The organism is Janthinobacterium goodfellowi, from assembly GCF_051380695.1.
GTDB lineage: Bacteria > Pseudomonadota > Gammaproteobacteria > Burkholderiales > Burkholderiaceae_D > Janthinobacterium.
On the sequence record NZ_JBNYXN010000005.1, the window covers coordinates 394846 to 450117 of the forward strand.

At 63.4% G+C, this 55272-nt stretch carries 53 protein-coding genes and 2 tRNA genes (2 of these 55 cut by a window edge); 32 read left to right on the forward strand and 23 right to left on the reverse strand.

All coding sequences use genetic code 11. The features are described from left to right. The 4 genes from ACQ4WQ_RS20715 to ACQ4WQ_RS20730 form a co-directional block, all read right to left on the reverse strand. Positions 1-317 carry the start of a CHAT domain-containing protein gene (locus ACQ4WQ_RS20715; protein WP_436499626.1) on the reverse strand. 3826 nt of this gene lie to the left of the window's left edge, so the window shows 317 of its 4143 coding nt (coding positions 1-317); the start codon lies at positions 315-317; its stop codon lies off the left edge, out of view. Then, a complete protein-coding gene (locus tag ACQ4WQ_RS20720) occupies positions 227-1654 on the reverse strand; it encodes a DUF7379 domain-containing protein (RefSeq protein WP_436499628.1) in 1428 nt (475 codons plus the stop codon). Before ACQ4WQ_RS20720 ends, ACQ4WQ_RS20715 begins: the two co-directional genes overlap by 91 nt. 265 nt (positions 1655-1919) lie before the next feature. Next, positions 1920-2207, reverse strand: a complete 288-nt coding sequence (locus ACQ4WQ_RS20725) for a hypothetical protein (protein ID WP_034757399.1) — start codon at positions 2205-2207, stop codon at positions 1920-1922. 179 nt (positions 2208-2386) lie between these two features. Then, a complete protein-coding gene (locus tag ACQ4WQ_RS20730) occupies positions 2387-3079 on the reverse strand; it encodes an ABC transporter ATP-binding protein (RefSeq protein WP_046683715.1) in 693 nt (230 codons plus the stop codon). 321 nt (positions 3080-3400) lie between these two features. Here ACQ4WQ_RS20730 and egtD point away from each other — a divergent pair, with 321 nt between their 5' ends. Continuing rightward, complete coding sequence (gene egtD / locus ACQ4WQ_RS20735; protein WP_436499630.1) at positions 3401-4393, forward strand: L-histidine N(alpha)-methyltransferase; 993 nt, start codon at positions 3401-3403, stop codon at positions 4391-4393. Positions 4394-4402: 9 nt separating this feature from the next. After that, positions 4403-5635, forward strand: a complete 1233-nt coding sequence (gene egtB / locus ACQ4WQ_RS20740; protein WP_436499632.1) for an ergothioneine biosynthesis protein EgtB — start codon at positions 4403-4405, stop codon at positions 5633-5635. A gap of 1 nt (position 5636) precedes the next feature. Here the strand turns inward: egtB and ACQ4WQ_RS20745 are convergent, their stop codons facing one another. From ACQ4WQ_RS20745 to ACQ4WQ_RS20760, 4 genes are all read right to left on the reverse strand, one after another. After that, positions 5637-7241 carry a methyl-accepting chemotaxis protein gene (locus ACQ4WQ_RS20745; protein ID WP_436499634.1) on the reverse strand — a complete coding sequence of 535 codons (1605 nt, stop codon included), beginning with the start codon at positions 7239-7241 and terminating at the stop codon, positions 5637-5639. 169 nt (positions 7242-7410) lie between these two features. After that, on the reverse strand, positions 7411-9117 hold the full coding sequence (gene leuA / locus ACQ4WQ_RS20750) for a 2-isopropylmalate synthase (protein ID WP_326457575.1): 1707 nt from the start codon (positions 9115-9117) through the stop codon (positions 7411-7413). A gap of 353 nt (positions 9118-9470) precedes the next feature. Then, positions 9471-9740, reverse strand: a complete 270-nt coding sequence (locus ACQ4WQ_RS20755) for a barstar family protein (protein WP_436499636.1) — start codon at positions 9738-9740, stop codon at positions 9471-9473. 14 nt (positions 9741-9754) lie between these two features. Then, positions 9755-10414, reverse strand: a complete 660-nt coding sequence (locus ACQ4WQ_RS20760) for a hypothetical protein (RefSeq protein ID WP_436499638.1) — start codon at positions 10412-10414, stop codon at positions 9755-9757. 176 nt (positions 10415-10590) lie between these two features. Here ACQ4WQ_RS20760 and ACQ4WQ_RS20765 point away from each other — a divergent pair, with 176 nt between their 5' ends. The 6 genes from ACQ4WQ_RS20765 (at position 10591) to ACQ4WQ_RS20790 (ending at position 17775) form a co-directional block, all read left to right on the forward strand. Beyond that, complete coding sequence (locus ACQ4WQ_RS20765) at positions 10591-11502, forward strand: patatin-like phospholipase family protein (protein ID WP_326457578.1); 912 nt, start codon at positions 10591-10593, stop codon at positions 11500-11502. A gap of 70 nt (positions 11503-11572) precedes the next feature. Then, a complete protein-coding gene (locus tag ACQ4WQ_RS20770; RefSeq protein ID WP_326457579.1) occupies positions 11573-11980 on the forward strand; it encodes a GlcG/HbpS family heme-binding protein in 408 nt (135 codons plus the stop codon). Between the two features lie 295 nt (positions 11981-12275). Continuing rightward, positions 12276-13454, forward strand: a complete 1179-nt coding sequence (gene carA, locus ACQ4WQ_RS20775; protein ID WP_436499641.1) for a glutamine-hydrolyzing carbamoyl-phosphate synthase small subunit — start codon at positions 12276-12278, stop codon at positions 13452-13454. Further along, on the forward strand, positions 13447-16686 hold the full coding sequence (gene carB, locus ACQ4WQ_RS20780; protein WP_436499643.1) for a carbamoyl-phosphate synthase large subunit: 3240 nt from the start codon (positions 13447-13449) through the stop codon (positions 16684-16686). Before carA ends, carB begins: the two co-directional genes overlap by 8 nt. Positions 16687-16855: 169 nt before the next feature. Then, on the forward strand, positions 16856-17332 hold the full coding sequence (gene greA, locus ACQ4WQ_RS20785) for a transcription elongation factor GreA (RefSeq protein WP_034757428.1): 477 nt from the start codon (positions 16856-16858) through the stop codon (positions 17330-17332). After that, positions 17332-17775 carry a DUF4149 domain-containing protein gene (locus tag ACQ4WQ_RS20790; protein ID WP_326457581.1) on the forward strand — a complete coding sequence of 148 codons (444 nt, stop codon included), beginning with the start codon at positions 17332-17334 and terminating at the stop codon, positions 17773-17775. Before greA ends, ACQ4WQ_RS20790 begins: the two co-directional genes overlap by 1 nt. A gap of 203 nt (positions 17776-17978) precedes the next feature. On the opposite strand, the gene ACQ4WQ_RS20795 is transcribed toward ACQ4WQ_RS20790, so the two are convergent. After that, the gene (locus ACQ4WQ_RS20795; protein WP_010397237.1) at positions 17979-18449 is read right to left on the reverse strand and encodes a YhbY family RNA-binding protein; all 471 of its coding nucleotides are present in this window, start codon (positions 18447-18449) and stop codon (positions 17979-17981) included. A gap of 42 nt (positions 18450-18491) precedes the next feature. Here ACQ4WQ_RS20795 and ACQ4WQ_RS20800 point away from each other — a divergent pair, with 42 nt between their 5' ends. From ACQ4WQ_RS20800 to ACQ4WQ_RS20825, 6 genes are all read left to right on the forward strand, one after another. Continuing rightward, positions 18492-19175, forward strand: coding sequence for an RlmE family RNA methyltransferase (locus ACQ4WQ_RS20800; protein WP_070219517.1), 684 nt, complete (start codon positions 18492-18494; stop codon positions 19173-19175). Between the two features lie 203 nt (positions 19176-19378). Then, positions 19379-21259, forward strand: a complete 1881-nt coding sequence (gene ftsH, locus ACQ4WQ_RS20805) for an ATP-dependent zinc metalloprotease FtsH (protein WP_035817778.1) — start codon at positions 19379-19381, stop codon at positions 21257-21259. Positions 21260-21373: 114 nt separating this feature from the next. After that, positions 21374-22207 (forward strand): dihydropteroate synthase, encoded by an 834-nt coding sequence (folP, locus tag ACQ4WQ_RS20810; protein ID WP_436499646.1) that lies wholly within the window; start codon positions 21374-21376, stop codon positions 22205-22207. 39 nt (positions 22208-22246) lie between these two features. Next, positions 22247-23584, forward strand: a complete 1338-nt coding sequence (gene glmM, locus ACQ4WQ_RS20815; RefSeq protein ID WP_436499648.1) for a phosphoglucosamine mutase — start codon at positions 22247-22249, stop codon at positions 23582-23584. Between the two features lie 81 nt (positions 23585-23665). Further along, positions 23666-23742 (forward strand) — tRNA-Pro (locus ACQ4WQ_RS20820). Between the two features lie 94 nt (positions 23743-23836). Beyond that, positions 23837-23911, forward strand: a tRNA-Arg gene (locus ACQ4WQ_RS20825). 83 nt (positions 23912-23994) lie between these two features. Here the strand turns inward: ACQ4WQ_RS20825 and ACQ4WQ_RS20830 are convergent. From ACQ4WQ_RS20830 to ACQ4WQ_RS20840, 3 genes are all read right to left on the reverse strand, one after another. Beyond that, entirely contained in the window at positions 23995-24174 is a 180-nt protein-coding gene (locus ACQ4WQ_RS20830) for a hypothetical protein (protein WP_326457112.1), read from the reverse strand. 170 nt (positions 24175-24344) lie between these two features. Then, on the reverse strand, positions 24345-24911 hold the full coding sequence (locus ACQ4WQ_RS20835; protein ID WP_436499650.1) for a PEP-CTERM sorting domain-containing protein: 567 nt from the start codon (positions 24909-24911) through the stop codon (positions 24345-24347). A gap of 315 nt (positions 24912-25226) precedes the next feature. Further along, positions 25227-25778 carry a GbsR/MarR family transcriptional regulator gene (locus ACQ4WQ_RS20840; protein ID WP_175444744.1) on the reverse strand — a complete coding sequence of 184 codons (552 nt, stop codon included), beginning with the start codon at positions 25776-25778 and terminating at the stop codon, positions 25227-25229. Between the two features lie 137 nt (positions 25779-25915). On the opposite strand from ACQ4WQ_RS20840, the gene cydD reads away from it, so the two are divergent. The 5 genes from cydD to cydX all read left to right on the forward strand — a co-directional run bounded on the left by cydD (position 25916) and on the right by cydX (position 32305). After that, a complete protein-coding gene (gene cydD / locus ACQ4WQ_RS20845; RefSeq protein ID WP_436499652.1) occupies positions 25916-27610 on the forward strand; it encodes a thiol reductant ABC exporter subunit CydD in 1695 nt (564 codons plus the stop codon). After that, complete coding sequence (locus ACQ4WQ_RS20850; protein WP_436499654.1) at positions 27607-29286, forward strand: amino acid ABC transporter ATP-binding/permease protein; 1680 nt, start codon at positions 27607-27609, stop codon at positions 29284-29286. Before cydD ends, ACQ4WQ_RS20850 begins: the two co-directional genes overlap by 4 nt. A gap of 125 nt (positions 29287-29411) precedes the next feature. Further along, a complete protein-coding gene (locus tag ACQ4WQ_RS20855) occupies positions 29412-30989 on the forward strand; it encodes a cytochrome ubiquinol oxidase subunit I (protein ID WP_436499656.1) in 1578 nt (525 codons plus the stop codon). Between the two features lie 13 nt (positions 30990-31002). Continuing rightward, positions 31003-32157 (forward strand): cytochrome d ubiquinol oxidase subunit II, encoded by a 1155-nt coding sequence (gene cydB / locus ACQ4WQ_RS20860; protein ID WP_436499658.1) that lies wholly within the window; start codon positions 31003-31005, stop codon positions 32155-32157. A gap of 22 nt (positions 32158-32179) precedes the next feature. Then, on the forward strand, positions 32180-32305 hold the full coding sequence (gene cydX / locus ACQ4WQ_RS20865; RefSeq protein ID WP_070258990.1) for a cytochrome bd-I oxidase subunit CydX: 126 nt from the start codon (positions 32180-32182) through the stop codon (positions 32303-32305). 63 nt (positions 32306-32368) lie between these two features. Here the strand turns inward: cydX and ACQ4WQ_RS20870 are convergent, their stop codons facing one another. The 3 genes from ACQ4WQ_RS20870 to ACQ4WQ_RS20880 all read right to left on the reverse strand — a co-directional run bounded on the left by ACQ4WQ_RS20870 (position 32369) and on the right by ACQ4WQ_RS20880 (position 33952). Then, positions 32369-32593, reverse strand: a complete 225-nt coding sequence (locus ACQ4WQ_RS20870) for a hypothetical protein (RefSeq protein WP_034757471.1) — start codon at positions 32591-32593, stop codon at positions 32369-32371. A gap of 82 nt (positions 32594-32675) precedes the next feature. After that, the gene (locus ACQ4WQ_RS20875) at positions 32676-33644 is read right to left on the reverse strand and encodes an IS1595 family transposase (RefSeq protein WP_436499660.1); all 969 of its coding nucleotides are present in this window, start codon (positions 33642-33644) and stop codon (positions 32676-32678) included. Positions 33645-33772: 128 nt separating this feature from the next. Next, a complete protein-coding gene (locus ACQ4WQ_RS20880) occupies positions 33773-33952 on the reverse strand; it encodes a hypothetical protein (protein WP_436499662.1) in 180 nt (59 codons plus the stop codon). A gap of 165 nt (positions 33953-34117) precedes the next feature. On the opposite strand from ACQ4WQ_RS20880, the gene ACQ4WQ_RS20885 reads away from it, so the two are divergent. Then, positions 34118-34837 carry a hypothetical protein gene (locus ACQ4WQ_RS20885; protein ID WP_436499664.1) on the forward strand — a complete coding sequence of 240 codons (720 nt, stop codon included), beginning with the start codon at positions 34118-34120 and terminating at the stop codon, positions 34835-34837. Between the two features lie 2 nt (positions 34838-34839). Here the strand turns inward: ACQ4WQ_RS20885 and ACQ4WQ_RS20890 are convergent, their stop codons facing one another. Both ACQ4WQ_RS20890 and ACQ4WQ_RS20895 read right to left on the reverse strand, forming a co-directional pair. Further along, complete coding sequence (locus tag ACQ4WQ_RS20890) at positions 34840-35214, reverse strand: DUF1294 domain-containing protein (RefSeq protein WP_436499666.1); 375 nt, start codon at positions 35212-35214, stop codon at positions 34840-34842. 58 nt (positions 35215-35272) lie between these two features. Next, complete coding sequence (locus tag ACQ4WQ_RS20895) at positions 35273-35839, reverse strand: methylated-DNA--[protein]-cysteine S-methyltransferase (protein WP_436499668.1); 567 nt, start codon at positions 35837-35839, stop codon at positions 35273-35275. Between the two features lie 95 nt (positions 35840-35934). On the opposite strand from ACQ4WQ_RS20895, the gene ACQ4WQ_RS20900 reads away from it, so the two are divergent. Further along, the gene (locus tag ACQ4WQ_RS20900; protein WP_436499670.1) at positions 35935-36684 is read left to right on the forward strand and encodes a nucleotidyltransferase domain-containing protein; all 750 of its coding nucleotides are present in this window, start codon (positions 35935-35937) and stop codon (positions 36682-36684) included. Here ACQ4WQ_RS20900 and ACQ4WQ_RS20905 read toward each other — a convergent pair. Then, complete coding sequence (locus tag ACQ4WQ_RS20905) at positions 36681-38915, reverse strand: TonB-dependent siderophore receptor (protein ID WP_436499672.1); 2235 nt, start codon at positions 38913-38915, stop codon at positions 36681-36683. The genes ACQ4WQ_RS20900 and ACQ4WQ_RS20905 overlap by 4 nt on opposite strands. A 327-nt stretch (positions 38916-39242) precedes the next feature. On the opposite strand from ACQ4WQ_RS20905, the gene ACQ4WQ_RS20910 reads away from it, so the two are divergent. Further along, the gene (locus ACQ4WQ_RS20910) at positions 39243-40106 is read left to right on the forward strand and encodes a hypothetical protein (protein ID WP_436499674.1); all 864 of its coding nucleotides are present in this window, start codon (positions 39243-39245) and stop codon (positions 40104-40106) included. Between the two features lie 3 nt (positions 40107-40109). On the opposite strand, the gene ACQ4WQ_RS20915 is transcribed toward ACQ4WQ_RS20910, so the two are convergent. The 4 genes from ACQ4WQ_RS20915 to ACQ4WQ_RS20930 all read right to left on the reverse strand — a co-directional run bounded on the left by ACQ4WQ_RS20915 (position 40110) and on the right by ACQ4WQ_RS20930 (position 43957). Continuing rightward, positions 40110-40508, reverse strand: a complete 399-nt coding sequence (locus ACQ4WQ_RS20915; protein WP_436499676.1) for a bacteriohemerythrin — start codon at positions 40506-40508, stop codon at positions 40110-40112. Between the two features lie 298 nt (positions 40509-40806). Continuing rightward, a complete protein-coding gene (locus tag ACQ4WQ_RS20920) occupies positions 40807-40962 on the reverse strand; it encodes a hypothetical protein (RefSeq protein ID WP_175445243.1) in 156 nt (51 codons plus the stop codon). Positions 40963-41102: 140 nt separating this feature from the next. Further along, the gene (locus ACQ4WQ_RS20925; protein ID WP_070222074.1) at positions 41103-41288 is read right to left on the reverse strand and encodes a hypothetical protein; all 186 of its coding nucleotides are present in this window, start codon (positions 41286-41288) and stop codon (positions 41103-41105) included. A 134-nt stretch (positions 41289-41422) separates the two neighbouring features. Continuing rightward, entirely contained in the window at positions 41423-43957 is a 2535-nt protein-coding gene (locus tag ACQ4WQ_RS20930) for a PepSY domain-containing protein (protein WP_436499679.1), read from the reverse strand. A 535-nt stretch (positions 43958-44492) separates the two neighbouring features. Here ACQ4WQ_RS20930 and ACQ4WQ_RS20935 point away from each other — a divergent pair. From ACQ4WQ_RS20935 to ACQ4WQ_RS20950, 4 genes are all read left to right on the forward strand, one after another. Then, positions 44493-46844 carry a TonB-dependent receptor gene (locus ACQ4WQ_RS20935; protein WP_436499681.1) on the forward strand — a complete coding sequence of 784 codons (2352 nt, stop codon included), beginning with the start codon at positions 44493-44495 and terminating at the stop codon, positions 46842-46844. 163 nt (positions 46845-47007) lie between these two features. Then, positions 47008-48108, forward strand: a complete 1101-nt coding sequence (locus ACQ4WQ_RS20940) for a branched-chain amino acid aminotransferase (RefSeq protein WP_436499683.1) — start codon at positions 47008-47010, stop codon at positions 48106-48108. Positions 48109-48177: 69 nt separating this feature from the next. Further along, complete coding sequence (locus ACQ4WQ_RS20945) at positions 48178-48894, forward strand: ribonuclease T2 family protein (protein WP_436499685.1); 717 nt, start codon at positions 48178-48180, stop codon at positions 48892-48894. A 95-nt stretch (positions 48895-48989) separates the two neighbouring features. Further along, a complete protein-coding gene (locus ACQ4WQ_RS20950) occupies positions 48990-50402 on the forward strand; it encodes an MFS transporter (protein WP_326457091.1) in 1413 nt (470 codons plus the stop codon). Between the two features lie 4 nt (positions 50403-50406). Here ACQ4WQ_RS20950 and ACQ4WQ_RS20955 read toward each other — a convergent pair whose 3' ends face one another. Further along, positions 50407-52041 carry an acyl-CoA synthetase gene (locus ACQ4WQ_RS20955; protein ID WP_436499687.1) on the reverse strand — a complete coding sequence of 545 codons (1635 nt, stop codon included), beginning with the start codon at positions 52039-52041 and terminating at the stop codon, positions 50407-50409. A gap of 115 nt (positions 52042-52156) precedes the next feature. Between ACQ4WQ_RS20955 and ACQ4WQ_RS20960 the strand changes: the two genes are divergently transcribed. From ACQ4WQ_RS20960 to ACQ4WQ_RS20985, 6 genes are all read left to right on the forward strand, one after another. Next, positions 52157-52858, forward strand: a complete 702-nt coding sequence (locus tag ACQ4WQ_RS20960) for a Crp/Fnr family transcriptional regulator (RefSeq protein ID WP_436499689.1) — start codon at positions 52157-52159, stop codon at positions 52856-52858. A 62-nt stretch (positions 52859-52920) separates the two neighbouring features. Next, positions 52921-53514 (forward strand): helix-turn-helix domain-containing protein, encoded by a 594-nt coding sequence (locus ACQ4WQ_RS20965; RefSeq protein ID WP_436499691.1) that lies wholly within the window; start codon positions 52921-52923, stop codon positions 53512-53514. A gap of 36 nt (positions 53515-53550) precedes the next feature. Next, the gene (locus tag ACQ4WQ_RS20970) at positions 53551-53937 is read left to right on the forward strand and encodes a DUF2946 domain-containing protein (protein ID WP_326457087.1); all 387 of its coding nucleotides are present in this window, start codon (positions 53551-53553) and stop codon (positions 53935-53937) included. A gap of 62 nt (positions 53938-53999) precedes the next feature. Continuing rightward, positions 54000-54596 carry an SCO family protein gene (locus ACQ4WQ_RS20975; protein ID WP_070291700.1) on the forward strand — a complete coding sequence of 199 codons (597 nt, stop codon included), beginning with the start codon at positions 54000-54002 and terminating at the stop codon, positions 54594-54596. A gap of 17 nt (positions 54597-54613) precedes the next feature. After that, positions 54614-55084, forward strand: coding sequence for a copper chaperone PCu(A)C (locus tag ACQ4WQ_RS20980; protein ID WP_436499694.1), 471 nt, complete (start codon positions 54614-54616; stop codon positions 55082-55084). A gap of 123 nt (positions 55085-55207) precedes the next feature. Then, a protein-coding gene (locus ACQ4WQ_RS20985; protein ID WP_436499696.1) for a CerR family C-terminal domain-containing protein crosses the window boundary here: on the forward strand, positions 55208-55272 show its beginning. The gene runs 610 nt beyond the window's last position; 65 of the gene's 675 nt are visible here — the first part of the coding sequence; its start codon is at positions 55208-55210; the stop codon falls past the right edge of the window.

A 55272-nucleotide genomic window follows, 5' to 3' on the forward strand; every position in this document is an offset into this window, starting at 1 on the left:
ACCAGGTTGACGGGGTCGAACCAGATGCGGTTGCTGCCCACTTGCAGGTGGCTGCCCATGATGTCGGGCAGCAGCAGCGCGATGGGCGCGTGCGCGCGCCGCTTCGGCACTTCGCCGCCGCGCGCCAGCGGGCCGTGCTCGATGCCGGGCAGCGGCTGGTAGGCTGTCTCGTCGCCGGCGAGCGCCTGTACGGCGGCCTGGCCCGAGGGCGCGCGTTCGAAGTAGTTCAGGTGGTGCGTGTGCGGCCCGCGCAGCAGCAGTTGCCGCACGGGCGTGCTGCGCGTGGCGCCGCCCGCCATCGAGGCGCAATTGACCACCAGGTCGTTCTGCCCGCCCCGTACAGCTGGTCGTCGAGGCAGTCGCCCAGCCAGCCGAGCAGGCCGTCGCCGCTGCACGCGCCGGCCAGCACGTGCAGCGGGCTGGCCACGCGCACGTCGGGTGCGTTGAGCAGCGCCACCAGGGGCGAGTCGGGCATCATCGCTTCCAGTCCCGGCAGGATGCGCGCGTCGCAGCGCTGCTGCACCACGGCCAGCAGGAAGGCCATGGCGCCATCGGGAACGCCGCCGTGGAGCAGCAGGTTGAACATCACGCTGGCCCAGCGGTCCAGACGGCCCGACATCAGGGTGGTGCCGCGCGCGGGGCAAGCCACGCGCACGAAGCGGGCGATGCGGATGGCGCGCATTTTCAGTTCCACGCTCAATTCGCGCAGGCGCGCCGCATCCGCGTCGTAGCCGCCGCGCCCGCCCAGCCGCGCCTGCGCCGTGAAGTGCTCGATATCGTGGCTGTTGAACGCTTCGCCGCCCACCGTGTTTTCGCTCAGCCGCTCCAGGCCGTCGCCGGCCAGGTCGACGGCGCCGCGGCTGTCGATGCGCTGCGCCCGGGCCAGCAATTCGCCCACCAGGCCGCCGCGCGAATGCGTCAGCAGGTGCAGCACGGCGCCGTGCGGCACCTGGCGCACGAGGGCCAGCGCGTTCTCGATGGGGCTGTCGCTGAGGCTGCGGTGCTCGTAGCCGTAGATGCGGTTGCCGTACTGCGCCGCCAGCTGCGGCGCCAGGCCATTGCGCCACAGGCCGGCAAAGCTGCGCTGGGTCGACGAGGCCGTGCCGTGCAACAGCAGCAGCACCGGCTCCGGCCCGGCGGGCAGGCTGGCGACGGCCGTCATGCCGCCCGCCTCGATGCCGCAGCGGTACAGGCCCAGCCGTTGTTCCAGCTGGCGGTCCTGGAAGGCGCCCGCCGCCGCCAGCGCTGTCATGGCGGCGGCGCCGCAGCGGTACACGCGCACGGCCCGCAGCATCCAGGCGCCCAGGCCGTCGCGGCTGGCGCCGGGCGGCTGGCGCGCCGCCTGCGGGCGCAAGGCCAGCCCCACTTCGATGCTGGCGGGCGCGCCGTCGCGTGCCAGCGTGGCTGGCCCCAGGTAGCGTGGCAGGTCCAGGCTGCCTGCCAGCAGCGAGCTGCCGTCGCACAGCAGCAGCTGCACCACGTCGGCCGGGCCGATATCGAGGGCGATGCGGCAGCTGCCGATGCCGCGCGCGCTCGACAGCACGTGGGTTTCGCTGTGCCAGCCGGGCGCGGCGGGGCAGTCGCCGGCGCTGGCGAGGGGATCGCGCGTGAGCGTCAGGCGCAGCACGGGCGGCGCAAGAGGGTCGCTGGACATGCGGTTGAGATTACTGGTTAAAAGCTGACCTTGATGCCTGCGGGGACTATGCGTGTTGTGTCAGATCAAGTTTGAGTGGAAATGCAGGGGGAGAAGCTGGGGGACTGGAGCGGAAGGGCAGAGAAACGGTCAGCATGGTTTGGGCTGGGTCTCTTCGCTATCGTGCTCGGATGTTGTACGGTGAGCGAACTACGCGAATTGTATGGCAAAAGTTCATGGCGCCGGGGACCTGGGTGCCTGGCATGGCATTACAACAGCGGGTGGTTCAATGGACTGGCGTGGCGGACAGTTCCTTCAGTTCGCGGATGGTGATGTCCGATTTTTCATGCATGCGCAATAAAATCGTCGCACCGACCGACAGTTTGCCGTGTCGAATCTTGCTGATGATGGGAGGCTGAACTTCCAGGACGCGGCACAGTTCCGCATCATTTTTCAAGTTCAACTTCTCGATCAGCGTATCGAGCAGCTTGTTGGGCACAAAACTCGATGGTTCGAGCGCACGCGCCCGGTTCATCGCTTCAATCATTTCCAGCTTCTTTTGCCGAACGTTCATTTACTCCTCCTTCAGGTTATGCAAGGGACGAGACCACTTTCTATGGTCCCGGCTATAGTTCGTCATCGCAGTACGGCTGTCTGGGTGACGTGACAACATTCGCGTTACAACATTGATAACCAGGCAAGTGTTTTCAATAATACTACGATAACAAAACTTGTGACAGATGGTCAGTTAAATTAACTGATTGTTTGATTAATTTGGTTGACGATTGTTGTATTTTGTAAGCCGCTTTTCGTCAGGATCATGGTCCGGTCCGCCATTTCGGCGGCGGCCAGCGAATGCGTGACCATGATCGCGCAACTGCCGTTGGCCTTGATTTCGGCGCGCAGCAATTGCAGGATGCTGTGCGCCGTGTCCGGGTCGAGGTTGCCGGTGGGCTCGTCGGCCAGCACCAGCGCCGGCTTGTGCACAAGCGCGCGGGCAATCGCCACGCGCTGCATTTCGCCGCCCGACAATTGCTGCGGAAAGTCGCCGCCGCGTCCGCCCAGGCCGACGGCCTCGAGCATGCTGGCGGCACGCTCCTGGGGCAGTCCGTTGAGCAGCAGCGGCAAGGCTACGTTTTGCAGCAGGGTCAGGTGCGGCAAGACGTGGAAGGCCTGGAAGATAAAGCCCATGCGGGCGCGACGCAGCCGGGTGGCGGCGGCGTCATCGAGGCTGGACATGGCAATGCCGTCCACCAGGATAGGGTGCGCTTCGGCACCCGCATCGGGCGTATCGAGGCCGGCGATCAGGTTCAGCAAGGTCGACTTGCCCACGCCCGAATCGCCCATGATGGCGATGAATTCCCCCGCCTTGAAGCGGCAGGAAATATTGGCCAGCACGGGACGGGCATTGGCATAGGACTTCGACAGATGGCGCAATTCGAGCATGGTGATCTTGATTAATAACGGCTATCGTAAAGGGAGGCACGCGGGGAAGAGGGGGGCCTGGGAACTGCAAGGGGCGCGGATTGTTTGGCCGGCAATGTGTAGTATACGACAGCCTTATCATTTTTGCTGGGTAATACCAATTTTATGTGTACGCCGGCTGTTCGACCTTAAGTTACCTGCCGCACGGCTGGCTTGCGCGGATTCCGCTATGATGGAAAAAAGTCATCGGCAAGGCGCCCGCAAACCGCTGCGGCAGGGGCGGCGCGCCCGCTGGCTGACCGTGCAAGCCCTTCGTGAACCTAACATTGACGACGCCAGCCCATGACCATGCCACTCGCGCAACAGCAGTCTGATTTGTATCCCGCCAGCAACGCCAGCGCGGCCCGTGCCACTCCTGCCACCATAGCCGAGATCAGCAGCGGCTTGCTGGCGCGCGAGGCCTGGACTTCGCCCAAGTATCTGTACGACGCGCTCGGCTCGAAACTGTTCGAAGCCATCTGCGCCTTGCCCGAGTACTATCCGACGCGCACGGAAGCGGCCATCTTTGCCCGCCACGGCGCCGAGATCGCGCACGCCGTGGGGCCGGGCAGCACCCTGATCGACCTGGGCGCGGGCAATTGCGCCAAGGCCGCCAGCCTGTTTCCGCTGCTGCATCCGGCGCAATATGTGGCCGTGGATATTTCCTACGATTTCCTCAGTGAATCGCTGAACCGCCTGCAGCAGCGCTTTCCGCACATCGAGATGACGGGCCTGGGCCTGGATTTCTCCAGCCGCCTGGACTTGCCTGACAGCGTGCGCGAGGCGCGGCGGCTGTTCTTCTATCCCGGCTCGTCGATCGGCAATTTTGCGCCTGAACAAGCGACCGCCTTTTTGCGCCGCCTGCGCGCGAATGCGGATGGCGATGGCGGCTTGCTGATCGGCGTCGACCTGATCAAGGAGGACGCCATCCTCGACGCCGCCTATGACGATGCGCTGGGCGTCACGGCCGCCTTCAACCTGAACATGCTGCGCCACGTGAACGGCCTGATCGGCGCCGACTTCGACGTGCGCGCGTGGCGCCACCACGGCTTTTTCAACGCCGACGAGAACCGCGTCGAGATGCACCTGGAAGCGCGCAGCGAGCAAATTGTCCACTGGAAAGGTGGCCAGCGCCGCTTCGCGAAAGGCGAGCGCATCCATACGGAAGACAGCTATAAATACACGCGCGCAACGTTCGTCGGCTTGCTGGAGCAGGCGGGGTTTTCTACCGTGCAAGTCTGGACGGACCCGCAGCAATGGTTTGCCGTCATCTACGCGCGCGTCATCCGAGACTAAAAGGCGACGATGCTGATCGATCATTACAACAAGGTGCGCCAGCACTCGCTGCGGCTGGCCGAACCCCTGTCCGACGAGGATTGCGGCGCCCAGTCGATGCCGGACGCCAGTCCCGTCAAATGGCACCTCGCGCATACGACGTGGTTTTTCGAAACGTTTATCCTGGAAAGCCTGGAAGCGGGGTTCGCGCCATTCCACCCGGCCTTCCGCGTGCTGTTCAACTCGTATTACAACGGCGTGGGCGAGAAGCACCCGCGCGCCCAGCGTGGCTTGCTGACGCGCCCCGGCATGGCGCAGGTGCGCGCCTACCGGGCCAACGTCGATGCACGCGTCGCGCGCCTGCTGGCGGGCGAGCTGGCGCGCGACGCGCGCGAGCGGCTGACCATGCTGCTGGCGCTGGGCCTGGAACACGAGCAGCAGCACCAGGAATTGCTGTTGACGGACGTCAAGCACCTGCTGGCGCAGAGCGCCCTGTTTCCCGCCTATCTCGACGGCGCGGTGGCGCCAGCGCAGGACCACGCGCAGCCCACGGCCTGGCTCGCCTTTGACGGCGGCCTGGCGCAGATCGGCCATGCGGGCGACGGTTTTTGCTTCGACAATGAATTGCCGCGCCACCCGCAATACGTGGCGCCGTTCGAACTGGCCAGCGCGCTGGTGACGAATGGCGAATTTCTCGCCTTCATCGAGGCGGGCGGCTACCGCACCGCGCATTGGTGGCTGGCCGAAGGCTGGGACTGGGTGCGCACGCAGCAGCTGTCCTGCCCGCTGTACTGGCAGCAAGATGCTGCAGGACACTGGCAGGAATTCACTTTATTCGGCTTGCGTCCGCTGGACCCGCAGGCGCCAGCCACGCACTTGTCGCTGTTCGAGGCGGATGCGTATGCGCACTGGGCCGGCGCGCGCCTGCCGACGGAAGCGGAGTGGGAAGTGGCGGCGCAGGGCGTCGACATGCAAGTGGGCCAGCTGCATCCGGCGGCAGGCGCGCCGGGAACGGGACTGCGGCAGATGTTCGGCCATTGCTGGCAGTGGACCAGCAGCAGCTATGCGCCGTATCCGGGCTACCGCACGGCGCCCGGGGCGCTGGGCGAATACAACGGCAAGTTCATGCTGAACCAGTATGTGCTGCGCGGCTCGTCGTGCGTCACGCCGGCCGGCCATGCGCGCGCCAGCTACCGCAATTTCTTCCCGGCCGGTGCGCGCTGGCAATTTTCCGGCATCCGCCTGGCGCGCCAGGTGGAATAACTTAGTGCAGGCGCGGGACGGCGGGCGCGTCAGGGCGGGGCGGTGCCTTGGCGCTGGCGTTCTGTTCCAGCTTGAACTGGCTGACGAGGGTTTCCAGTTCGCCCGCCTGCTCATGCATGGCCGCGGCCGCCGCGGCCGCTTCTTCGACCAGAGCCGCGTTCTGTTGCGTCGTCTGGTCCATCTGCATGATGGCGGCATTGATCTGCTCGATGCCTTCGCTCTGCTCGTGGTTGGCGACGCTGATTTCACCGACGATGGCGCTGACCCGGCCCACGCTGGCCACCACTTCCTCCATCGTGGCGCCCGCCTGGCTGACCAGCTGCGCGCCCTGGCCGACCCGCGTGACGGAGTCGGCAATGAGTTCCTTGATCTCTTTGGCCGCCGCCGCCGAACGTTGCGCCAGGTTGCGCACTTCGGACGCCACCACGGCAAAGCCGCGGCCTTGCTCGCCGGCACGCGCCGCTTCCACGGCCGCATTCAGTGCCAGGATATTCGTCTGGAAAGCGATGCCGTCGATGACGGCGATGATGTCGACGATCTTGCGCGACGAGGCATTGATGGCGTCCATGGTGCCGATCACTTCGGCCATGGCCGTGCCGCCGCGCTGCGCGATGGCCGACGCCGAGCGGGCCAGAGTGTCGGCCTGGCGCGCATTGTCGCTGTTGCTGCGCACGGTGCCCGTCAGTTCGATCATCGACGAAGCCGTCTCTTCCAGCGCGCTGGCCTGCGCTTCCGTGCGGGCCGACAGGTCGGCATTGCCGCTGGCGATCTGGCTCGACGCCACGGCGATCGTGCCTGTGCCGCCGCGCACCTGGCCCACCAGGGTGGCCAGGTTGGTGTTCATGTCGCGCAAGGCCTGCAGCAGCTGGCCCGCTTCATCCTTGCCGTCGGCCACGATCTTGCTGCTCAGGTCGCCTCCTGCCACGGCTTGCGCCACGCGCAGCGCATACGCGATGGGCGTGGTGATCGAGCGCGTGACCCGCCAGGCAAAGAGCACGCCCAGCAGCAGGGCGGCCGTGCCCAGGCTGGCCATCAGCACATTGGCGGCGGAAATATTCTGCTGGATTTGCTCGCCGCCCTGCACGACCACGCCGCGCTGGATGTCATTCAGGCGGTTCACCGTCTTTTGCAGCCGGTTCAGGGCGGGCAGGGTGTCGTCGCGCACGTGCTTGGCCGCTTCCGCCCGCTGTCCCGCCACCAGCAGCTTGTCCGCCTGGCTGAACGAGACGACATAGGCCTTGCGCTGCTGCTTCAGGGTGGCCAGCAGCTCCTTGCCTTCAGGCAGTACGATCAGGCGGTCAAGGATGGCCAGCGCATCGGTGATGGTGGCCTTGTTGGCATCGATTTCGCCATGGATGGCGTTGGCGCGGGCCGGATCTTCATGGATGAACAGTTCCAGCACCAGCGCCGCGTTCGAACGCGTGGTGCTGCGGATGGTGGCGATGGCGTCCGCCTTGGCCCAGTCCTTCTCGATGATGGACTCGCTGAGCGCGCCGATCTTGTCCAGCCGGAACAGGCCCGTGCCCACCAGCACTGCCATCAGCAGCAGCACCACGCCAAAACCGGCGCCCAGGCGCACGCCTATCTTCATGTCCGTCAATTTCATACTGATTCCCTCGGTAGCTAATGATCTGTCTCCGCTGGTCTTGTTATGAAACGATTATACGGTCGGCGATACCTGATTTGCACTACTAATTGCCCGATAGAAATGAAAAAGCGGCACGGCGATCAAGCCGTACCGCTTTTTTTCCCTATGAGGGATGGTCGAGCCGTGCTCAGGCGGCGCTGGCAGCGACGTCGGCCGCTGTTGTTTTTTCGGCTTCCGTCTGTCCGATGCGGCGGTTCACGGCCGACAGGACCGCCTTGAACGAGGCGGTGACGATATTGCTGTCGATGGCGGCGCCGAACAGGGTCGGGCCGTTATCGAGGCGCAATTCCACGTAGCAGGCCGCTTGCGCGTTGGCGCCGGAGCCGATCGAGTGCTCATGGTAATCCATCAGCTTGATGTCGAGGCCCAGCGCATTGACGAAGGCGTCGATGGGGCCGTTGCCGCCGCCTTGCAGGGCCAGCGGCGTCTGGCGGTGCGACAGGCTGATGTCGATCTGCACGGATTCGTCGCTGCTCGTGTCTTCCACCATGCGGTGCGACGCGTAGGCGTACGGTGCCGTCTGCTCCAGGTATTCCTTCTGGAAAATTTCATGGATATCCTGCGCGGCGATTTCGCGGCCCGTGGCGTCGGCCACGGCTTGCACGGCGCGCGAGAATTCGATCTGCAGGCGGCGCGGCAAGACCAGACCGTATTCCTGTTCCAGCAAGTAGGCCATGCCGCCCTTGCCGGACTGGCTGTTGACGCGGATCACGGCGTCGTAGCTGCGGCCCAGGTCGGCCGGGTCGATCGGCAGGTAGGGCACTTCCCAGATGCTGTCCGGTTGTTGCTTGGCAAAACCTTTCTTGATCGCATCCTGGTGCGAGCCGGAGAATGCCGTGAATACCAGGTCGCCCGCATACGGGTGGCGCGGGTGGACGGGCAGCTGGTTGCATTCTTCCACGCACTTGCGCACGGTGTCGATGTCGGAGAAATCGAGGCCAGGATGCACGCCTTGCGTGTACAAGTTCATCGCCAACGTCACCAGGTCGACGTTGCCGGTGCGCTCGCCATTGCCGAACAAGCAGCCTTCCACGCGGTCGGCGCCCGCCATCACGGCCAGCTCGGCCGAGGCGACGGCCGTGCCGCGGTCGTTATGCGGGTGCACGCTGATGATGATGGAATCGCGGCGCGCCAGTTTGCGCGACATCCATTCGATCTGGTCCGCATACACGTTGGGCGTGCTGCATTCCACGGTCGATGGCAGGTTGATGATCATCTTGTTGGCGGGCGTCGGCTTCCAGATGGCGCTGACGGCGTCGCAGATATGCTTGGAGAAATCGAGTTCCGTGGTGGAGAACGATTCCGGCGTGTATTCAAAACCCCATTCCGTTTCCGGATGCTGGGCCACCAACTGTTTTACCAGGGTGGTGCCGGTGGTGGCGATAGTCGTGATTTCTTCGCGCGACATGCCGAACACGACCTTGCGGAACACGGGCGCCACGGAGTTGTACAGGTGCACGATGGCGCGCTTGGCGCCGACGACCGATTCCACCGTGCGGCGGATCAATTCTTCGCGCGACTGTGTCAGCACGATGATGGTGACGTCGTCCGGGATGCGGCCTTCATCGACGAGCTTGCGCACGAAGTCGAAATCCGTCTGCGATGCCGATGGGAAACCCACTTCGATTTCCTTCAGGCCGATGGCGATCAGCATCTCGAAGAACCGCAGCTTCTTTTCCGCGCTCATCGGCTCGATCAAGGACTGGTTGCCGTCGCGCAAGTCGGTGCTCATCCAGATGGGCGGCTTGCTGATGATCTGGTTCGGCCATTGACGGTCGGTCAATTTAACTGGAGGAAAAGCGCGGTATTTGGAAGCTGGGTTTTGCAACATCATAATCGGGTACTCCTGAAGATAGGGGGGAAATCAATGGTTGTGGCGCAAGCTTGCCGGGCGGCCACGCAACGCTAGGCCAGGCAAGCGATCGGTAGCGGTAGCAGTGCGGCCGCGATGCCGGCAGGGGCGGTCGCAGCGGGGATTACGTGTACGTATGGGGATGGTGCAAACATCATCAAACCTTCCAGGGTTTTTGAAACACGCCGGCGTGTGGCCAGGCGAAGCAATGCGGCAAACTTATGCGCGTGCTAGGTGTAGTCGCGATAGCGACAGCAGGGAAGGGGAGGAATGTTTGAAGGAGGACATGCACTCAATGTAAGGGATGTCGGGCGGGGCTGTCAAGCGTTTCCGTTTTACATGTAGTGCACGTGTGATGCCGAGTCCGGCATTTCCTGCCGCGCGCGTTCCAGGCAGCGCCGCAACAGGGCCGCATCGCGGGGCAGGCGCGCCGCCAGCCCCTGCCAGCCGCGCAGCTCCAGCTGTTGCGGCATGTCCACGAGGCCCGTGATGGCATCCCAGAACGCATCCCAGTTCATGCCATAGAAGGAAGGGATGCCCAGTGCGGCGGCCAGCGCGGCATGCAGCTGGCGCGGCGAGTTGATCTCGCTCAAGTCGATTGTCACGAGGGCGCGCCTGTTCATAGTATGCCCTTGAGCAAGTTCTGCAGGTTTTGCCGCATGCCGGCGACCACCGTTTCGTGCCGTTCCAGGATGGCGGATGCATCCTTGAACGGTGCCGGGTCCAGGTACAGGCGCGGCAAGTCGGCCACGGCCACGCCGCGCGGGCCGCCGCGCAGGATCTCGTCCGCATGCTGCTTGATCGAGTTGACGGCAGCCTGGATGCGCGGCGTGGAAGATGCCGCCAGGCAAGCGGCCAGCGCGGCGTCGAGTTCGGCGCGCGCAGGCGCTTGCGGCAGCACGGGGGCGGCGATCTGTTCCAGCGGCGACATGTTGACGGCCGGCTTGCGATAGGCGTACAGGGTATCGAGCGCCATCAGCCGGTGCGGGCCGCCGCGTTGCAGCCAGTCCACGATGCGTGGCCACGGCGTGCCCAGCAGGGCCGCCGCCACGCCCCATTGCCCCGCCACGGGCGAGCCGACGTTGGCGTCGATCCAGGCCAGGGCGGCCGGATTGCCCGTGTAAGCCAGCAAGGTGGCGTTCGACGAGCGCAGCGCGGGCGCCTGCGTGGTCAGCACGGCAGTCAGCCAGGCGAGGGCGCCGTCGGACGGATGGGCTGCCAACTGTTGTGAAAACGGGGCGCCCAGGGCGCGACTGTCTGCAAATTGAAGTTCTGACATAGCGGGAGCACGTAAAAAAAACAGCTGCCAGTCTAACAGCAGAGCAGAGGCGCACGTTCCCTCTGGATATTGTCATTTGTAAACTTTTAAGACAGCCTTCAGCGCGGGCGGCTCCGCTTGCGCTACAATCGGCTCTCTTTTATTGCCACTGCCGCGCGCGGTTCTCTTCGGTCACCATGTTCCCTAAACGCCTGACTCTGCTTGCCCTGGCCGCCTTTGCGCTGGCCGGCTGCGACACTCCCTCCCCGAAACCGATCCAGGTATTGACGCCACCCGAGCCCATCGTCGTCGCTCCCCGCAAAATCAAGATCGGCCTGGCCCTGGGCGGCGGCGCGGCGCGCGGTTTCGCGCATATCGGCGTGATCAAGGCACTCGAATCGCAAGGCATCAACGCCGACATCGTTACCGGCACCAGCGCCGGCAGCGTGGTCGGTGCCTTGTATGCGGCGGGCAACTCGGGCTTCACCCTGCAAAAGATGGCGTTCGACATGGACGAGGCGGCCATTTCGGACTGGGCCTTGCCCCTGTTCGGCAAGTCGTCCGGCGTGCTGAAAGGCGAGGCGCTGCAAAGCTATGTCAACAAGGCTGTCGGCGGCGTGCCGCTGGAAAAACTCAAGATTCCGTTTGGCGTGGTGGCGACCGATTTGAAAAATGGGCAGCCGATCCTGTTCCAGCGCGGTAACACCGGCATGGCCGTGCGCGCCTCGTCGGCCGTGCCGGGCGTATTCCAGCCCGTGACGATCGCCGGCCACACCTATGTCGATGGCGGCCTCGTCGCTCCCGTGCCCGTGCGCTTTGCGCGCGACATGGGCGCCGATTTCATCATCGCCGTGAATATCTCGTCGCAAACGGATACGCAAAAAGCCATCAGCTCGATGGAAGTCATCATGCAAACCTTCGCCATCATGGGCCAGCGCATCAACCAGTTCGAATTGAAAGATGCGGACGTGGTGATCCAGCCCAGCCTGGGCACCATGAAAGGCAACGATTTCAACAGCCGCAACCAGGCCATCCTGGCGGGCGAGCAGGCGACGTTTGCCGTCATGGCGCAGCTCAAGCAAAAGCTGAAAGCCAAGCGCGAGCAGTAAGCGATCATGACGCGATCGCGCCGCTGTACATTTCGTATACAATTTTGCTTCAACATAACAAGGATGCACCATGCAATCGAAACCGATTTTGACCCTGGATGACGTAAAGAAAATCGCTGCCGCCGCCGAAGCGGAAGCGGTCAAGAATAACTGGGCGGTCACGATCGCCATCGTCGACGACGGCGGCCACCTGGTATGGCTGCAGCGCATGGATGGCGTGGCGCCGATCTCATCGCACATCGCCCCATCGAAAGCCAAGACGGCCGCACTGGGCCGCCGCGAATCGCGCATCTATGAAGAGATGATCAATGGCGGCCGCGTGTCGTTCCTGAGCGCGCCGGAAATCGACGGCTTGCTCGAAGGTGGCGTGCCCATCGTGTACGAAGGCCACTACGTGGGTGCCGTCGGCGTCTCGGGCGTCAAGTCGGCGGAAGATGCGCAAATCGCCAAAGCGGGCATCGCCGCGTTGACGGCCTAAGTAGTAGCCGCAGTTGCAGAACCAGCCGCTCCGCGCAAGCCGGGCGGCTTTTTTCATGGGGCGGCGATTTTATGTTGCTGCGCAAAAAAATGCCGGGCCTTCTGTATTTTCTTCCTTGTGGAAAAGCTTCCTTTTGGTTATAATTCAAAGGTTTAGCCAATCACACATATACCGTAGCGACTACCCATCCCCTCATTCAAAATGACCGTTGAAACACCCTGAGTGCATCTGGCTCGGGTATCTAGGCGGTCGGTCTGACGTGGCGCAGCTACGGTAACTTTATCAGGAGTTGCCCTTGCCGCCATTTTTTTCTGGCCCTGCCGTTCCAGCCATATTAGCGCTTGCTGATGGAACGATCTTTAAAGGTTTTTCGATCGGTGCCGCCGGTCATACCACGGGCGAGGTTGTTTTCAACACCTCGATGACCGGGTATCAGGAAATCCTTACCGACCCAAGCTATTGCCGCCAGATGGTCACCCTGACCTATCCGCATATCGGCAATACGGGCGTCAATCCGGAAGACGTCGAGTCTTCCAAGGTTCACGCCGCTGGCCTCATCATCCGCGATCTGCCCTTGCTGGCATCCAATTTCCGTTCCACGCTCTCCCTGTCCGATTACCTGAAAGCTGAAAATATCGTCGCCATCGCCGGCATCGATACACGCAAGCTCACGCGCATCCTGCGTGAAAAAGGTGCGCAGGGCGGTGCCATCCTCGTCGGTACGCAAGGCAACGAGCCATCCGCCGCGCAAGCGCTGGAACTGGCCCGCTCCTTCCCCGGCCTGGCCGGCATGGACTTGGCCAAGGTCGTCTCGGCCAAGGCGCCGTATGAATACCGCGAAACGGAATGGACCCTGGGCGAAGGCTATGGTCAGCTGGCCGACGCGGACGCGAAATACCACGTGGTCGCCTTCGACTACGGCGTCAAGCGCAACATCCTGCGCATGCTGACGGCACGCGGCTGCAAAGTCACCGTGCTGCCCGCGCAAGCGACGGCGGCCGATGCCCTGGCACTGAATCCGGACGGCATCTTCCTGTCGAACGGTCCCGGCGACCCGGAGCCGTGCGACTACGCCATCGCGGCGACCAAGGAGCTGATCGAGAAGGGCATCCCGACCTTCGGCATCTGCCTCGGCCACCAGATCATGGCGATCGCTTCCGGCGCGAAGACGCTGAAGATGAAGTTCGGCCACCACGGCGCCAACCACCCGGTGCAAGACCTGGAAACGAAACAGGTCTTGATCACCTCGCAAAACCACGGTTTCGCAGTCGACGCGGCAACCTTGCCCGCGAATTGCCGCGTGACCCATGAATCGCTGTTCGACGGCTCCCTGCAGGGCTTTGCCCGCACGGACAAGCCGGCCTTCTGCTTCCAGGGCCACCCTGAAGCGTCGCCGGGCCCGATGGATGTTGCTTACCTGTTTGACCGCTTCATCAACTTGATGGCTGCGGAGGAGAAAAAGAAAAATGCCTAAACGTTTAGATATCAAAAGTATTCTGATTATTGGCGCTGGCCCGATCGTGATCGGCCAGGCCTGCGAATTCGATTATTCCGGCGCGCAAGCGTGCAAGGCCCTGCGCGAAGAGGGCTACAAAGTCATCCTGGTCAACAGTAATCCTGCGACCATCATGACGGACCCGGAAATGGCCGACGTCACCTACATCGAACCGATCACCTGGTCGGTCGTCGAGCGCATCATCGCCAAGGAGCGTCCTGACGCCATCCTGCCGACGATGGGCGGCCAGACGGCGCTGAACTGCGCGCTGGACCTGTTCAACAATGGCGTGCTGGCGAAATACAACGTCGAGCTGATCGGCGCATCGCCGGAAGCCATCGACAAGGCCGAAGACCGCTCCAAGTTCAAGGACGCGATGACCAAGATCGGCCTCGGTTCGGCACGCTCCGGCGTGGCGCACTCGATGGAAGAATCGTGGGCCGTGCAGCGCACGCTGGGCTTCCCGACCATCATCCGTCCATCGTTCACCATGGGCGGTTCCGGCGGCGGCATCGCCTACAACGAAGAAGAATTCGAAACCATCTGCAAGCGCGGCCTGGAAGCCTCGCCGACGAAAGAGCTGCTGATCGAAGAATCGTTGCTGGGCTGGAAAGAGTACGAGATGGAAGTGGTGCGCGATAAGGCGGACAACTGCATCATCATCTGCTCGATCGAAAACCTCGACCCGATGGGCGTGCACACGGGCGACTCCATCACGGTTGCGCCAGCGCAAACCCTGACGGACAAGGAATACCAGATCATGCGCAATGCCAGTCTGGCAGTGCTGCGCGAGATCGGCGTCGATACCGGTGGTTCGAACGTGCAATTCTCGATCAACCCCGTCGATGGCCGCATGATCGTCATCGAGATGAACCCGCGCGTATCGCGTTCGTCGGCCCTGGCATCGAAAGCGACGGGTTTCCCGATCGCCAAGATCGCCGCCAAGCTTGCCGTCGGTTTCACCCTGGACGAGCTGCGCAATGAAATCACGGGCGGCGCCACGCCGGCCTCGTTCGAACCGTCGATCGATTACGTCGTCACGAAGATCCCGCGTTTCACGTTCGAGAAATTCCCGACCGCCGACCACCACCTGACGACGCAGATGAAATCCGTCGGCGAAGTGATGGCGATCGGCCGTACCTTCCAGGAATCGTTCCAGAAAGCCTTGCGCGGCCTGGAAGTGGGCGTGGACGGCATGAACGAGAAGACCAAGGACCGTGAAAAGATCGAAGAAGAACTGGGCGAGCCTGGTCCTGAGCGTATCTGGTACGTGGGCGACGCGTTTGCCCAAGGTTTTACTCTGGAAGAAGTGCACCAGCTGACCAAGATCGATCCATGGTTCTTGATCCAGATCAAGGAAATCGTCGACCTGGAACTGTGGCTGGACACGCAGAAGCTGGAAAACCTGGACAAGAACACCCTGTACAAGTTGAAGCAAAAGGGCTTCTCGGACCGCCGCCTGGGCTTTTTGTTGCAGACGACCGACACGGCCGTGCGCCAGCAGCGCCATGCGCTGAACATCCGTCCCGTCTACAAGCGCGTCGATACCTGCGCGGCGGAATTCTCGACCGACACGGCGTACATGTATTCCACGTACGACGAAGAGTGCGAATCGAATCCGACCGACAAGAAAAAGATCATGGTGCTGGGCGGTGGCCCGAACCGTATCGGCCAGGGTATCGAGTTTGACTATTGCTGCGTCCACGCGGCCCTCGCCATGCGCGAAGACGGCTACGAAACCATCATGGTCAATTGCAACCCAGAAACGGTTTCGACCGACTACGATACTTCGGACCGTCTGTACTTCGAGTCCTTGACCTTGGAAGACGTGCTGGAAATCGTCGCCATCGAAAAACCGGTGGGCGTGATCGTGCAGTACGGCGGCCAGACGCCATTGAAACTGGCGCTGGACCTGGAAGCGAATGGCGTGCCGATCATCGGCACCTCGCCCGACATGATCGATGCGGCCGAAGACCGCGAGCGTTTCCAGCAGATGCTGCACAAGCTGGAACTGCGCCAGCCGCCTAACCGCACCGCGCGCACGGAAGCCGACGCTTTGGCGCTGGCGCAGGAAATCGGCTACCCGCTGGTCGTGCGTCCATCGTACGTGCTGGGCGGGCGCGCCATGGAAATCGTCCACGAGCAACGCGACCTCGAGCGCTACATGCGCGAAGCCGTCAAGGTCTCGCACGATTCGCCGGTGCTGCTGGACCGCTTCCTGAACGACGCCATCGAGTGCGACGTCGATTGCATCTCCGACGGCGAAACGACCTTCATCGGCGGCGTGATGGAACACATCGAACAGGCTGGCGTCCATTCGGGCGACTCGGCTTGCTCCTTGCCGCCATACTCGCTGGCACCGGAAACCATTGAAGAACTGAAACGCCAGACGGCGCTGATGGCCAAGGGTTTGAACGTGGTCGGCCTGATGAACGTGCAGTTCGCGATCCAGAAACAGGAGATCGACGGCGAAATGAAAGATGTCGTCTTCGTGCTGGAAGTCAATCCACGCGCGTCGCGCACCGTGCCTTTCGTCTCGAAAGCCACCGGTCTGCAACTGGCGAAGATCGCCGCGCGCTGCATGGTCGGCCAGTCGCTGGCCTCGCAAGGCATCACGCAGGAAGTCGTGCCGCCATACTTCAGCGTCAAGGAAGCCGTGTTCCCGTTCGTCAAGTTCCCGGGCGTGGACACCATCCTCGGCCCTGAAATGAAATCGACGGGCGAAGTCATGGGCGTGGGCCTGACGTTCGGCGAAGCGTTTGTGAAATCGCAACTGGGCGCCGGCGTGAACCTGCCAAAATCGGGCAAGGTCTTCATCAGCGTGAAAGCGTCGGACAAGCCGCGCGCCGTGCAAGTGGCGCGTGACCTGGTCGAGTCCGGTTTCACCGTGGTTGCCACCAAGGGCACCGCCGCCGTGATCGCTGCTGCCGGCATCGCCGTCACGCCAGTGAACAAGGTGATCGAGGGCCGTCCGCACGTGGTCGACATGATCAAGAACCATGAAATCGTGCTGGTAATCAACACCGTGGAAGAAAAGCGCAGCGCCATCGTCGATTCGCGGGCCATCCGCACCTCGGCCCTGGCCTCGCGCGTGACGACCTACACGACCATCGCGGGCGCGGAAGCGGCCGTCGAAGGCATCCGCCATCTGGATGAGCTGCGTGTGTACGATTTGCAAGGTCTGCACAAGACCCTGCAGCAAGCTGAATAGTCCGCGTGTCATTTGCAGTGACCGCCGTTAGGCGGTACACTGCATGCTTATCAACCACAGAGTTCCGTGCAGAGCAGCGCGCGGCCTCTGTGGTTTTCACTTGGTAAGACCGTTAACCGTGATGAAACATGGACAACGGCGCCGATAACTAGCAGATAGTAGAGATAACATGACCTCAGTCCCATTGACCAAATACGGCGCAGAACTTCTGAAAGAAGAGCTGCATCATTTGAAGACCAAGGAACGCCGCATCGTCATCGATGCGATCGCCGAAGCGCGTTCGCACGGAGATTTGTCGGAAAACGCCGAGTACGATGCCGCCAAGGAACGCCAGGCCTTCGTCGAAGGCCGCATCGCCGAGCTCGAAGGCAAGCTGGGCGCAGCGCAAATCATCGACCCGACCGCGCTCGACGCGGAAGGCCGCGTGGTGTTTGCCTCGACCGTGAACCTGGAAGACCTGGAATCGGGCCAGAAAGTCACCTACCAGATCGTCGGCCTCGATGAAGCCGACCTGAAGATGAACAAGGTTTCCGTGACGTCCCCGATCGCCCGCGCGCTGATCGGCAAGTACGCCGGCGACGTGGTGGAAGTGCAGGCGCCGTCCGGCCCGCGCGAATACGAAATCCTGGAAGTACTGTACATCTGATGCTTGCCCGCGTGCGCTTCCTCGTTGCCACGCTGTGGGCGGGCAGCCTGTGGACCATCGGCTTCATCGTGGCGCCCACCCTGTTCGGCACCTTGAGCGACCGCGTGCTGGCAGGTAATATCGCCGGCAGCCTGTTCCGCGCCGAGGCCTGGCTGTCCATCGCCTGCGCGCTGGTACTGCTGGCCTTGCTGCAATGGAGCCCCGGTGCGCTGGAACTCAAGCGCCGCCGCCTGCTGGGCGCGCTGGTGCTGTCCATGCTGGTGTGCACGCTGCTCAGCCATTTCGGCATCACGCCGCTGATGGCCGAGCTCAAGGCGCAAGCGCCATCGGGCATCATGGACGAGGCCATGCGCAGCCGCTTTGGCATGCTGCATGGCGTGTCGACCGTGATCTTTGCCGTGCAGAGCCTGCTGGCGGGCGTATTGATCTGGAAACAGCAGTAATCGGCTGTGGTGTTGTCGGATTACGCGCTGCGCGCTAATCCGACCTACCTGACTGATGGTCGATATCGTAGGTCGGATTAGCGGCGCCTTGGCGCCGTGTAATCCGACAAGCGCAATTGCAATAAAAAAGCGGAGCAGGGGATATCCCGTGCTCCGCTTCTTGTTTCAAGCCCGGCCGCCTTGCGGTGGCCGGGTGAACAGGCTTACTTGCTGCCCAGTGCGCTTTTCTTGGCGCTTTTCTGACGTGGCTTGGCACGCTTGATGGAACCGCCTTCGGTAACGCGCTCATTGCCCTTGATCATGACTTTCGTCACGCTCGGGCGCTTGGTGCCGCTGGCGCTGGCCTTGACGATGGTCACTTCGCGCATGCCTTTGCCGGCGCTGACCTTCTCCTTAACCACTTCTTTTTTCGGACGGTAGATTACCAGCAGTTTGCCAATATGTTGTACCGGGGCGGCGCCGAGATTGCCGCAAATCGTATCGTACATTCCGACGCGGGCTTCGCGGTCATCGCCGAACACGCGGACTTTAATCAGGCCGTGCGAATCCAGGCCAAGGTCGATCTCTTTGAGGACAGCAGGTGTCAAGCCCGCTTCGCCAATGATGACGATAGGCTTCAGCGCGTGTGCTTCGGCGCGCAGTGCGCTGCGCTCTACGGGTGTAAGTTTTAGCATAATAATATTTAGTAATTCCCTTAAAAGCAGTATTCTACGCGAATGGCAAAGAAGAAATTAAACAAAAACTGGTTGCACGACCACATAAATGATCCTTATGTGAAGTTGGCGCAAAAAGAGGGCTACCGCGCCCGGGCAGCATACAAGCTCAAAGAAATCGATGAAGACGAGAAACTGATCAAACCTGGCCAGGTGATTGTCGACCTTGGTTGCACTCCCGGCAGCTGGGCCCAGTACACGCGGCGCAAGCTGGCCGGCAAGGACGGCGGCGGGGTCAATGGTACCCTGATTGGCCTGGACATGCTGGAAATGGAGCCGATCGCCGATTTCCACTTCATCCAGGGCGACTTCCGCGAGGCGCGCGTGCTGCGCCAGCTGGAAGTGGTGTTGCAAGGCCGCAAGGTCGACCTGGTCCTGTCGGACATGGCGCCCAACCTGTCGGGCATCGCCACGGCGGACGCCGCGCGCATGGAGCATCTGATCGACCTGGCCATCGAATTTTCGCAATTGCATTTGAAACCATCGGGCGTCTTGCTGGTGAAATGTTTTAAAGACATGGGTTTCAGCCAGATCGTGGAGAAATTCCGCGCTGAATTCAAGGTCGTGGTGCAGAAAAAGCCGAAGGCCAGCCGCGATAAATCGTCGGAAATCTTCCTGATGGGCCGTGGAATCAAGAATCCGCTGAAAAATGCCGTAGAAGAAGATGATCCCGCCCTTGATATTTAAGAGGGAATCCGCACATGGGAACGAGAAGTGCAGTAGCGTCTGATGGCATAAAAGCCTAAATTGTTTATACTGCATTTTTTTTGCGTGAACGCGGTTTTTTCGCGCGCACGGATCGGCGGGCTTTGGCACGGCCCGCTTATTGCGAGTAAAATCGTGTTTCTAGCTATAGGTAAAGAGATGCGCACTGCATCCAAGGAGTCTTCGTGAATAACATGTTTTCCAAATCTGCCATCTGGGTAGTCGTATTGCTGCTGTTGTTCATGCTGTTCAAGCAATTCGACAGTCATGGCGCCACAGGCGGCAGCAAGGCCATCGCTTATTCCGATTTGCTGGATGAAGTCAAAGCCAAGCGCGTCAAGGATGTCGTGATCGAAGGTTCGTCGATCACCGCCAAGCTGATGGACGACACCAAGGTGCGTACCACCGCCACCAGCCTCGACAAGGGCCTGATCGGCGACTTGCGCGACAATGGCGTGCATTTCGATGTGCGTCCGCCCGAGGAAGCGTCTTTCCTGCAAACTATTTTTGTTTCCTGGTTCCCCATGCTGCTGTTGATCGGCGTCTGGGTCTTCTTCATGCGTCAGATGCAAGGCGGCGGCAAGGGCGGGGCATTCTCGTTCGGCAAGTCGAAGGCGCGCATGATGGATGAAGCCAGCAACACCGTCACCTTCGCCGATGTCGCCGGTTGCGACGAAGCGAAAGAAGAAGTCAACGAAGTGGTCGACTTCCTCAAGGATCCGAGCAAATTCCAGAAACTGGGCGGCCGCATTCCCCGCGGCGTGCTGATGGTCGGTCCTCCGGGCACGGGTAAAACCCTGCTGGCGCGCGCCATCGCCGGCGAAGCCAAGGTGCCGTTCTTCTCGATTTCCGGTTCCGACTTCGTGGAAATGTTCGTCGGCGTGGGTGCTAGCCGCGTGCGCGACATGTTCGAAAACGCCAAGAAACACTCGCCGTGCATCATCTTCATCGATGAGATCGACGCTGTCGGCCGTCACCGCGGTGCCGGCATGGGCGGCGGCAATGACGAGCGCGAACAGACCCTGAACCAGTTGCTGGTCGAGATGGACGGTTTTGAAGCGAACTCCGGCGTCATCGTCGTGGCCGCCACCAACCGCGCCGACGTGCTCGACAAAGCCTTGCTGCGTCCGGGCCGTTTCGACCGCCAGGTTTCCGTCGGCTTGCCCGATATCCGTGGCCGTGAACAGATCTTGAACGTGCACATGCGCAAGGTACCTATCGGTACCGACGTGAAAGCCGATATCCTGGCCCGCGGTACGCCTGGTTTCTCCGGCGCCGATCTGGCCAACCTGGTCAACGAGGCAGCCCTGTTCGCCGCCCGCCGCAGCAAGCGCCTGGTGGAAATGGCTGACTTCGAAGATGCGAAAGACAAGATCTACATGGGTCCCGAGCGTAAATCGATGATCATCCGCGAGGAAGAGCGTCGCAATACGGCTTACCATGAGTCCGGTCACGCCGTCGTCGCCAAACTGCTGCCGAAAGCCGATCCCGTGCATAAAGTGACGATCATGCCGCGCGGCTGGGCCCTGGGCCTGACCTGGCAGTTGCCGGAACACGACAACTTGTCCGCCTACAAGGACAAGATGCTGGAAGAAATTTCCATCCTGTTCGGCGGCCGTATCGCCGAAGAGATTTTCGTGGGACAGATGTCCACGGGCGCATCGAACGACTTCTCGCGCGCCACCAAGCTGGCCCGTTCCATGGTGACCCGCTTCGGCATGTCCGACAGCATGGGCGTGATGGTCTACGAAGACAGCGAAAACGAAGGTTTCTTCGGTGGCGCCACCAAGACGATCTCGGAAGCGACCCAGCAAAAGGTCGATGCTGAAATCCGTAACATTCTCGACAAGCAATATGCTTTGGCGCGTACTTTGCTGGAAGGCAACCGCGACAAGGTCGAAATGATGACGAAAGCCTTGCTGGAATGGGAAACCATTGATGCAGAGCAAATCAATGACATCATGGCCGGCCTGGAGCCGCGTCCACCGAAAGTCATTCCGCCACGCCGCAATGCGGGCGACAGCGGCACGGGCGGCATTTCGCCGAACGTGACGGCGCCAGCCTGACAAGGGCCGCCCTGACGGGCGGCACGCAAGGGTATGGCAAGAACGAGGGTAAGGAGCGATCCTTGCCCTTTTTCGTTGGCGCACCAGATTTCCCTGACGACTACAAAGATTCACATGCGACACTATTTGCAATTCGGCCGTTTCGGCTTCAACCTGTCCGGCGCGCAGGCGCTGGTGATGGGCATCCTGAACATCACGCCCGACTCGTTTTCCGATGCGGGTCAGTACCAGCACCTGGAATTTGCCCTGTCGCGCGCCGAGCAGATGATTGCCGATGGCGCCGATATCCTCGACATCGGCGGCGAATCGAGCCGCCCCGGCGCGCCGCCGCTGCCGCTGCAGGACGAGCTTGCGCGCGTCATGCCGGTGCTGTACGCCTTGCGCGACTGCGGCAAGCCCCTGTCCGTCGACACGTACAAGCCTGAAGTGATGCGCGAAGCCATCCTGGCGGGCGCTGACATGATCAACGATATCAACGGTTTCCGCGCGCCGGGCGCCATCGAGGCCGTGCAGGGCAGCGATTGCGCCCTGTGCATCATGCATATGCAGAACGTGCCGCAAACCATGCAGCAGCAACCGCAGTATGAAGACGTGGTGCGCGAAGTCATCGACTTCCTGCGCGAGCGCATCGACACGATGACGGCGGCCGGCATCGCCCGCGAACGCCTGTGCGTCGATCCCGGCTTTGGTTTCGGCAAGACGGTGGAACAGAACTACGCTTTATTGCGCGCCACGCGCCAGCTGCGCAGCGAACTGGACCTGCCTGTGCTGGCGGGCCTGTCGCGCAAGTCGATGATCGGCGCCGTGACGGGACGTCCCGTCGAGCAGCGCCTGGCCGGCAGTGTTGCCGGTGCGCTTGCTGCGGTAGCGCAAGGGGCAGAAATTATCCGTGTGCATGATGTAGCAGAAACCGTCGATGCCCTGAAGATCTGGCGCATGGCGCATTGAAGCTGTAAGATTCATTATAAACAACAAAAAGAGAAATTTATGACGCGTAAATATTTTGGCACCGATGGCATCCGCGGCCTCGTGGGCACCGCTCCGATCACCCCCGACTTCGTCATGCGCCTCGGTTATGCGGCCGGCAAGGTGCTGGCCAAGTCGCAGGGCGGCAAGGCGCGCCCGACGGTGCTGATCGGCAAGGACACGCGCATTTCCGGCTACATGCTGGAAGCGGCGCTGGAAGCGGGCCTGTCGGCCGCCGGCGTGGACGTGATGCTGGCAGGTCCCATGCCGACGCCGGCAATCGCTTACCTGACGCGGGCGCTGCGCCTGTCGGCCGGCGTGGTCATTTCCGCCTCGCACAATCCCTACCATGACAATGGCATCAAGTTCTTTTCCGGCCAGGGCACCAAGCTGCCCGACAGCGTGGAACTGGAAATCGAAGCGGCGCTCGACGAGCCCATGGCTTGCGTGGCATCGGAAAAGCTGGGCCGCGCCAAGCGTCTCGACGATGCCCAGGGCCGCTACATCGAATTTTGCAAGAGCACCTTCCCGAACGAGCTGGACTTGCGCGGCCTGAAGATCGTCGTCGATTGCGCGCATGGCGCCGCCTACCATATCGCGCCGCACGTCTTCCATGAGCTGGGCGCGGAAGTCATCGCCATCGGCAACAAGCCTGATGGCTTCAATATCAATGCGGGCTTTGGCGCCACGGCGACCAAGGCCATGGCCGAAGCCGTCGTCGAGCACGGCGCGGACCTCGGTATCGCCCTCGATGGCGACGCCGACCGCCTGATCATGTGCGACGCCACGGGCCGCTTGTACAACGGCGACGAGCTGTTGTACGTCATGGTCAAGGACCGCCTGGCGACGGGGCCCGTGGCCGGCGCCGTCGGCACGTTGATGACGAATATGGCGCTGGAAGTGTTGTTCAAGCAGCAGGGCATCGGTTTCGCGCGCGCCAAGGTGGGCGACCGCTACGTGCTGGAAGTCATGAAGGAAAAGGGCTGGATACTGGGCGGCGAGGGCTCGGGCCATCTGCTGTGCCTGGACCGTCACACGACGGGCGACGGCATCGTCTCCGCGCTGCAAGTGTTGTCCGCGCTCAAGCGCAGCGGCCAGAGCCTGCAGCAATGCCTGGCCGAACTGGTGCTGTTCCCGCAGACCCTGATCAACCTGCGCGTGGCGCCCGGTTTCGACTGGCAGAAGAATGCCGCCATGGTGGCCGAGAAAGAGCTGGTCGAGGCCGAACTGGGCGACACGGGCCGCGTGCTGATCCGCGCTTCGGGCACCGAACCGCTGATCCGCGTGATGGTGGAAGCGAAAGATAAAGAAAAGGCCGAGTCGATGGCGCGCCGCATCGCGGATAAAGTGGCGGTGTAAAGGCAAGCGGCGATAGTTATTTCCATCTAATTCGCCTGGGGCAATTGACGAAATTGGGCGGGGGCGTTATTATCTTGTCTTCGGAGTGTGGCGCAGCCCGGTAGCGCACCTGGTTTGGGACCAGGGGGTCCAAGGTTCGAATCCTTGTACTCCGACCAAAGTCATAAGCGGGCTGTCAGAGATGACAGCCCGTTTTCTATTCTGCGGCGCCTTGGCATTGCTGGCGCGCATAGACTAAAATGCTGCACCTTTCCGCCCATCGTTCAACGGATAGGACAACGGTCTTCTAAACCGTGAATGGGGGTTCGATTCCCTCTGGGCGGACCAGTCCTTGCTGGTCATGCAGGCGACAAGCTGTCGCATTGCCATCATTCTTCACCTCTTCATCTTTTACCTGCCTGCCTGCCGTGTCACGGCTGCGCGAACAGCACCACACTCAGCAAATACAGCAGCGGCGCCGCGCACAGCAGCGCCGAACATACCGAAACGATTTTTTTGTTGGCCAGCCGGGCCAGGCGCAGCCGTTCCCGTACGGGCAGGTGCTGGCGGATCACGCTGCGCGCGCGTGGCTGAAACGGTTGTTCGTGCATGAGATCTCCTTCGTCGATCAGCAGTTGATGCCGTCGAGCATAGCGAGGGGGATCTAAAAATGGTGTAAACAGTGGGCCTGGCGCCGCAAGCACGGCGTAAAGATGCGGCGGATATGGAAGGCGGCAGCGGGCGCTGCCGCGCCGCTGCCGCTATGATGCGATGACGAGGCTTACTTTCCCTGGCGGCGGCGCGCCATGAAGCCCAGCAGGCCCAGGCCGGCCAGCAGCATGGCATAGGTTCCAGGTTCTGGCACGGCGGAAGTGAAGGCCCTGTAGTTGCTCAGGTCCTTGGGCAGGCCCGCTACCGTGAAAGTGGTGCCGGCAGCCACGGGTGCGGCCCAGTGGAACACCAGTTCGCCCTGGCCGAAGTGGATGGCCAGGTAGTCATAGGCGGCCGCGCTCGTATAGGAATTGACGCCGCCGCTCAAGCCTGCCGTGGTGCCGGCAGTGCAGCCCGAGGTGGGATTGTCGCAATACGAAACGGCGGCGCCCAGGCTGCTGCCGAACACGCCATTGATATAGCCCTGGATGTCCGAAGGGCTCTGCGGCACCAGATTGTCATCATAATATTTCACCTGCAGTGCCGGCGATGGCGAATAGGTGACGGTGCTGCCGGCGATGACGAAGCCGCTGGCCGGCCCTACATCGACCCAGGTGGCCGCTTGCGCCGCACTTGCCAATACAGTCATTGCGGCCAGCATGGATGCCTTGATGGCAATACTCTTTACGCTTTTCATGAAAACCCCCTTGTGCTTGAGACAGTCGCTTCTAGTATTGGGACGCGTCCCTGCCTGCCGGGGATGTCATCCCATTGCCCGTTTTTTAGCTATCGTTTTAGCTATTTCCTGCACGTACTGGGTACGCAAATGCAAGCTTACTCTTGATCTAAAATAATACAATTTTAATAATTCTATTGGTTTGCTTGACAACATCGCATACGGCTATGTCTGGCTGTGCCAGCGATAGCCAATATGACGTGAGGAAATGGCGTGACAAGACGCGCCAGCCTGTGCTAGCGGCGTCCCTGCTTGGGGAGAGGAGAGGCGGGTGCTTCAGTCGCTGTTGTTGCTGACGCCAAACAGGCGATCCTTGGCGTTGAGCAGCTTTTGCACCTTGGCGCCCATTTTCATCAGTTGCGCCATCGATTCGGGCGACAGGCGCTGCAAGTCGTCGAACCAGGTATTGGCCAGGTCGACCAGTTCATACATTTCGCGCATGCGCTCCTGCGCATATTGATCCACCGGTTCCGTGGCCGGCGCCAGCAGCGCTTCGCGCAGCACCGTCAGGGTGGGAGCCACCTCGCGGCGACGGCGCTCGGCGGCCACCACGCGGAAGATTTGCCACACATCGCCCAGCGAGGAAAAATACTCGCGCCGGTCGCCGGGAATGCGCGACTGGCGGATCAAGCCCCAGCCCTGCAATTCCTTCAGGCCGATGCTCACGTTCGAGCGCGAAAAACTCAGGTGTTCCGCGATTTCATCCGCGTGCAAAGGATGCTCCGCGACAAACAACAAGGCGTACACTTGCCCCACCGTCCGGTTAAAGCCCCAGCGGCTGCCCATCTCGCCGAAATGGCTGACGAAGGTCAGGATCAGCGGCGTCATTTGGATATTTTGAGTTTTCATAATTATCTGAATTTTTTCACGCCAAACCGCCAGGGTCAATTGATATATGTCATGTTTCGCAGTATTATACAAAAAATCGAATTTACAGAAAATTCTGAAAACTCAAAAAGTATAAGATGACGACCTCGCCACTGTCCTTGCCCCGCTTTATTCTTCCCCGTGCCGCCAGCCTGGCGCAAGGCGGCGCCGCCTTGCTGTGGCTGCCGCAAGCGGCCTTGCTGGCCTGGGCCGTGCAAGCCATGCTCGATGGCGCACCGTGGCGCGCGGCCCTGTTGCCGGCCGCCGGCGTGCTGCTGCTGGGCGTGCTGCGCGCCGGCTGCGAAGCGTGGGGCGCGCGGCGCATGTATGCGGCGGCGCGCGCGCACCTGTCCACCTTGCGCGGGCAGGTGGCGCAGGCGCTGGCGCGCCGTTCGCCGCTGGACCGCCAGCGCGCGCAGTCGGGCCAGGCGGCCAGCGTCATCGCCGAGCAGGCCGAAGCCATCGTGCCGTATCTGGTGCGCTACAAGCCCGCGCGCTGGAAAGTCATGCTCGTGCCGCTCGTGATCCTCGCCGTCGTGACGCCGCTGTCGTGGATCGCCGCCTTGATCCTGCTCATCGCCGCGCCCCTGATTCCCGTCTTCATGGCCCTCGTCGGCATGGGCGCGCAGGCGGCCAGCCGCGCGCAGATGGTGGAAATGGGCAGCATGAATGCCTTTTTGCTGGACCGCCTGCGCGGCCTGGCCACCTTGCGCGCGCTCGATGCCGTCGATGCCACGGCCGCGCGGCTGGATGCCTCGTCGCAATCCGTGCGCCGGCGCACGATGGTGGTGCTGCGCATCGCCTTCCTGTCGTCCGCCGTGCTGGAACTGTTTTCCGCGCTGGGCGTGGCCATGGTGGCCGCCTTCATCGGCTTCTCCCTGCTGGGCAGCCTCCATTTCGGCACCTGGGGCCGTGAACTGAGCCTGGGGCAGGGCTTGTTCATCCTGCTGCTGGCGCCCGCGTTCTTCGAGCCGCTGCGCGAACTGGCCGCCGTCTGGCACGACAAGGCGGCCGGCGAGGCGGGCCTGGCCGGACTGCACGACCTGGCCGCCGAGGGCGTGCCCCTGCCGGGCGCCGGCGTGGAGCTTGCCGCCGTGTCCGCCGCCGCCATGGCCGTGGCGCCGCCGCCCTCCATTGACATTCATCAACTGCGCTTTGACCATCCCGGCGAAGCGCCCGTGTTCGACGGCTTTGACTTGAGCGTGCGCGCCGGCGAACACGTGGCCCTGCTGGGCGCCAGCGGCGCCGGCAAGACCACCTTGCTGTCCTTGCTGGCCGGCTTGCTGCCCGCCAGCGGCGGCGATATCCGCATCGGCGGCGTGCGCCTGAATGACAGCACCGTCAATACCGTGCGCCAGCGCATGGCGTGGATGGGCCAGCGTCCGCACGTGTTTGCCGCGTCCGTCAGCCAGAACGTGACCCTGGGCCGCGCAGGCGCCAGCGGCAGCCCCGCGCAGGTGACGCAGGCGCTGCACCTGGCCGACCTGGCTGGCGTGGCCCAGGCGCAGCCGGCCGTCATGCTCAGCGATGGCGGTCAGGGCTTGTCCGGCGGCGAGGCCGTGCGCCTGGCCCTGGCCCGCGTGGCCCTGCATCCACATGCGGACTTGCTGCTGGTCGACGAACCGACGGCGCATCTGGACAGCGAAACGGCGGCGCGCGTCACGGATGCCTTGCTGGCCCTGGCGAAAGGCAAGACGATGCTTGTCGCCACGCACGACCCCGTGCTGGCTGGCCGGCTGCAGCGCACGGTGCAGGTCGATGCGCAGGCGCAGGCACGGGAGCTGCGCGCATGACCACTTCCCTGATTTCCCATCCCGTCCTGCGGCAACTGCTGCTGGCCCAGCCCCGCAAGCTGATCGGCGGCGCCTTGCTGGCGGCCCTGACGGCCGTGGCCGGCATGGCCTTATTGGGCTTGTCCGGCTGGTTCATCACGGCCACGTCGATTGCCGGCCTGCACGCCTCCACCGCCATCGTCTTCGACGTCTTCGGCCCGTCGGCCGGCATCCGCCTGCTGGCCATCGGCCGCACGGGTTCGCGCTATGCGGAGCGCCTCGTCACGCACGACGCCACGTTCGCCGCGCTGGCGGCCATCCGCGTGCAGCTGTTTCGAGGCTGGTCGCGCCCGGAAGCGGCCAGCCGCTTGCTGCGCCAGCCCGCCAAGCTGCTGTTCCGCCTGACGGCCGATATCGACGCGCTCGAAGCGCTGTATTTGCGCCTGCTGGTACCCGCCTGCACGGCCCTGTGCGTGGCCATGCTAGCCGGCGTGGCGCTGGGCGTGATGCAGTGGCAGCTGGGCCTGGGCGTGGCCGCGTGGCTGCTGGCCGCCGGCGGCGGCATCAGCTGGATCGTGGCGCGCCGCGCCCGCCGTCCCGCCATCGTGCGCTCGCGCGCCATCGAAAAACTGCGCTCCGGCACCATCGACCTGGTGGCCGGCCAGACCGACCTGGTGATGGCGGGCCGCATCGGCGCCCAGTGCGCCGCGCTGGAACAGATCGACCGCTCGCTGGCGCAAGCCGATTTCGCCCTGCTGCGCCTGGAAACGGCGGCCGGCGCCGCGTATGGCGTGGCCGGCAGCGCGACCTTGGCTGGCGTGCTGCTGGCCGTGGCCGCGCTGGTGCAGCAACAAATGATGACCGTGCCGCTGGCGGCCCTGGCCTTGCTGATCGCGCTGACGGCCGTGGAACCGTTTGCGGGATTGCGCCGCGGCGCGCTGGAAGCGGGGCGCATGCTGCTGGCCATGCGCCGCCTGGCGCCGCGCCTGGATGGAGATGTAGCTCCGCCGTCCATCGACGCAGCACCAGGCTTGCGCCTGGAACAGGTCTGCGCCGCGCATGCGGGCAGCCATGTCGCCATCCTGCACGACATTTCCCTGCACGTCGGCGAGGGCGAACGCGTGGCCTTGATCGGCCCCAGCGGCGCGGGCAAATCCACCTTGCTGGCCATCGCCGCGCGCGAGCTGGCGCCGCTGTCGGGGAGCGTCAGCGCGCCGCGCGCCTGCCTGTTCACCCAGAAGACGGAACTGTTCCAGGACAGCTTGCGCGATAACCTGCGCCTGGCCGACCCGTCCGCCAGCGATGCGCAGCTGTGGGCGGCGCTGCAGGCGGCCGGCCTGGACGACGAGGTGCGTGCCTTCGCGGGCGGCCTGGACACCATGCTGGGCGAGGGCGGCCTGGGCTTGTCCGGCGGCCAGGCGCGCAGATTGGCGCTGGCGCGGCTATTTCTGCATGCATCGACCTTGTGGCTGCTGGACGAGGCGACGGAAGCGCTCAATGCGCGGACGGCCAGCGATGTCCTGCAGCGCCTGGCCACGCGCTGCGAAGGGCGCAGCTTGCTGATCGCAACCCACTTGCGGCGCGAAGCGGCGCTGGCGGACCGGCTGCTCAGCCTGCGCGATGGCCGCATCGTCGGCGACGCGCGCCGTGGCACGCCAGCCTTCGAGGCGGCGCTGGCGGGCTTGCGCGCAGATTAAGGAATGAAGGAAAGAGGGGAGACACAGGCGGTCCGTATGCCAGCGTGAGGGCGGCGGAACCAATCGAATCGCATCAGATAGATACCAAGTTTACAATTACAGCAGGGAAACACCAAGGAAATCATATGGACTTCGATATTGTCGCTTTATCCAGACTGCAGTTTGCGCTGACAGCTCTGTACCACTTTATATTTGTTCCGCTGACGCTGGGCCTGTCAGTGATCCTCGCCATCATGGAGACGGTGTATGTGATGACGAACCGCCCCATCTGGCGCGACATGACCAAGTTCTGGGGTGTCTTGTTCGGCATCAACTTCGCCATGGGCGTGGCGACGGGCGTCGTCATGGAATTCCAGTTCGGCATGAACTGGAGCTATTACAGCCATTACGTGGGCGACATTTTCGGCGCACCGCTGGCCATCGAGGGCTTGATGGCCTTCTTCCTGGAAGCGACCTTCGTCGGCCTGTTCTTCTTCGGCTGGGACAAACTGTCGAAGCGGGGCCACCTGGTCACCACCTGGCTGGTGGCCATCGGCTCGAACTTTTCGGCCCTGTGGATTTTGATCGCCAACGGCTGGATGCAAAATCCCGTCGGCGCGGCCTTCAATCCGCAGACCATGCGCATGGAAGTGACGGATTTCGGTGCCGTGCTGACGAATCCCGTGGCACAGGCGAAATTCGTGCACACGGTGTCGGCCGGCTATACGGCGGCATCGATTTTCGTGCTGGGTATTTCCGCCTGGTATCTGCTGAAGGGCCGCCACGTGCAGCTGGCCAAGCGCTCGATGACGGTGGCCGCCTCGTTCGGCCTGGCCGCCACCTTGTCAGTGGTGGTGCTCGGTGACGAAAGCGGCTACCTGTCGTCCGAACATCAAAAAATGAAGCTGGCCGCGATCGAAGCCATGTGGACCACGGAGCCGGCGCCCGCCGCCTTCACGGCCATCGGCTTTCCTGACGCGAAAGCGCGCGAGACGCATTACGCCGTGCACATCCCGATGGTGATGGGCTTGATCGGCACGCGTTCGCTGACGACGGAAATCCCCGGCATCGAGCAATTGGTCGACCGCGGCGAACTGCTGATCAAGGATGGCATCAAGGCCTATGACGCGCTGCAGACCATCCGCAGCGTGGCGCCGGGCAGCCCCGTGCCGCAGGACGCGAAAGACATGTTCGAGTCGAAGGGCCAGTCCATGGGCTATGCCTTGTTGTTGAAACGTTATGTCGACGATCCGCGCCAGGCCACGCCCGAGCAGATCCGCAAGGCCGCGCTCGACACCGTGCCGCCCGTGGGCCCCTTGTTCTGGTCTTTCCGCGTGATGGTGGGCTTGGGCATGTTCTTTATCTTGTTGACTGGCACGTTCTTCATCCTCTCGACGCGCCGCACCCTGGACAAGCACCGCTGGCTGCTGAAAGTGGCCGTGTTCGCCATTCCGCTGCCGTGGGTGGCCATCGAGGCGGGCTGGATCGTGGCCGAAGTGGGCCGCCAGCCGTGGGTCATCGAAGGTGTGCTGCCGACGGCCGTGGCCGTCTCCAACCTGGGGGCGTCGACGCTCCTGATTACCATCGCCGGCTTTGCCGCCATCTACACCGTGCTGTTGATTATCGAAATGAAGCTCATGCTCAAGGCCATCCGCAAGGGGCCGGAAGAGACGCCGCGGACTCCCGTGCCAGCGGCCGCAGCCATTCATACTCAACGCGCCTGAGGAGGGCCAGACCATGATTTTGCATGAAATGATTTCGTATGAAACCCTGCGCCTGATCTGGTGGCTGCTGATCGGCATCCTGCTGGTGGGCTTCGCCATCACGGACGGCTTCGACCTGGGTACGGGCATGCTGCTGCCGTTCGCCGGCAAGACGGACCTGGAGCGCCGCGTCATCATCAACAGCATCGGACCCGTGTGGGAGGGCAACCAGGTGTGGCTGATCCTGGGCGGCGGCGCCATCTTTGCCGCCTGGCCGCAGCTGTACGCCGTCTCGTTCTCGGGCTTTTACCTGGCCATGTTCGTCATCCTCGTGGCGCTGATCGTGCGTCCCGTCGCCTTCAAATTCCGCAGCAAGCGCGAAGACCCGCGCTGGCGCGCCCGCTGGGACGCGGCCCTGTTCGTAGGCGGCTTCGTGCCGGCCCTGATCTGCGGCGTGGCGATCGGCAACGTGCTGCAGGGCGTGCCGTTCCGTTTCTCGCCGGACATGCATATCTTCTATGACGGCAGTTTCTTTGCGCTGCTCAACCCGTTCGCGCTGCTGTGCGGCCTCGTCTCGGTGGCCATGCTGGTGATGCACGGCGCCACCTGGCTGCAAGTGAAAACGGACGGTGCCGTGGCGGAGCGTTCGCGCCGCTACGGCAGCGTGGCGGCGATTGCGACCGTCGTGCTGTATGCGGCAGCCGGTGCGGCCCTGTGGCTGTGGGTCGATGGCTACCGCGTCACCAGCGCCGTCGTCGTCGACGGCCCGTCGAACCCGATGCTGAAAACGGCGCAAGTGCACGTGGGCGCCTGGTTCCTCAACTTCGCCGCCCACCCGTGGACATGGATCGCCCCTGCGGCCGGCTTGCTGGGCCCCTTGCTGGCGTTCGCCTTGCTACGTGCGCGCCGCGAAGTGCCCGCCTTGCTGGCCAGCGCGGCCAGCATCGCCGGCATCATCCTCAGCGTGGGCGCGGCCATGTTCCCGTTCATCCTGCCCTCGTCGATCGATCCGCGCGCCAGCCTGACGGTGTGGGATTCCTCGTCCAGCCACATGACCCTGTTCATCATGCTGGTCGTCACGGCCGTCTTCATTCCCCTCATCGTGGCTTACACGACCTGGGTATATAAAGTCCTGTGGGGCAAGGTTGACGGCAAAGCCATCGAAGACGAAACCGGTCACGCTTACTAAGAATTAAGGAAAGGATATAACTATGTGGTACTTCGCCTGGATACTGGGTCTTCCGCTGGCGGCGACGTTCGCCGTGCTCAACGCGATGTGGTATGAAATTGCCGATGGCGACACGACGCCCGAGCAATACCGCGACACGCCCAAGTAAGCGCGCGTCGGCTTGACTGGCCCCGCCCCGTGCGCATGCACGGGGCGGGGCTTTTACTTTGGATCAAAGCAAGATGAATTCGCCGCGGATGCGCAGCTTCATGCCGCGCGGCGCGTCGGCGCCCGCCGCCACGGCCCAGGCCGTGATCCAGCGAGCACAGCGTTCGCGCGCCGCCGCATCGGCCAGCGCCTCGTTCAGTCGCCGCAAGCGCGCATCGGCCCGGTCGATGCGCTGGGCCAGGTACAGGCGCTGATCCATGGGATCCGTTTTTTTGCTGTAATGCTGCATGGCGATTCCTTTCCGCTTCAGTCATGGCATAGCCATGTACGCGGGGATGGGGCGCCCGGATTCAGTTCAGGAAAAAAAAGGGCTATGTCACCGTCAAGTGTGGGAATGCGCCCAATGTTGCTTTCAATAACGTTTCGGGTGAGCGGATGCGCCTGGCGTCGAGTATCCAGCGCCATCCCAGATAGTTCGGCAGGTAGCGCGTGGCCACGCCGTGAAACGGCTTTAACCATTCGCGCAGGCGGCTGTGATACGCATTGACGTTCTGCACGTGCGCGGCGCCGCGCACACGGATGCCGGCGCGCAAGTTGACGGCCTGGTGGCTGAGGCCCGCCTCCCGCGCAAACGCCCGATAGGCGGGATGGCCATCCGTGACCAGCAGGATATCCTGGTCGATGACAGGCAACAAACAGCGGTGCAGTTGCGCCTTGGTCAACGCGCCTCTGCCGGTGACGAAATCGAGGGTCTGGCCCGTGCGATCACGCGCCACCAGGATGCAGACTTGCTCGTTGGATATGCCGCGCCGTTGCGCATGGCCGCCCCGGCGGCGGGCCGGACGCGTCATCTGTCGCGCCCCTTTTTCCGATTCCAGCACGTATAACTCGTCAGCCTCGGCGATGCCATGCAGGCCGTGCGGTCGATCCGTCCTGGCGACGCTGAGAAAACGGTGGCGCCAGCGAAACGTGGTGCTGCGGTGCACGCCCAGTTGCAGCGCCGCCTTGCGCACGGAATCCGATGCAAGCAGGCAATCGGCGTAGTCGAGCCACAGCGATTTATGGCGCAAGCGGGCCAGCGGCGTCCCCGTCAAGGCATTGAAGGTGCGTCCGCAAGGCACGCAACGGTAGCGCTGCAGGCCGTTCGCATGGCCATGCCGATGCAGGTGGGACGAGTGGCAGGCTGGGCAGGCCAAGCGCGGCTGCGCCACGCCCTCCAGCAGCGCGACGGTCGCGTCGAGTGGCGTGTTGCCACGCAGCAGGGCCATGCCTGCCTGCCGCTGGCGCCGGTTCAACTGCACAAACTGCGCGATAAATCTGATCCATTCGGCTGGCTGCATGCTCTGCTCCCTGTGTGGTGGGTATGCAGAGTCAGACAGCACCGCCAAGCGAAGATTCCTGTATTTCCCCTATTTGCCGATGACATAGCCAAAAAAAGCCACCGCAAGGGTGGCTGCTGGGGCTTGCGTCAGGATGCTGTCTTGCCGGCCGGTTTGGGGGTGGCAATGGCGATCGGGTCGCTGGCCGGAAAGCTCTCCTTCAGCGCTTCATCGAGCGCTTCCTCGGCGTGGCTTTCGCCGGCCGGCGTGGGCGAATCGCGCTCCGGTGGCGGGGCGGGCGTGGTGGCGGCGTTGGTGCTGGAATGCATGATATTCCCCTCGCGGTGGTGCGCCATGGGGCCGGGGTGGCCTGGGCGCGGACTGATGCATCCAGCCTAGCACATCGCGCAAAAACAGCGCGCCGGATGCGCCTGCCGCAGGAGCGGATGGCGGCGTCTGCTACACTGCGCTCCACTTTTATCGACGGAACCGCCATGACTTCCCCATCCCTGCCATACCGCGCCACCGCAACCGAAGTTTGTGCCTGGCTGGCGCAACAGACGGGCACCCCGTGGACCCTGGCGCGCCTGCTCGAGCAGGGCGGCTTGCCGTATGTCTGGCTCGATTACAGCGAGCAGTGGAGCGAGCTGTTCCATGACGGCGTGACGCGCTACGCGGCGCCCGTGGTGTTCATCGAGGACAAACAACACCTGGCCTCGGACGCCGGCGACGTGTGGCTGCGTTTTACGCGCGACTCCAGCAATATTTCCATCGAACTCAAGGCGCCGGGCTTGCGCGTGCCGCTGGAGGGCTTGCACTTCCAGGAGCGCGATCTCTTGCGTTTGCTCAAGGAGTTGCAGCATCCGGCGCCGGCCGAAGCGGCAGCCGACAAGGCGCCCGTGGTCTTGCCCAGCGCCTTGAAGGGCCTGGGCCGCGAACAGATTTTGATTGTCTTTGCCGGCGTGGGCAAGGTCGACCTGGACCAGGGACTGGCCAGCGGCGTGGGCATCTTTGGCGACGATGGCGCGCGCGTGCGCAAGAATTCGCGCGGCGGCAAGAACAGCCATGTGTGGCATCCGGTCACCCTGGCGTTCGGCTTGCACGATGTGCACCGCGTGCCGATGGCGCACCTGAAGAAGGCGTTTGCCACGCAACCGTTGCTGCGCGAGTGGAAGGCAGACTGGCTGGAATCGCTGCGCCTGCTGGGCGAGTGACCTTATAACTCGATGGGCGCCACCTCGGTGCCGATATCGGGCGCCGCGTAATGCATGCTGAAATACACGAAAGCGCCGATATTGAGGGCGACCGTGATCCAGAACACGATGCGAAATGAGCGCTTGCTCGACTTGTGGCGTAGCCATTGCTGGGCCAGCACGGCGCCCGGCCAGCCGCACAGCAGCCCCAGCAGCAGCAAGGTGCGCTCCGAGGTGCGCCAGCGGCCCCCTTTTGCGGCCGACTTGTCGATCGCATAGGCAACGAAACAGCCGAGGCTCAGCACGCCATACACGAGGGCGACCAGGGCGGGAATATGGAAAAAGAACGTGGCCAGCAAATACAGGACGACAAAGAACGCGATGACAAGGTAGGGCATAGGATGTGGTGGCTTCAGTGAGGGCGTGAGTATCCCACACCGGGAGCGATGGCGCCGCCTAAAATAAACAGCCTTGCGCCGTATCGACGTGTACGGCGCGGCGGCGGGCGTGGCCCGTCTTCAGCGCTTCGCGGTCGCTCGACAGGGAAATGCCTTCCAGCGCCAGCAAGGTTTCCTTGGCATGCAGGCCGCCCGCAAAGCCCGTCAACTCGCCCGTGGCGCCGACGACCCGGTGGCAGGGAGCGATGATGGAAATGGGATTCTTGCCGTTGGCGGCGCCCACGGCGCGCACGGCGGCGGGACGGCCGATCTGGCGCGCGATCTCGCCATAGCTGCGCGTCTGGCCGTACGGTATCGTCAGCAGCGCGCGCCAGACTTCCTGCTGGAATGGCGTGCCGGCAAAATCGAGCGGCACATCAAAGCATTGCAGCGTACCGGCAAAATAGGCGCCCAGCTGGCGCGCCGTTTCCTGCAGCACGGCACAGTTGTCATCGACGCGCATCGCGCCCAGCCGCACGCGGTTCGGCTTGTCGTTTTCCCACAAAATAGCGGCCAGGGCTTCCCCGCGCGCCACCAGGGTCAGCTCGCCCACGGGCGAGGGCACCACGATGCAGTCGTATTCCATGTTGGTTCCTTGATCAGATGGCGCCAGTGTAGCAGGATGGCGGCAGCCTGCGTATTGCGTGTAGGATAGTGTTTTATCGACATGGAGCACCGGCTTTGACGACGATCCCCACCTATGAGACCATCCGCGCGATTGCCCAGCGGCTGGTGCAAGAACGCTATCCCACGGCCGTGGCGGCCATCATCGGCGGCTCGTTCGCCACAGGCCGGCAAACGGCCAGTTCCGATATCGACTTGCTGCTGCAGTTCGACCACGTCGACTGCGCCTGGCGCGACACGATCGTGGCCGAGGGGCGCACGGTGGAACTGTTCGCGCACGACCTGGCCACGTTCACGTATTTCTGCAAGGAAATGGATGCGCCGGGCGGCACGGTGCCGCTGGCGATGATGGTGGTGGAAGGGGAAAACATTGTCGCCGCCGGCGACGCCTACGCGCAGCTGCACGCGCTGGCGCACGCCATCGACACGGCCGGGCCGCCCGCGCTCGACGTGGAGAACCTGCAGCGCCGCCGCTACGCCATCACCACCGCGCTGGAAGATCTGGTCGACAGCACGCACCCGGGCGAGGCGCTGGCCGTCGCTTGCCAGCTGTACGAAGCGCTGGCCGACCTGCACCTGCGCGCGGCGGGACAGTGGAGCGGCGGCGGCAAGCATCTGTTCCGCCGCCTGCAGGCGTTCGACACCGCCATCGCCGGACAGCTCGATGGCGCGCTGCGCCTGGTCGCCAGCGATTTGCCGGCCGGCCAGCGCGCGTTCGGGCAAGTCGCCGCCGCCGTGCTGGCGCCCGTGGGCGGTCCCTTGCTGGACGGATTTACCCTGCCGGCGCCCGCGCACTGGCGCGCTTAAAACGCCGTGCGCACGGCCAGGCTGACGTTGCGCGGTTCGCCCCAGAAGACGCCGTCGAAGAAGCCCACGTTGCGGTAGTACTTTTTATCGAGCAAGTTATTCACGTTCAGTTGCACGCTGGCGTGGCGGTTGAGGGCATAGCTGGCCATGGCGTTGAGCAGTGCATAGCCCGCTTGCGGGATGTTGGTGATGGTTCCCGATGGCGGGCGGCCGTACCACGATGCGCTGTAGGTGGCGCTTTGCGCCGTCATGCTGGCGCCCGCCCTCAAGCCGGCCAGGCGGCCGTCGAAGCGGTAGCTGGTGGCCAGGCGCAGCAAATGGCGCGGCTGCGTGGTGGCGGCGCGGCGGCCATCGGCCTCGGCCGCGTGCAGATAGGTGTAGCCGCCGCTCGCTTCCCAGGCGGGAGACAACTGGCCGGAAACGTCGAACTCGACGCCCTTGGCCGTCACGCCAGCGCCATTGGCCACCATGGCCTGGCCGCCGTCGGGCAGCAAGAAGCCGGGCGGCACCGTGCGGTCGAGTTCCGCCAGGTTCTTTTTCTTCGTATGGAACAGGGCGGCCGACGCGTTCAGCTTGCCTTCATAAAATTCGCCCTTGATGCCCAGCTCGGCATTGTCGCCCGTTTCCGGTGGTAAAAACTTGTCGTTGCGGTCCTTGCTCGTTTGCGGGTTGAACAGCTGCGTGAAGCTGGCATACGCGGAATATTGCTTGTTGATATCGAACACGGCGCCCACGTAGGGCGTCACTTCATTGCGCGTCTCGGCAAAGTCGCCGCTGCCCGTGTATGCGCCTTGCGTGTTGTAGCTGCGCGTGTCCGTGCGGTAAGTGCTGCTGCGTGCGCCGATGATCAGGTGCAGCGGGTCGGCCAGGCTCAATCGCGTGGCCACATAGCCGCCCGCCAGCCGCGTCACCGTTTCCGTGTGCGAGCCGTCGGGGCGGAACACGGGGCGGGGGATGTTGCCCGTCCAGCTGCGGTAATCTGGGATGAAGTCCGGGTAATTGATTTCCGCCTCGCCGCCCAGCGAGCGGGCGCGCTGGTTGCCGCCGTTCCAGCCGACGATGGCCGTGTGCTTGCGTCCCAGCAAGGTGAACGGGCCGCTGGCATAGACGTCGAAATTGTCGCCCGTGGTCTTGCCTGCGCCATAGGCGCCCGTCCACAGGCGCATGCCTGCGCCCGTGGCCGGGTCGGGATGGCCGCCGCCCGCGTAGGCGACGGTGGTGCGGTTCGTGCTTTCCGTGCGCGCATAACCGAGGTGCATGTTCCAGTTGCCGGGCAGGCGCTGGTCCAGCGACGTGAATAGCGTGTGCTGCTTGTTGGCCCAGGTGCTCCATGGCGTCGTGAGGCTGGTGTTGCGCGGCAAGTTCGCCAGGCTGCCATCCGCATTCCAGTACGGCACGGCGCCCCAGGTGGCGCCCGTGGGCTGGTTGTCCTGGAAGTCGACACCGGCCGTCAGCAGGCTGCCGGGGCGCAAGTCCGCCTCGACGATGAGCATGCCCACCGTCTTGCGTTCGTGATACATGTCCAGGTAGGAATCGCGTTGTTGCCAGGCCAGGGCCGTGCGCGCGCGCACGCTGCCATCCCCGTTCAGGGGCGTGGAGAGGTCGGCCTCGATCCTCTGGTCGTCCCAGCGGCCCATGATGAGGCCGGCGCTGGCCTGGAAGTCCCTGGTCGGCCGCTTGCGTATCATGTTGATGGTGGCCGACGGGTCGCCCGTGCCGCCCATCAGGCCCGTGGCGCCGCGCACGACCTCGATGCGGTCATACAGAATCGTGTCTTGCAGCGGCGCATTGCCGCCGCGCGCCATGCCGTCGATCTGCAGATTGTTGATGCCGAAGCCGCGCGCATAAAAGCGCGTGCGCTCCGTATCGTTCTGGCCCACCTGGATACCCGTCGTCTGCGCCAGCGCCTGGTCCAGGCGCACGGCGCCCAGGTCGTCGAGCAGCTGACGCGTGATGACGCTGACCGATTGCGGCGTCTCGCGCAGCGACAGGTCCATGCGCGTGGCGCTGCGCGCTTCGCCGGCCGTGTACGACTGTGTGCCTTCCGTCGCCGGCGTCGACTGGCCCAGCACGGTGACGGCCGGCATGGTCACGTCGGCCGGGGCGGCGTCGGCGGCCAGTGCCGGCAGGGCCACGCCAGCGGCAAGGCTGAGAAGACTGATGTGTAATAAACGGGGCAGGGGGCGCAAGGCGGGCAGGCGCGAAGAAGAGAAGACGGTGGTCGATTGCATTATTTTCCTGGAGTATTTTTAGTCGTGTGTGTTCCTATCTCGTCTGGCGAGTGGCGCAGTAGCTGGGGGGATGGCGTGACGCTGGCCCGGGATCTGGCTCGGATAGCAGTTCCACCCGCGCCTGGCAGTGGAAAGGTCGTGCATGATTCCGTTCATTTATTGTGAATAAGAATCATTATCAATATAAGTGGTCTTTGCCAAATAATCAAGCGTGTGCACCAAAGGAGTGCAAACAGCGGAGTGCAGGCAGCCCAAGGGCGGCGCATCGTCCGGCCTTCTGCGATAATGCAGGCGCTGACAAAATATTTTCCTCATTGAAAGAAATGCATGCGTAAATGGATCGCTTGTGCCGGATGGTTGTGTGTCGTGTCGCTGGGCCAGGCCCAGGAACACGCGCCGCCGCCGGCTGTTCCCGCGCCGCTGCAGAGCGCCAGCGCGCCGCCCGCCGCCGTGTCGCCACCGCTTGTGCCGCCGCCCGCCGTGCCTGCTGCGCCCGTTGCGCCGGCGCCAGCGGCGAGCGCAGAGGAAGCCTTGCCCTCGCAAACGGTGACGATCACCGCCAGCAGCGACGCCAAGGCGCCGCGCGTGCGCTTCACGGCCTACCGCGAGAGTTATCTGACGGCACGGAAAGTGTGGCAAGTGTCGAGCGGCAGCGTGGTCATGGCCCTGCGCCTGATTCCTGCCAAGCTGAGCGCCACCATCGACGACGTGCGCGTGGCCTTGCAAGGCAATGGCGCCCCCGTGCCGATCAAGGTGTCGGCCGGCGGCGTGTTTGTCGTGCCGCTCAACGATGACATCGCCGCGCAGGATGGCACGTTCTTGGTGAACAAGGGCAGGGGCGAACTGACGGCCAATATCGTCCTTCAGCCATCCGTGGCGCGCGATGCCTGGAACGTCACGCGCGTGGGACAAGTCCTGCACGACGCCCGCCGCGCCGTGCGGGCCATCACGCCGTGGTACAAGCGGCCATTTGCCAGCGACGTGCAATCGCTGGCCTTTTGCGCGGCCGAGCGGGGCAGCGCCTTGCAATTGATGGATGGCGAACAGCTGATCGCCACCTTGCCCATGAACGAGGCGGCCGTCAACGACATCAACCAGCCCGTGTTTTGCAAGATTTTCGACGGCGAAGACAAATACCCGGGACACTACCGCGTGGTCATGCCCGAGCAGGCGACGGTGCTGTTGCTGTAGAACCTAGTTGGGCTGGCGCTGCACCAGTTCCAGCGCCGCCGCCAGGGCCAAGTCCATGGTGGCCTGGTGGAAGATCAGCCATTGCGGCAACAGCGACAGCGCATGGCGGCCCTGTTCCAGGTCGCCTTCATCGACGGCGGCCCAGGCATGGTGCAAGCCGCTGAGCACGCGCGCATGCTGTTCGCGGTGATTCGCCAGCGAGGGAAAGCCGATTTGTTCCATCAAATCCTCTTCTTCGCGGAAATCGCGTTCGACGGCCGCGATCAGATCGCGGAACGCCACGCTGAAATGCCGGTCGCTCAACTGCCCCAGCCGCGCCAGCTCCTGAAACAGCGCCTCATGCGCCTCGTCGATGGCGGGAACGCCCAGCGCCATCTCATCCTTCCAATGTGATTTACCCATGCCAATGCCCCCGGTGAAGTCCCTCGCGGCGCGAAGCGGACTGTTCCAGTGTGGACGCAGCGAAGGGCGAAATCCATGACCTGGATCAAAAATCTGGTGGAGGGGAGGAGGGAAACGAGACAAAAACAAACGAGCGAAGAGAACAATTCCCCACCCGCAACAATGCGGTTTTTAAAGATGAGCACCACTAGCGAGCGCCGCTGAAAAACGCCGCTGGCAAGGCGTCTTTGACGCAGACAGTACGCTAGTACGGCAAGTCAAAGCAACGCAGCCAGCGACGTTTTCTCAGCCGCGCGTCTTATTGCTTGGGCCAGTGGGCCCACATGCCCTGCGCATCGACATTCGGCACCTGCATCTGCTGCCCGGCCGACGTCTGCATCGCATCCCTCAGCACGAGGGGCACGAGCATCAGAGCCGACAAGGCAAGGCAGAGCAGCACTTTGAGCGTCAACATGGTCGTCTCCCGGTGTCCCGGCGGCGGCGCGGGGATGCGGCGCCTGCCGGTCACGTTCTATGTACTACCATGCTTGCAGTTTAGTTCATCTGATTGAAACTTCAACTAGTTGCTGTGACGCACTGCACCAGTTGCGCCTCTTATTTGGCCTTGCGGCTGCGCCGCGGCTTGCCTGCGGCGGGCAGGAAAGAGTCGAACCACACTTGCGTCAATTGCCGCGTATTTTTCGCCGCTTCGCGCTTGACGGCGGCCGTGGCATGGCCGCGCGCCGTGTTGGCGATGCGGTTGGCGGCGCTCAGGTACATGCTCATCCAGGGGTTTTTCATGGCTAGCCTCACAGACAGTGGTGGGGGACGGGCATGTTGCCATGCCGCGATGTCCCCACTGTAGTCCGATGGCTGGCGCTGACCGTGCGGCGGCCCACATAGCCGGGTGGCGCGGGAGGGCGGGCTGATGCAGATCAATACACGTCGCGGCGGTAGCGTCCGGCCGCCAGCAGGGCGTCGAGGCCGTCCTGTCCCAGCACTTCTTGCAGCACAGCATCGATTCCTGCCGCCATGCCTTGCAAGCTGCCGCACACGTAGACGATGGCGCCCTGCGCCAGCCAGCCGCGCAACTCGCCGGCGTTGGCGCGCAGGCGGTCCTGCACGTATTCGCGTTTGCCGCCCTCGTTGCCGTCGCGCGAAAAGACCAGGTCCAGGCGCGCCAGGTGGCCAGCGTCGAGCCAGCCTTGCAACTCTGCGCCGCAGATGCTGTCAAAAGCTTGCTGGCGCTCGCCGAACAGCAGCCAGTTGCGGGCCAGCCCCGCCCGGTGGCGCGCGCGCAGGTGCGCCCGCAGACCGGCCAGGCCGGAACCATTGCCGATATAAATGCAGGGTACGTCGGTCAGGGCGGGCGCGAAGGCGGGATTGGCTTGCAGGCGCAAACGGATGCCGGCGCCCAGCGGGGCGAAGCGCGTGAGCCAGCCGGAACAGAGGCCGTAGCCCTCGTTTTCCTCGCCCGCATGGCGTTCCTGGCGCACCAGCAATTGCAGTTCGCCATCGGACGGCAGCGACGCGAGCGAATAGCTGCGCGGCGCATGCCGGGCACTCTGCGCGTCGCCTTCGCTGCCGTCCGCGTTGCACCCGATGATTTCCGCCAGCGCGCCCGCTTCCCAGGCAGCATCGGCGGGACCCGTCAAGGTGATTTCATGCAGTTCGCCACCGAGGCTGCCCGGGTTCAGCAGCACGCGGCGCGCCAGGCGCCACTCGGCGTACGACGCTTCTTCCTGCACGCCGATGGCGTCGATGGCGCTGCCGCTGCAGCGGGCCAGCGCCTGCGACCAGGCGGCCAGGGCGGCGGGGTCGTGCTTGTCCACTTCGATCAGCGGAAATAAAGGCGTGGCGCCCAGCGCTTGCAATTGTTGCGCCAGCGCATGGCCGAAGCCGCAGAAGGCGCCGTAATGGCGGTCGCCGAGGGCCAGCATGCCGAATGCCAGGCCCGCCAGTTGCGTGCCCGATGTTTGCTGCAACAGGCGCGCGAAGCGGCGCGTGCCGTCCGGCGCCTCGCCTTCGCCAAAGGTGCTGGCGACGATCAGGGCCCGTTCGTACTGGCGCAATTGCGCGGGATCAAAGCGGTCCAGCGACTGCACGTCGACGGCCACGCCCGCCTGCTGCAAGGCGCGCGCGCTTTCCAGCGCCAGGCGTTCGGCCTGTCCGGACTGGCTGGCGTAGGCCACCAGGGTCGGTAAACCTGTGTCCGTCTTGCCCGGAATGCCAACCAGCAGCGCACGCTGCGCCTGCACGGCCCGCTTGGCCTTGCGGCGGCCCAGGTACAGCATCCAGCCCGTGATGGCGAACAGGGGCAGGCCCAGGCTGGCCAGGGTGACGATGATGCGGCCGGGCAAGCCAAAATACGTGCCCATGTGCAGTGGATAAATGATGTTGACGAGGCGCGAGCCCAGCGCCTGCTGGCTGTACGGCTCGTTCTGCGTGACCGTGCCGTCGGCCGGCGCAATGCTGATGCGGCTGCGCGCCCGCTCGTGCGGCGCATCGCTGGCCAGCCACGTGAATTGCACGGCTTCGCCGGGGCGCACGGGCAGGCGCACCGTAGCCAGGGTCCAGCCGGGGGCGTGCTGCTGGAAAACGCTCCAGGCCAGGCCGATGTCGGCGGCGGGCGCCGGCTCCTGCGGCGCGCCTTTCTTGCCGGGCGCCTGCGCCGTCCGGGGCGGCTTGCCGGCCCAGGCGTCGATATTGTCGCGCACTACGTCATAGCTCCAGTAAATGCCCGTCAGGGTCAGCGCCACATAGACGACAAGGCACCAGGTGCCAGCCACGGCGTGCAGATTCCACAAAAAGGAGCGGCCTTTTAATGCCGGGTCGAAGGTCAGCCACGTGCGCCAGTCCAGCGGGCGGCGGGGCCAGCGCAGGTACAGGCCGGACAGTGCGAGGCCCAGCAAACACAGGGCCAGCGCGCCCGCCACTTGCCGGCCCGGATCGCGGGGCAGCAGCAGCCAGCGGTGCAGCGATTCCGTCCACTCGAAAAATGCCGCGCCCGCCAGCGCCGGCTGGGTCGCGCCCGTGTACGGGTGGACATAAATGGACTCGCCGCGCCGCTGGCCATGCTTCGGCGCGAAAAACAGCCGGGGCGCCGCGCCCGCTTCGGCATACACGGTGATCGAGGCGACGCGCTGGCCGTGTTCTGCCGCGGCAGTGCTGGCGAGCTGGGCCGGAGCCAGCGGCGCGCGCGTTTCCACGGGCACATGGCGCACGCCCGGGTTCATGGCATCGAGTAGTTCATCCTTGAAGGCGAGGGTGGCGCCGCTCAGGCCGATGATCACCAGTACCGTGCCGGCCGTGATGCCGATGAACCAGTGCAATTGAAACCAGACCTGCTTCCAGCTCCAGCGCCAGCGCCGTTGTTGCGGCGCGGCGGCATGCTGGCGCTGCTGGCCGGTTTCCGGCGCATCGTCGGCGCTGGCGCGCGGCAGGAGGGATGGAAGGGATGAGGTCGTCATTGCGGCTTTCGATAGCGCTGCCATGCAGGGCATCAGGCATGGCAGGGAAGAAGGAAGGCTGACATATTAACGCAAACGAGAATCATTCGCAAATAATGACAAGCCCCCTGCGGCGGGAGAAATAGCCACGGGATTGAAAAATGCTCACATTGATAATTTACATCACAGTGAAATTATGTAAAAATAAAAATCATTCTCATTCGTACTTATGAACTCATCCTGAATTCCCGAACGTGCACTGCTGATACAGGCTGGCCCACTTGGCAAGCAAGTCGGGCAGCTGTGCGTTTCCCGTGTCCACCATCGACGCTGTCAGCGGCCTGTGCGCGAACCAGCATGACTGGCTGTCTCACCGGCGCAGGACACTTCCCACAGCAATGACCATATCGCGCTCCGCCCGGCTCGCCTTGGGTGCCCGCGCATGACGATGCTGTGGCAGTTTTACATTTGTAGTACCCAAGCAAGCATGGCCAGCCAGGCGCTACGGCGCATTCGCCAGCTATATTCAGCCCACTTGATAGATTGAAAGAGAACGATGACATTGAAACACACCGCAGGCGCCGCCAAGCCAGCCGCTGCCATCCGCAGCCGCAAGCACCAGATCGCCGCCGCGCCGCGCATGCATGGCACGGCCCTGGCCGCCTTCGCTACCCTGGCCATGCCGCTGGCGCTGCATGCGCAAACGGTGGACAAGCCGCAGCAGTTGCAGGAAGTCAAAGTCGTGGGCACGGCTGAGCGCCTGATCCAGGCGCCCGTCAAATCGGCCAACGACAAGCTGACGGCGCCGCTGCTCGACACGCCGAAATCCGTGACGGTGATTCCCGCCGAAATCATTTCGCAAACGGGCGCCGTCTCGCTGACGGACGCGCTGCGCACCGTGCCGGGCATTACCATCGGCGCCGGCGAAGGCGGCAACCCCGTGGGCGACAACCTGTTTATCCGCGGCTACAACGCGCAAACGGATACGTATATCGACGGCATCCGCGACACGGGTTCGCAATCGCGTGAAATCTTTGCGCTGGAACAAATCGAAGTCGTCAAAGGCCCGAACTCGGCCTACGGCGGGCGCTCGTCCGCGGGCGGCGGCGTCAACCTGATCAGCAAGACGCCGAAGGTCGACGATTTCACGAATGCAACGGTCGGCCTGGGCAGCGCCAAGTACCGCCGCGCCACCTTGGATGCGAATCGCGTCGTCAGCGACGACGTGGCCGTGCGCGTCAACGTGATGGCGCATGACGCCCACGTGGCCGGCCGCGATTACATCAACGGCGACCGCTGGGGCATCGCGCCATCCGTCACCTTCGGCCTGAAGTCGGCCACGCAGGCGACCCTCAGTTACTACCACATGCAGTCGAGCGAATTGCCGGACACCGGCTTGCCGTTCAATAACCCGTTCTCCTCGGGCACCAATGTGTCGAAAAACGGCAACGGCACGCCCGTCAACGTGCCGCGCGAGACTTTCTATGGCCTGGTGAACCGCGACTTCCGCGACACGCAGAGCGATATCGGCACCATCGACGTGCGCCACGATTTCGGCAACAAATTGGTCTTGCGCAACGTGACGCGCTACGGCAAGACCAGCAACGACTACGTGTGGACCCAGCCCGACGATTCGAAGGGCAATACCATGCTGTACGGCACCGTCTGGCGCCGCGCCAATACGCGCACGACCGATACGGACGCGCTGGCCAACGCCACCAGCCTGGGCGGCGAATGGCTGGCCGGCGGCGTCAAGCACACGTACACGCTGGGCCTGGAAATCAGCCGCGAAGAAACGGACCGCAGCTCCTACCTGTTCAACCCGGGGACGAACAATCCGCTGGAAAAGGTCGGCTCCAGCTGCCCGACCTCTGGCGCGGCCACCCTGTACAACTGCGCACCGTTGCTCAATCCGAACGCCAACGACCCGTGGGTCTACACGCGCTCGGTGTCGCCGGCCCGCACGAATATCGTCACCAACACGCGTTCCGTGTACGGTTTCGACACCATCGAGTTCACGCCGCAATGGCTGCTGAACGTGGGCATCCGCTGGGATGACTACAAGAGCGCGCTGAACACGCCGCAATACACGCTCGACGGCAAGACCACGGCCGCCGTCAGCGCCAATGTGCACGCCACGTTCGCCAGCTACCAGGCGGGCCTGGTGTACAAGCCATCGAGCAACAGCAGCGTGTATGTGTCCTACGGCACCTCGTCCACGCCACCGGGCAATGATGGCGGCGACGGTATCGACGGCCTGTCGGTGGCGATCCAGAACCTGAAACCGCAAGAAAGCAAGAGCTTCGAGCTGGGCACGAAATGGGAAGTGCTGCCGGGCGGCCGTTTGTCCGTGAGCGGCGCCTACTTCCAGAGCGACATGAGCAATGCACGCGTGACGGCGCCGGACGGCAGCACGCAAAACGTGGGCGACAAGCAAGTCAAGGGTATCGAACTGGGCGTGAGCGGCAACATCACCCGCGAATGGTCGATCTTCGGCGGCTACACGCATTTAAACGCCATCCTGGAAAACAATGGCTACGTGACGAACGGCGTCATCAATGGCGTAACGCAATACGCGCCGTCGCCGTACAACGGCAACCAGTTCCCGACGACGCCGAAAAACAGCGCCTCGCTGTGGACGTCTTACCTAGTCACGCCTGCCATCACGGTGGGCGGCGGCGTGAACTACGTCGACAAGGTCTATGCGAACGTGGCCAACAACAAGTACGCCCCGGCCTACACGCGCTTCGACGCCATGGCCAGCTATGTTGTCAGCCGCAACGTGACCTTGCAGCTGAACATCCAGAATCTGACGAACAAGCTGTACTTCGACAAGGTTTCTTCGCCGCACTACACCGGCGTGGCGCCGGGCCGCTCGGCCACCCTGACGGCCAACATGAAGTTCTGATGCAGTGATTTTGCTGTAATGCAAAAGCGCCGTTTCCATCGCAAGGTGGACGGCGCTTTTTTTTCAGCCGGATGGACACGGGGCGGGGCGCAGTCCCGGCCATCCTCGTTTGCCTGATTAGGCGCTACAATAGGGATACTGTTCACTAGTTCCCATTGCTGCCATGACCACTTCCACACCGAATCTCGTCGTCACCCCATCCGCCCACCCCTTGTCCGATGCCGAGCGCGCCGCGCGCATGGTCAATCCCGCGTTTGGCCGCATCTTCACCGACCACATGGTGGTGATTCCTTACCGCGACGGCAAGTGGCAGCAGGGCGAACTGAAGGCCTACGGCCCGCTGATGCTGGACCCGTCCGCTTCATCGCTGCACTACGGCCAGGCCATCTTCGAAGGTTATAAAGCATTTGCCCAGCCCGATGGCAGCATCAAGACTTTCCGCCCGGAACAAAATGCCGAGCGCTTCAACCGCAGCGCCGCGCGCCTGGCCATGCCGGCCATCCCCGTCGAGCTGTTCCTGGAAGCGGGCGATGCGCTCATTTCCCAGGATCGCAACTGGGTGCCGAAGAACACGGGCGAGAGCCTGTACATGCGTCCGCTGATGATCGCCACCGACCCTTACCTGGGCGTGCGCCCCTCGGAGGAATACCTGTTCGTGCTGTTCGCCTCGCCAGCCGGCGCCTACTTCCCGAAAGGCGTGAAACCCGTCACCGTGTGGATCAGCGAAGACTTCGTGCGCGCCGCGCCGGGCGGCACGGGCGAAGCCAAGTGCGCGGGCAATTACGCGGCCAGCCTGATGGCCCAGTCGCAAGCGCAAGAGAAGGGCTGTGACCAGGTGGTCTGGCTCGACGCCGTGCACCGCGAGTACATCGAGGAAATGGGCGGCATGAATTTGTTCTTCGTGTATAAAGATGGCGAAAAGGTCACCGTGGTGACGCCGGAACTGACGGGCACCTTGCTGCCAGGCATTACCCGCCGCAGCCTGCTGGAAATGGCGAAAGACCTCGGCTATGCGACGGAAGAGCGTAAATTGTCCGTCCAGCAATGGCGCGACGACATCGCCTCGGGCCGCATGACCGAAGTGTTCGCCTGCGGCACGGCCGCCGTCATCACGCCGGTCGGCGTGGCCAAGGCCAATGGCTTTGAAATGACCATCAACAACAATGAAAACGGCGCCGTCACCCTGGCCCTGCGCGAAGCGCTGCTGGGCTTGCAGCATGGCACGGCTCCTGATACGCACGGCTGGATGCACAAGGTTTGCTAATCAGCTTGCTTGATTGATACCGCGCCGGCACTCAGTTGCCGGCGTTTTATATTCTGAAAGGGAAACCCGATGCAATTGAGAACTGTCTTGCCGGCGCTGGCCGCCGTATTCCTCAGCCTGTCCACTGGCGCCGTCCATGCGGCCGACGCCACCTGCGCCATTCCGCGCAACGTCAGCTATGTCGATTACGACGTCAAGCCGTCGGATGAGAAAAACACCTGTTACAAGCAAAGCACGAACGTGCCCACCGATTACTTCATGCTGGCGCTGTCGTGGTCGCCAGGCTTTTGCGACAGCCAGCGCCGCCGCGGCGAAGTGTCGAAGAAGGCCGCCTTCCAGTGCGCCGAGAGCAACCACTTCGGCTGGATCGTGCATGGTTTGTGGGCGCAGTCGAATAACCCGGGCACGTGCGAAGACATTTCCGTGACGCCGCCGCGCAAGACGGAGATGCATCCGCGTTACTGCAAGGGCAATCTGCCGAAGCTGGCGCCGTCGGAAATTTTGCCGTATATGTGCATGCAGCCCGGCGAAGCCTTGCTGCAGGGCGAATGGGAAAAGCATGGAGCCTGCGATTTCGATACGGCCAAGCAGTATTTCGAGAAAGAACGCGAACTATTCCAGGCCTTGAAGTTGCCGGATTCCAGCATGCCCAAGAATGAGTTGTTCCAGTGGATGAAGCAGCACAACCCGCAGCTGAAAGGCCGCTGGCTCGGCTATGAAAAGCACTCGGGCGAGTTGCGCATCTGTTATTCGAAAGATTTTAAAGTGATCGACTGCCAGAAGTGATGGGCGTTGCCTGCCCGGCAAAGTCCGTCCATCCATGCTAGTGTCTTGGCTGCGGCACCGTATGCCGCCCCGGACGGGCTAGACGAACAGGCAACATGATGAAGCAGAAAAACAAGGCACAGCCTTTCCTCGTGGGCGAGGACGGCTTGCCGCCCGGCGCCCGTTTATGGGCCATGCTGGCGCTGGCCATCGGCGTGGGCATGGCCTCGCTCGATACGGCGATCGCCAACACGGCCTTGCCGGCCATCGCCAGCGAGCTGCACACGACACCGGCCGCCTCGGTCTGGATCGTGAATGTCTATCAACTGGCCATGGTGGCGACCTTGCTGCCGTTTTCCGCCCTCGGTGAAATCGCCGGCTACCGGCGGGTGTTTATCTCCGGCATGTTCCTGTTTACTTTGGCGTCGCTCGCCTGCGCGCTGGCGTGGTCCTTGCCCTCGCTGGTGGTGGCGCGCCTGTTCCAGGGTGTCGGCGCCAGCGCCATGATGAGCGTCAATACGGCGCTGCTGCGCGCCCTGTACCCCAAACATTTGCTGGGCCGCGCGTTCGGCAACAATGCGCTGGTGGTGGCCGTCGCGTTCGCCATCGGGCCGACGGCCGCCTCGCTGATCCTGGCGACGGCGTCGTGGCCGTGGCTGTTCGCCATCAATGTGCCGCTGGGCGTGGCCGGCTTTTTCCTTGCCAGCCGCATGCTGCCGGCGACTAAACTCTCTGGCCACACGCTTGATGCGCGCACGGCCCTGTACAACGTGGGCGCCTTCGGCTTGCTCATCTTGCTGTTCGGCGACGCGGCCCATCACGCGGCCGTCTCGACCTTGCTGCCGGAACTGGTGGCCGTGGTGGTCTTTTTTATGTTGCTGCTGCGCCGACAGGCCGGGCATGCGGCGCCGATGCTGCCCATCGACCTGTTCCGCCGCCCGCTGTTCTTGCTGTCGTCGCTGACGGCCATCTGCACGTTTGCCGCGCAGGGACTGGCGTTTGTCTCGCTGCCATTCTATTTTGAAGTGACCCTGGGCCGCTCTCCCGTCGAGACGGGATTTTTGATGACGCCCTGGGCCGTGCTGGTGGCCGTGATGGCGCCCGTGGCGGGGCGCCTGAGCGACCGGTACTCGCCAGGCGTGCTGGGCGGCATCGGCCTGGCGGCGCTGGCCGGCGGCTTGCTGACACTGGTGTGGATACCGGCGCACCCGAGCGCGTTTGACATCGGCTGGCGCATGGCCTTGTGCGGCATCGGCTTCGGCTTTTTCCAGGCGCCCAATCTGAAAGCCATCATGGGCAGCGCGCCGCCCGAGCGGGCCGGCGGCGCCAGCGGCGTGGTGGCCACCTCGCGTTTGATCGGCCAGGCGACGGGCGCGGCGCTGGTCGCGTATTGTTTTACTGTTTCCGCCAGCCGGGGCACGACGTATGCGCTGTGCCTGGCGGCAGGATTTGCCGCCGTGGCCAGCATTGCCAGCTTCTCGCGCCTGGTGGTGGCGCAGCCGGCGTGGCTGGCCGGCAAGGACAATTAAGCGTCTAGACGTCGATGGCCTTGTCCGACTGCATGCGCTTGCGCAATTCGAACTTCTGGATCTTGCCCGTCGACGTGCGGGGCAGGGGACCGAAATAGATGGCTTTCGGCACCTTGAAGCCCGCCAGGTTGTTCTTGCAGAAGGCGATCAATTCCGCTTCCGTCACCGTCGCCCCTTCGCGCAATTCGACAAACGCGCACGGCGTCTCGCCCCACTTCTCGTCGGGCTGGGCGATGACGGCGGCGGCCAGCACTTGCGGGTGATGGTACAAGGCATCTTCCACTTCCACGCTGGAAATGTTCTCGCCGCCCGAGATGATGATGTCCTTGCTGCGGTCCTTCAGCTTGATATAGCCGTCCGGATACATGACACCGAGGTCGCCCGTGTGGAACCAGCCGCCCGCGAACGCTTCCTGCGTCGCCTTTTCATTTTTTAAGTAACCTTTCATGCAGATGTTGCCACGGAACATGATCTCGCCGATCTGTTCGCCATCGGCCGCCACGGGCTCCATGGTTTCCGGATCCAGCACGGCCACGGCGCTTTGCAAGTGGTAGCGCACGCCCTGGCGCGATTTGAGTACGGCGCGTTCTTCCTGCGACAGGGCCGCCCACTCGTCCTGCTCGGCGCAGATGGCGGCCGGGCCGTAGACTTCCGTCAAACCATACGAGTGGATCAAGTCAAAACCCATGGCTTCGATCTTCGCCACCATGGCCGCCGGGGGCGGCGCGCCGGCCACCATGCCGCGCACGGTCCAGTCGATGCCGTCGCGCCAGTTGGCGGGCGCGTTGGCCAGCGCCGCATGCACGATGGGCGCGGCGCAATAGTGGGTGATGCGCAATTCGCGCATCAGGTCGAATACGAGCTTCGGCTCGAACTTGCGCAGGCACACATTGACGCCGGCGCGCGCGGCCACGGTCCACGGGAAGCACCAGCCATTGCAGTGGAACATCGGCAAGGTCCACAGGTAGACGGCGTGCTTGGGCATGTCCCACTCTAATATGTTCGACAGGGCATTCAATGCCGCGCCGCGGTGGTGGTAGACCACGCCTTTCGGGTCGCCCGTGGTGCCGGACGTGTAGTTGAGGGCGATGGCATCCCATTCGTCCGCCGGCGGCTGCCAGTCGTAATCAGGGTCGCCGCTGGCCAGCAAGGCTTCGTAGTCGAGGTCGGAAAACGCATCCACTTCCGGTCCCAGCACGTCGTTGACCTGGATCACGCGCAAGCCGGGAATCTGCGCTGCCATCTGGCGCGCCAGCTCGGCAAATTCCGTGTCGGCCAGCAAAACTTTCGCCTGGCCGTGGCGCAGCATGAAGGTCAGCGAGGCCAGGTCGAGGCGGATATTCAGCGCGTTGAGGACGGCGCCGGCCATGGGTACGCCAAAGCTCGCTTCCACCATGGCGGGCGTGTTCGGCAGCATCACGGCGACCGTATCGCCCGTGCCCACGCCCAGCTTGATGAGGCCGGAAGCGAGGCGGCGCGTGCGCGCATACGTTTCGCGCCACGTCTGGCGCAGGCTGCCATGTGCAATTGCCAGGCGATTGCCATATACTGCGGCTGCCCTGGCGATATAGTCGAGCGGGGTGAGGGCGGCGTAGTTGGCGCTGTTTTTGCCGAGGCCGGTATTGAAATCAGCAGTCATGCTTGTCTCCTGTTAAATAAAAGTCTGCAGCTCCCTGTTTCGGGATTGATAGGGGTTAGCATAGCACCGGTGCGATAAAATCACTGTCATCTTAGTGACAGGTCTGGAAGGTGGAATGGACAGCAACGACAGCGTGATCAGTGCAGTACCCGAACTCGACAGCCATGACTGGTTCGCGGCCCTCGACGCGCGGCACCAGGCCCTGTTGCGTGCCGGCAGCGTGATCAAGCATTACGAGGCGGGCGCTTTCATCACGCGGCGCGGTGAACCGTCGGCGCACTGGATCGGCGTGCACGCGGGCTTGATCAAGCTGGCCGTCTACAATGCCGACGGGCGCGGCGCCACGTTTTCCGGCGTGCCGGCCGGCGGCTGGTGCGGCGAGGGCAGCGTGCTCAAGCGCGAACTGCGCCGTTACGACGTGGTGGCCGTGCGCGCCGCCGACATCATCCTCGTGCCGGTGGACCTGTTTCATTTGCTGCTGGCCGAGAGCCTTTCCTTCAATGCCTTCGTCATCCGCCAGCTGAACGAGCGCATGGGGCAATTCATCGCCACCATCCAGAACCAGCGCCTGCTGGCCGTCGACGCGCAGGTGGCGCAAGCGATCGCGCAGCTGTTCCACCCCATGTTATATCCGCGCACCTCACGCGTGCTTGAGCTGTCGCAGGAAGAAATCGGCATGCTGACCGGCATTTCCCGCCAGCGCGTGAACCAGGCGCTGGGCCATCTGGCCGAGCTGAACCTGATCAGCATCGCCTACCAGTCGATCCGCGTCGTCGATCTCGATGGCTTGCGCCGTTATGGCGTAGCGTCGTTGTGATGACAGACTGCTTGCGCGATGTGTGGCATGCTGGCGGCTCGTTCACCACCTTGACCTGACGCATGGCACTCGTTTCCGACCATCCCTTGCACTTGCTGGGCTTGCGCTTTCCGCTCAGGCTGCGCGTCACCGTGCGCCAGGGTTACGTGACCTTGCATAATGAAATCGCCACCAAGAAGCTGGCCAGCGGCGACAGCTTCGTCGTGCCCGCCTTCTTGCGCTTTGCCTGCGACGTGATGCCGGGGCGGGGCAAGCCTGCCGTGTTCACCTTGGCGCTGGAAGGCGATGAACCCGATGGCGGCCACGGCGGCGGCAAGCGCTGGAGCCAGGCGCTGGCGCATCACATCTTTGATACGCCGCAAGGCAAATGGACGGCGGCCCGGCTGGCTACCCTGTGGCAAGTGACGCCGCACAAGGCGCGTGCCCGCCTGTTCGCCGAAGGCGAGGCATTGCTCAGCCTGGTGCGCGAACAGCGTCTGGCGCACGCGCTGCATACGGCGGCGCAAGCGGACGCCGATGGGGACGACGGCGAGCGCGACCTGGCGCAGGTGGCGGCCGGTTCCGGCTTTGCCTCGATCCCCGCGTTTTGCGACGCCTGCGTGGACGTGGCCGGTGTGCGCCCCAGCCTGTTCCTGCGGGGCCAGGCGCCCGGATAGCCAGACTCCGTTATAATCGGGGCCATGGGATCTTTATTGAAACGCAAACAGTGGCATATGTGGTTCGCCTGCCTGGCGATACTGCTCAATGCGCTGTCGCCGTCCCTGTCGTATGCGTTTGCCTCGCTGCATGCGAACGCGAACAATGCCGCCGTCGAAATCTGCTCGGCCAGCGGCGCCGTCTACACGCAGGCGGACCTGGCGCCAGCCGCCAGATCCACCACCGATTCCGTGCTGCATCACATCGAGCATTGCCCGTTCTGCATGAGCCATGCGGGCAGCGTGGGTTTGCCGCCGTCCTCATCCTCGCCGCTGGCCGTCATCACGGGCCACGACCACTATCCTCCATTGTTTTACCAGGCACCCAAAGCGCCGTTCGCATGGCTGGCCGCCAGCCCGCGCGGCCCGCCTTTGGCTGCCTGAACGCAGCACGCACGCCTTCCACGTCTTAACCGTCTCCACTACGCCCATCGGGCCAGAATGCCATGAAACGTCGTCTTTTCCTTCTCGCCGGCACGGCGGGATTGCTCACGCTTGCCGCTTGCGAACAAGCGCCGAAACCCCATTACAACGGCCTCGACCTGACGGGAGGCGATTACAAGCCCGACTTCAAGTTGAGCGGCCCCGACGGCAAGGTCTACACCCTGGCCGACTTCAAGGGCAAGTATGTGATGGTCTTCTTTGGCTTCACGCAATGCCCGGACGTCTGTCCGACAGCCCTGTCGCGCGCGCTGGAAATCCGCCAGAAACTGGGCGCCGATGGGGATAAACTGCAAGTGATCTTCATCAGCATCGATCCCGAGCGCGATACGCCCGAGTTGCTGGGCGAATACATGCGCGCCTTCGATCCCAGTTTCCTGGGCTTGCGCACGGACCCTAAGGACACGGCGCAGACGGCCTTCAACTACAAGGTCTTCTACCGTCGCGTGCCGAGCGGCAGTTCGTACACGATGGATCACACGGCCATCAGCTATGTGCTCGACACCGAGGGGCGCATGCGTCTGGGCTTGAAGCACCAGTTGACGGGCGATGAGTGCGTGCAGGACATCAAGACCCTGATGAAATCGAAATACACCTTATAACTACCGAGGAAATGATCATGACCCATCTGAAAACCCTGCTGGCCACGGCCCTGACCGTGCTGTCCTTCTCCGCCGCTGCCCAGACTTCCGTGCAGATCACCGACCCGTGGGTGCGCGCCACCGTGCCCCAGCAAAAAGCCACGGGCGCCTTCATGCAGATCACGGCGCCGAAAGCCATGCGTTTGCTGGAAGTGCGCTCGCCCGTGGCGGGCGTGGCGGAAATCCATGAAATGAGCATGGCGGACAATATGATGCGCATGCGCCAGGTCAAGGAAATCGCCTTGCCAGCCGGCAAAGCCGTCGAACTGAAGCCGGGCGGCTACCACGTCATGCTGCTGGACCTGAAAGGGCAGGTGAAGGCGGGCGACAAGATCCCGCTGACCCTGGTGCTGGAAGGCGAGGACAAGCACCGCGAAACCATCGAAGTGACCGCCGTGGCCCGTCCGCTGGGCGCCAGCTCGGCCCCGATGCCGGCGATGAAACACTAAGCCTGCCGCTGTACCCTTGAAAAGCCCGGTACGCCGGGCTTTTTTGCGTCCGTTTGAAAGTTAAACAGCTGTTTGATACAATGCCGGATAATATTAAACGACTGTTTAAGTGATGGGATTGGCATGAAGCAAGAAAAGGAAAGCGAGAAAGAAAGCGAACCGGCGCGCGCGCGCATCCTGCAGGCGGC

Excerpts from the sequence above, each read along its gene's own strand:
- ACQ4WQ_RS20730 (WP_046683715.1), bottom strand. The coding sequence starts at position 3,079 with ATGCTCGAATTGCGCCATCTGTCGAAGTCCTATGCCAATGCCCGTCCC.
- ACQ4WQ_RS20725 (WP_034757399.1), bottom strand. The coding sequence starts at position 2,207 with ATGAACGTTCGGCAAAAGAAGCTGGAAATGATTGAAGCGATGAACCGG.
- ACQ4WQ_RS20760 (WP_436499638.1), bottom strand. The coding sequence starts at position 10,414 with ATGTCAGAACTTCAATTTGCAGACAGTCGCGCCCTGGGCGCCCCGTTT.
- ACQ4WQ_RS20915 (WP_436499676.1), bottom strand. The coding sequence starts at position 40,508 with ATGGGTAAATCACATTGGAAGGATGAGATGGCGCTGGGCGTTCCCGCC.
- ACQ4WQ_RS20875 (WP_436499660.1), bottom strand. The coding sequence starts at position 33,644 with ATGCAGCCAGCCGAATGGATCAGATTTATCGCGCAGTTTGTGCAGTTG.
- ACQ4WQ_RS20895 (WP_436499668.1), bottom strand. The coding sequence starts at position 35,839 with ATGGAATACGACTGCATCGTGGTGCCCTCGCCCGTGGGCGAGCTGACC.
- glmM (WP_436499648.1), top strand. The coding sequence starts at position 22,247 with ATGACGCGTAAATATTTTGGCACCGATGGCATCCGCGGCCTCGTGGGC.
- ACQ4WQ_RS20980 (WP_436499694.1), top strand. The coding sequence starts at position 54,614 with ATGACCCATCTGAAAACCCTGCTGGCCACGGCCCTGACCGTGCTGTCC.
- ACQ4WQ_RS20840 (WP_175444744.1), bottom strand. The coding sequence starts at position 25,778 with ATGACGCCGCTGATCCTGACCTTCGTCAGCCATTTCGGCGAGATGGGC.
- ACQ4WQ_RS20935 (WP_436499681.1), top strand. The coding sequence starts at position 44,493 with ATGACATTGAAACACACCGCAGGCGCCGCCAAGCCAGCCGCTGCCATC.
- folP (WP_436499646.1), top strand. The coding sequence starts at position 21,374 with ATGCGACACTATTTGCAATTCGGCCGTTTCGGCTTCAACCTGTCCGGC.
- ACQ4WQ_RS20890 (WP_436499666.1), bottom strand. The coding sequence starts at position 35,214 with ATGCCCTACCTTGTCATCGCGTTCTTTGTCGTCCTGTATTTGCTGGCC.
- ACQ4WQ_RS20765 (WP_326457578.1), top strand. The coding sequence starts at position 10,591 with ATGTTCCCTAAACGCCTGACTCTGCTTGCCCTGGCCGCCTTTGCGCTG.
- ACQ4WQ_RS20880 (WP_436499662.1), bottom strand. The coding sequence starts at position 33,952 with ATGCATTCCAGCACCAACGCCGCCACCACGCCCGCCCCGCCACCGGAG.
- ACQ4WQ_RS20925 (WP_070222074.1), bottom strand. The coding sequence starts at position 41,288 with ATGAAAAACCCCTGGATGAGCATGTACCTGAGCGCCGCCAACCGCATC.
- greA (WP_034757428.1), top strand. The coding sequence starts at position 16,856 with ATGACCTCAGTCCCATTGACCAAATACGGCGCAGAACTTCTGAAAGAA.
- egtD (WP_436499630.1), top strand. The coding sequence starts at position 3,401 with ATGACCATGCCACTCGCGCAACAGCAGTCTGATTTGTATCCCGCCAGC.
- ACQ4WQ_RS20920 (WP_175445243.1), bottom strand. The coding sequence starts at position 40,962 with ATGTTGACGCTCAAAGTGCTGCTCTGCCTTGCCTTGTCGGCTCTGATG.
- ACQ4WQ_RS20940 (WP_436499683.1), top strand. The coding sequence starts at position 47,008 with ATGACCACTTCCACACCGAATCTCGTCGTCACCCCATCCGCCCACCCC.
- ACQ4WQ_RS20870 (WP_034757471.1), bottom strand. The coding sequence starts at position 32,593 with ATGCAGCATTACAGCAAAAAAACGGATCCCATGGATCAGCGCCTGTAC.
- cydB (WP_436499658.1), top strand. The coding sequence starts at position 31,003 with ATGATTTTGCATGAAATGATTTCGTATGAAACCCTGCGCCTGATCTGG.
- ACQ4WQ_RS20855 (WP_436499656.1), top strand. The coding sequence starts at position 29,412 with ATGGACTTCGATATTGTCGCTTTATCCAGACTGCAGTTTGCGCTGACA.
- ACQ4WQ_RS20960 (WP_436499689.1), top strand. The coding sequence starts at position 52,157 with ATGGACAGCAACGACAGCGTGATCAGTGCAGTACCCGAACTCGACAGC.
- ACQ4WQ_RS20795 (WP_010397237.1), bottom strand. The coding sequence starts at position 18,449 with ATGCTAAAACTTACACCCGTAGAGCGCAGCGCACTGCGCGCCGAAGCA.
- carB (WP_436499643.1), top strand. The coding sequence starts at position 13,447 with ATGCCTAAACGTTTAGATATCAAAAGTATTCTGATTATTGGCGCTGGC.
- ACQ4WQ_RS20800 (WP_070219517.1), top strand. The coding sequence starts at position 18,492 with ATGGCAAAGAAGAAATTAAACAAAAACTGGTTGCACGACCACATAAAT.
- ACQ4WQ_RS20975 (WP_070291700.1), top strand. The coding sequence starts at position 54,000 with ATGAAACGTCGTCTTTTCCTTCTCGCCGGCACGGCGGGATTGCTCACG.
- ACQ4WQ_RS20850 (WP_436499654.1), top strand. The coding sequence starts at position 27,607 with ATGACCACTTCCCTGATTTCCCATCCCGTCCTGCGGCAACTGCTGCTG.
- ACQ4WQ_RS20745 (WP_436499634.1), bottom strand. The coding sequence starts at position 7,241 with ATGAAATTGACGGACATGAAGATAGGCGTGCGCCTGGGCGCCGGTTTT.
- ACQ4WQ_RS20905 (WP_436499672.1), bottom strand. The coding sequence starts at position 38,915 with ATGCAATCGACCACCGTCTTCTCTTCTTCGCGCCTGCCCGCCTTGCGC.
- ACQ4WQ_RS20830 (WP_326457112.1), bottom strand. The coding sequence starts at position 24,174 with ATGCACGAACAACCGTTTCAGCCACGCGCGCGCAGCGTGATCCGCCAG.
- ACQ4WQ_RS20950 (WP_326457091.1), top strand. The coding sequence starts at position 48,990 with ATGATGAAGCAGAAAAACAAGGCACAGCCTTTCCTCGTGGGCGAGGAC.
- ACQ4WQ_RS20790 (WP_326457581.1), top strand. The coding sequence starts at position 17,332 with ATGCTTGCCCGCGTGCGCTTCCTCGTTGCCACGCTGTGGGCGGGCAGC.
- ACQ4WQ_RS20955 (WP_436499687.1), bottom strand. The coding sequence starts at position 52,041 with ATGACTGCTGATTTCAATACCGGCCTCGGCAAAAACAGCGCCAACTAC.
- ACQ4WQ_RS20965 (WP_436499691.1), top strand. The coding sequence starts at position 52,921 with ATGGCACTCGTTTCCGACCATCCCTTGCACTTGCTGGGCTTGCGCTTT.
- ACQ4WQ_RS20720 (WP_436499628.1), bottom strand. The coding sequence starts at position 1,654 with ATGTCCAGCGACCCTCTTGCGCCGCCCGTGCTGCGCCTGACGCTCACG.
- ACQ4WQ_RS20910 (WP_436499674.1), top strand. The coding sequence starts at position 39,243 with ATGCGTAAATGGATCGCTTGTGCCGGATGGTTGTGTGTCGTGTCGCTG.
- egtB (WP_436499632.1), top strand. The coding sequence starts at position 4,403 with ATGCTGATCGATCATTACAACAAGGTGCGCCAGCACTCGCTGCGGCTG.
- cydD (WP_436499652.1), top strand. The coding sequence starts at position 25,916 with ATGACGACCTCGCCACTGTCCTTGCCCCGCTTTATTCTTCCCCGTGCC.
- ACQ4WQ_RS20945 (WP_436499685.1), top strand. The coding sequence starts at position 48,178 with ATGCAATTGAGAACTGTCTTGCCGGCGCTGGCCGCCGTATTCCTCAGC.
- ACQ4WQ_RS20885 (WP_436499664.1), top strand. The coding sequence starts at position 34,118 with ATGACTTCCCCATCCCTGCCATACCGCGCCACCGCAACCGAAGTTTGT.
- ACQ4WQ_RS20770 (WP_326457579.1), top strand. The coding sequence starts at position 11,573 with ATGCAATCGAAACCGATTTTGACCCTGGATGACGTAAAGAAAATCGCT.
- ACQ4WQ_RS20835 (WP_436499650.1), bottom strand. The coding sequence starts at position 24,911 with ATGAAAAGCGTAAAGAGTATTGCCATCAAGGCATCCATGCTGGCCGCA.
- cydX (WP_070258990.1), top strand. The coding sequence starts at position 32,180 with ATGTGGTACTTCGCCTGGATACTGGGTCTTCCGCTGGCGGCGACGTTC.
- leuA (WP_326457575.1), bottom strand. The coding sequence starts at position 9,117 with ATGATGTTGCAAAACCCAGCTTCCAAATACCGCGCTTTTCCTCCAGTT.
- ACQ4WQ_RS20930 (WP_436499679.1), bottom strand. The coding sequence starts at position 43,957 with ATGACGACCTCATCCCTTCCATCCCTCCTGCCGCGCGCCAGCGCCGAC.